Origin of the sequence: Lentzea sp. NPDC004782, assembly GCF_040609115.1 — a bacterium.
Classification (GTDB): Bacteria; Actinomycetota; Actinomycetes; order Mycobacteriales; family Pseudonocardiaceae; genus Lentzea.
The window spans coordinates 1-57,671 of record NZ_JBEXJN010000040.1; the positions used below are offsets into that span (position 1 = coordinate 1).

Genomic DNA, 57,671 nt, shown 5'->3' on the forward strand with positions numbered 1-57,671 from the left:
TTTGTCTTTGAGCTCTGTGAGAGGAACCCAAAGATGATCAAGCGGTGGCCGTACCCATGTCAAAGGTCAAGAGCATCCTGGTTAAAACACCAGGTGCACCTGTGGTGGACAAATGCGCCGTTCATCGTTGTCACGAACGCTGTTTGCGGATCCAGGCGGACACGTCGTCGGCGGCGATCGGCAGCGCGTCCGAGAGGATCTCGGCGCCGTCGCTCGTCACCACCAGGTCGTCCTCGATGCGCGCGCCGATGCCGCGCAGCTCGGGCGGCAGCGTCTCGTCGTTGGGGTGGAAGTACAGGCCGGGCTCGACGGTCAGCGCCATCCCGCGTTCGAGGATGCCCTGCTGGTAGGTCTCCTGCCGGGCGTCGGCGCAGTCGTGCACGTCCAGGCCGAGGAAGTGCCCGGTGCCGCAGACGATGTAGCGGCGGTGGTGCTGACCGGACGGGTCGAGCGCCTTGTCGACCGACACGGGCAGCAGGCCCCAGTCGTGCAGGCCCTCGGCGAGCACGCGCATCGCGGTGTGGTGGAAGGCGCTGTAGTCGTTGCCCGGCCTGACTTCCGCCAGCGCGGCCACGTGCGAGGCGTGCACGAGGTCGTAGACCTGGCGCTGCGCCGCGGAGAACTCGCCGCTCACCGGGAACGTGCGGGTGACGTCCGCGGTGTAGAGCGAGTTCATCTCGACACCGGCGTCGAGCAGCAGCAGGTCGGCCTCGTCGACGCGGCCGTCGCAGCGGGTCCAGTGCAGCACCGGGGCGTGCGGGCCGGCGGCCACGATCGAGGTGTAGCCGGGGCCGTTGCCCTCGGTGCGGGCGCGGCGGTCGAACGTCCCCTGCAGCCACCGCTCTCCCCCGCCGCGCACGGCCTGGCCGAGCTCCATGGCGACGTCGGCGAAGCCCTTGACCGACGCGTCGACGGCCTGCCGGAGCTGGTCGATCTCCCAGTCGTCCTTGATCCGGCGCAGCTCGGCGAGCACGGTGCGCAGCTCGTCGCTGTGGGAGCCGGTGAGCGCGTCCAGCAGCGGGTCGACGCCCTTGGCGGTCAGCGTCTCGGGGTGGCGGCCGCGCAGGGCGTGCGCGAGGTCCTCCAGCGGGCGGGCCGTGATGCCGAGCGCCTCACCCCACTCCTTCGGCCCGGCGGCGGCGCCGATCCAGAACGGGCTGCGGTCGGCGTCGCCGAAGAAGTCGACGCTGTGGGCCTCGGACGGCACCGGCACGAACAGCGTGGCGTCGTCGCCGGACAGCACCAGCACCGCGCCCTCGACCTGGCAGCCGGTCAGCCACACGAAGTCGCTGTCGGCGCGGAACGGGTGGAACGTGTCGTTGGACCGGACGTGCGCGCGTCCCGCGGCCAGCGCGATCCGCTTGCCCGGCAGCGCCCTGGCGAGCCTGGCGCGGTGGGCCTGGGCCGCCTCGGCGGTGCCGCGCGGCAGGTCGATGGCGCTGTCCCACTCGCCCCAGCCGTCGCGGATGTAGGAGCGGAAGCCGTCGGCCTCCACGAGTTTCGCCATGTCGCGGCGTGTCCGAGCCAATTCGCGTCCTCTCAGAGTGGTCCTTCCTGCCAGCCTCGCGCCCATCGGCGGGGGTGCGCCACTCCAGATCGGCGATAGCCTCAGGTTATGGAACTGGAGATCCGGCACCTGCGGGCGATCTGCGCCATCGGTGACGCGGGCAGCCTGTCGCGCGCGGCCACCCAGCTCGGCATCTCCCAGCCCTCGCTCACGACGTTGCTGCAACGGGTCGAGCGGCTGGTCGGCGGCAAGCTGTTCGACCGCGGCCGTTCCGGTGCCGTGCCCACCGCGCTGGGCGCGCAGATGCTGCGACGGGCCAGGTTGCTGCTGGTGGAACTGGAGGCGTTCGGCTCGGACATGGCCGGACGGGGCGGCCCGATCCGGTTCGGCTCGGTGCACATGGAGTGCGTGGCGGCGCTCTTCATCCGCCTCGAAGACGCGCTGGACGACGACGTCACGCTGGTGGTCGACCCGTCGTCGACCGCACTTGCGCTGGCATTGGCGAACGGCCACCTCGACGCGGCGGTGATCGCGGTCGACGAGGAGGGCGACCTGGGCCTCCCGCGCGGCGTGGCGCAGCGGATCGTCGTGCCGTGGGTGCCGGTGTACATCGCTCTTCCCGCTGGTCATCCGCTGGCGGCCCAGCCGGAGGTGGAGCTCGCGGACCTGGCCGGCGAGGCGTGGGTCGGGCCGCCCGGCGCCGAGGACGGGTCGCTCACGACGTTGCGCGCGGCCTGCCGGGCGGCGGGGTTCGTGCCGCGGATCCGGTTCGAGGTGCCGAGCGGTGCCGGACGGCAGCTGATCGCCGCGGGCAAGGCCGTGCAGCTGGTCGAACCGACGTCGCAGGGCGGTCCGGGCGTGGAGGTGCGACCGTTGGCCGGGGCACCGATGCGGATGCGGCTGGTGTTCTGCTGGCGGCGGGAGCGGCTGACCTGGGAACAGGCCAGCCGCGCGTACGCCGAGGTGCTGGACGCCTACGCCGAGCAGGCGATGGCGAGCCCGGTGTTCCGGCCGTGGTGGGAGGACCGCGGCGCGGCCCTCGCCTCGGTGGAGTGATCAGCCGGCCGTTGCCAGTGCGCCGAGCCACGCGTACCAGTCGGCGTCGTAGCTCGTGCCGATCACGCGCGTGAGGTGGTCCCGTGCCGCCGCCCAGTCTCCGGTCCGGTAGCTCGCCAGCACCGCGTCGACGTCCTCCGGGTGCTTCTCCACCAGGTAGCGGACAGCGAGGTAGCCCCAGTTGTAGACGCGTTTGGTGTCGTGGTCGTAGGTCGTGTCGAAGAGCGTGCTCAGGGCGTAGGTCTGCTTCTTCGCCTCCGCCAGCGCGTCCGCGTAGACCTCGTTGCGGTAGCTGTACGAGAGGTATTCGGCGAAGCCCTCGACCCACCACACCGTCGGCGTGGTCATGTTCTCGTCGAAGCCGCCGTGCAGGTCGAACCGGCCGTCGAGGTAGTGGGTGTACTCGTGGTTGAGGTTCCAGATCTGGAACGTCGGCAGCCAGTCGGCCTCGTGCGCGATGAACCGCGCCTGGTTCAGCGCCGGGTCGCCTTCCAGGTACATGCCGCCGTTGTTGGTGGAGATGTCGAACATGACCCCGGCGTACGTGCGGTAGTCGTTGGCGGTGTTGAAGACCACGACCTCCAGCGAGGTGTTCTGGTCACCGGCGACGGGTCCGGGGTCGCGCACCAGCCGGTGGAAGACGGCGTCCTGACCGGCCAGCGACGTGCACGTCCGGCGCAGCTGGGCGAGGGTCATCTGCTGGGCGCGGATCCGCAGCGACTGGCTGCAGGTGTACCGGACGGTGAGCACGCGCCGGTCGATCTGCGCGCGGAAGTCGCACGTGCCGTAGCGGCCGCATCGCGCCTTGTCGTACCAGTCGACCATCTCGGCCACGCCGACCCACATCGGCGCCAGCCTGCCGACCACGTTGCTCCTTCCGGCGAGGTCGACCAGCAGCGGCCGCACGCGGGTCGCGAGGTCGGCGTGCTGCAGGAACCTGCCCAGCTCGCGGGTCGCGTTCTGCACCAGGTAGGCGCGGTCGGTGCCGAAGAAGTCCAGGTGCCGCACCACGAACCGGCGCAGCGCCCGCAGGACCTCCGGTTCGGCCTTCGCCGCGGCGACGAACTCCGGGTGGCTGTGGCCCTGGTAGAGCATGATCATGCCGGCGTGCACGGTGGCGTCGTCGGCACTGGTGTAGTTGTCCAGCACGCGGGTCAGCGCGCGCAGTTCGGCCGGGTAGTCGGTGACGGCCGCGTAGATCGTCGACTCGGGCGCCGGGTGGTGGATGGTCCTGGCGACCTCGGGTGGCAGCAACGGCGGTGCGGCCTGAGCAGGAGAGGCGTGCGCCGCCGCCGGCACCAGCAGGCCGGCCAGCAGGGCAAGGACGAGTGCCGCTGATCGCATCGGGTCCTCCGCAGGGTGAGTGAGGTGCCCAGCAGCGTCACACCCTCCGGAGGTGCGCGATCATCCCTTCCGCTCATAGCTCCCCGCTATGGACCTGTTCACTCGGGCTTGGTCGGCTCCGCGAAGACCAGGTGCCGCACGAGCGGGGGCTCCTTGGCCAGCCCGCGCGCGACGTCCTGGTTCTGCTGGTCCACGACCGTGCCGCGCTCCAGGTGCTGCCGCAGGTGCTCCTGCCACGTCGCCACCGTGAAGGTCTCCAGGAACGTCTCGGGTTTCTCGGTGTCGCGGAACAGCCCCCACATCGTGGCCCCGGTGCGCCGGCGCGCCCGGCCGACCCGTTGCATGGCGTCGATGAACGCGTCCTCGTTCTCCTCGGCCACCGGCCACTCCACCGTGACCAGCACGGGCCCGGCGTTCGTGTCGTCGAGCTCCGGCGGTTCCTCCCAGTAGGTCGCGGGGGTGACGTCGAGGGGGCGGTCGATGAGCGGCAACCACTTCGTCGCCGCCAGCGCGCCGACCGCCATCGCCACCGCGGGCACGATCATGGCGGCGTGCAGGTCGTACGCGTCCGCGAGCGCACCCCACACCACCGCCCCGAGCGCCTGCCCGCCCATGAGGATCAGCTGGTAGTACGCGAGCGCACGGGCCCGCGTCCACGACGGCAGCAGCACCTGGGCACTGGCGTTGAACGTCGACAGCGTGGCGATCCAGCACGCCCCGGTCAGCAGCATCGCCCCGATCACCACCGCGAAGCTCCCGGTCAGCACCGCCGCGCTCGTGGCCGCCGCGTAGAGCCACGTCGCGAGCAGCACCAGCCGGTTCTTGCTCATGCGCCGCAACAACTTCGGCACCACGAACGCGCCCCCGATCGCCCCGGTCCCGACGCTGCCCAGCAACACGCCGTACCCACTGGCGTCGAGCCCGAGCGGCCCGCGCGCGATGGCCGGCAACAACGCCCACAGCCCGCTGCCGAACACGATGAAGAGCAACAACCTCGCCAGCACCCGCCGGAACAACGGCGAGCTGCCCACGTACCGCGCCCCGCTGCGCACCGCCGTGGTGATGTGTTCGGTCCCGAGTGGACGGTGGTCCGACGGCCTCTTCCACCGCGCCAGCACGACCAGCACCCCGAGGAACGACACGGTGTTGAACGCGAACGTCGCCTCCGGCCCGGCCAGCGCGATCAGCAACCCGCCGAGCGCCGGCCCGATCGCGCGCCCGACGTTCATGTTGACGCCGTTGAGCAGCGCGGCCTGCGCAATCTCCTCCCGCGACACCAGCTCCGGCTGAATCGCCTGGAACGACGGCATCGACAACGCCTGCCCGACCGCCATGAGCGCGAGCAGCCCGAGCAGACTCAGCGGCGTCGCCTTGTCCGTGCCGGCCAGCAGCATCAGCCCCGCCGCACCCGCGAGCATCAGGGCCTGCCCGGACATCAGCACGTGCCGCCGGTCGAGGATGTCGCCGAGCGCCCCGGACGGCACGACCAGCAGGAACACCGGCAGCGCCGTGGCGGTCTGGACGAGCGCGACCTGCAGGGCGGTGCCGCCGAGGTCACCCATGAGCCACTGGGCGCCGACGGTCTGGGCCCAGGTGCCGATGTTGGAGGCGAACTGGGCGAGCCACAGGGCGCGGAAGGCGCTGCGGCGCAGGGGCGCCCACGCGGAGACTGTCACCACCCGATCTTCACACCTGCCGGTGCGCTCCGCCGAGCACGCCGACCTCGTCGGTCCCGCCCTCCAAGCGCCTTTGTCCGCGACCCCGCCTGCCGGGCGACTACGCGGATGAAGGGCGCCTTCATCCACACCAGGTGGAGGAAGGCGCCCTTCATCCACCTCATCAGACGGCGGGTTACGGACGCCGTGCGAAGAGGACCGCCTGCGGAACCTCTTCCTCCGGCTCGAGCAACCACTGCGCCTGGACCGAGAACCCGGCGTCCCGCAGCCACGACGCCACCACGCCCGGCTGACGGCGGTGCACCCGCACGTTCATCGGATGCCCGCCGTACCCCTGCGTCTTCACCCGCACCTCGTCCCCGACGTGAAACCCGAGCTGCAGCACCCCGCCAGGCCGCAACACCCGCCGGAACTGACCGAACACCACCGGCACCTCGTCATCGGGAACGTGGATCAACGACCACCACGCGAGCACCCCGGCCACCGACCCGTCCGGCAGCGGGAGGGACGTCATCGACCCCACCTCGAACCGCGGCCCGGGGTACGCGCGCCGGGCCACGTCGATCATCCCGGGCGACAGGTCGACGCCGGACGCCTCGACCCCGAGCCCGCACAGGTGAGCCGTCACGTCACCGGGACCGCAGCCGACGTCCACCGCCGGCCCGCCGAGGGCCAGCACGCTCTCGGCGAACAACCCCAGCGCCGCACGCAGGTGCGGCTCCTGGGCGAAGGCGTCGCGCCGTAGATCGGCATAACTGGCCGCGACCGTGTCGTAAGAGGTTCGGGTGTCCGCCAACCAGTCCGCGCTCATGATCGCCAGAATAGTCCACTTCAGTCAACACTGAAGCTATTAAAAGAATCAAACAACCGTCACCGGATGCCGGACCACAGCCCCGAACAGGTAGCCCTGCGTGTTGCAGGGCGCCACCTCGGGCTGATCGTCCGCCCGCACCCGCAACACGTGCTCTCCCGGCGTGGCGAGCCACGGAATCTGCCACCGAGTCCACCCGTCACGGGACACCGGAGTGGCCCGCCGCCACGTCCGCCCGTCCGTGGAAACCGAAACCCGCCGCACCCCGGCAGGCCCCCAGGCCCGTCCGGTCAGCAGCCGGCGCCCGGCCGGCAGGGTCGCACCCCAGCCGAGCTCGAAGGCGCTCTTGGTCACCTGTGAGGTCACCAGCGTCCCCTCAGCCGGGTACGACGGCCCCAGCAACCGGTAGAAGTCCGTGTCCCAGGGCGAGTGCAGCGGCGTCGTGGACACCTCCAGCGAACCCAGCCACTTGATGCTCGCGATCCCGGCCCACCCCGGCACCACCAGCCGGGCCGGGTAGCCGTGGTCCACCGGCAGGTCGGCGCCGTTCATCTCGTAGGCGACCAAGACGTCGTCCAACGCCTTCGACACCGGCAACGGCCGCCGCACCCGCCCGAGGTTCACCCCGCCGGTCACGTACTCGGGGTCCAGTCCGGCCGGCAGCACGTCGACCGCGGACCGCCGCAGCCCGGCGAGCCGCAGCAGCACGCCGAGCGGCACCCCGCGCCACCGGGCGTTGCCGACCGCGCCGAGCGTCCACGGTGTACCGGCGACGTTCTGGCCCTGCTGCGAGGTGAAGAAGCTCCGGCCGTTGCCCGCGCACTCGATCACCGCCTCCACCGAGCAGGACGGCAGCGCCCGCAGGTCCCGCAGCGACAACGACAACGGCCGCGTCACGCCGGACCCGAAGATCTCCAGTCGCCACGAGGTGGCGTCCAGCACGGGGGTCGAGGTGTGGTTGCGCACGAAGAACTTCGACACCGGCACGAGCGAACCGACGTCGCGCAGAGCCTCCCAGCGCGTCTCCGCGTTCGTGCCGCGCACGATGAAATCGCTGGCGGGCAACGGCTTCACGATCGAAGGTGCCGCCACGGCACGGGACGGTAGCACCGTGAGTCCTGCCGCGATCAGCACGCCGCGCCGAGAGATCATGCGCTTCACGCTATCGACCTGCCGCAAGGGGCCGTCCCACAGAACGAGAAAGGTCGTGCGCGACTCCGGTACACGTCGAGCCGCGCACGACCGTCCCCCCCTCGCACGAGCGGGCTGGGGGTCCCGCTCGCCCTGCCCGGTCCCGCAGTCTCCCACCGACAGGACCGGCCGCCCGAAGCATCGCCCCTCGAAGCAATGCACGTTCGACGAGTTATGCCCCTGAGGCGTTCCACCCCGTTCCACGCCCGTTCCACCGGTCTGCTTGGGTGTGCGGAGTGACGCCCGAGTCGTGGTTGGAAGCAGGCACCCGAGCGTTGACGCGGCACGGGGACCTGCGCACCAGCCGGGAGCACTTCGCTCGGGCTTACGAGGCAGCGCAACGCACAGGTGACGTGCACACGCTCGTAGCGGCGGCGCTCGGTGCCGGCGGGGTGTGGGTGCACGAGCACCGCACCGCGGCGGAGGCGGAACTGGTGCGGTCTCGGCTGCGGCACGCGCTCACGCTGGTGGAGCCCGGGTCCGACCTGGCGTTGCGACTCAGGCTCAGGCTCACGGCCGAAAGCGACTACCAGGCCAACGAGAACGCGAACGTCCTCGCACTCCTCGACGAGGCGCGGAAGGTCGCCGACCCGGTGGTGCGGGTCGAGGCGCTGAGCCTCGCGCACCACTGCGTGCTCGGGCCGGACCACGTGGAGCGGCGCTTGGAACTGGCCGCCGAGATGATCACCGAGAGCCTGCGCACCGGACGGCCGGGCGACCTCATGATGGCGTTGCTGTGGCAGGTGGCCGACCACTTCCTCGACGCCGATCCGCACGCCGTGCGCCGCCTCACCGATCTGCGCGAACGGCTCAAGCACGAGGACCACCTGGCCGTGCGGTTCGTGGTGAGCGCGATGGAGGTGATGCTCGCGATCCGCGACGGCCGGTTCGCTGAGGCCGAGCAGCTGGCCGGGGCGAGCGCGCAGCTCGGCGCCGAGGCCGGCGACGTGGACGCGACGGCCTGGTACGGCGCGCAGCTCTGCGCGATCCGCTGGTACCAGGGCCGCACGCCGGAGCTGTTCCCGTTGGTGGACCACCTCGTGCACTCGCCGACGCTGAGCACCGTCGACAACTCGTTCTTCAGCGCGCTCGCGGTGGCCGCCGCGCTCGCCGGTGACCGGCGCAAGGCCGAGGGCGCGCTCGCGATGCTGTGCCGGCGCGGGCTCGACTCGCTGCCCCGTTCCAGCACGTGGCTCGTCACGATGAGCGGGATCGCGGACGCCGCGCACCTGCTCGACGACGTGGAGGTCGCCCGCGAGGTCTACGCGATCCTGCGGCCGTACGCGCGGTTGCCGCTCATGGCGAGTCTCGCCGTCACGTGCTTCGGTTCGGCGCAGCACCCGCTCGGGCTGGCGGCGCTGACGTTCGGCGACGTCGGCCTGGCGCTCACCCACCTCAAAGCCGCCGTGCGGGACAACCTCGCGCTCGGGCACTGGCCGGCCGCGCTGTCGTCGCGGCGCAAGTACGCCGAGGCGCTGGAACGCGCGGGCGACGTCGACGAGGCACGCCGCCAGCTCGCGACGTGCGCGCAGGAAGCCGCCGCACTGGGCGTCACCGCACCTCCCGACGGCGAGCTGACGGTGCGGCGCGACGGCAGGAAGTGGCTCGTGCGGCTCGGCGGCCGAAGTGTTCTCGTGGACGGCGGGATCGGCATGGCACATCTCGCGGTGCTCGCCGCCAACCCCGGCCGGGAGATCGCCGCGGTTGAGCTCGTCGCCGGCACGAACGCCCTGACCGAGGACGTGACCGCGCAGGACCAGCTCGACCCGGAAGCCTTGCGGCAGTACCGGAACAGGCTCGCGCAGCTGCGCGGACGCGATCTCGACGACGCGGGCCGGGCCGAGCACGACTGGCTCGCCGGCGAGATCGCCGCGGCCACCGGGCTGGGCGGCAGGACCCGCCCGTTCTCCGACTCCGGCGAGCGGGCCAGGATCGCGGTGGGCAAAGCGATCCGGCGCGCGGTGAACGCGCTGGCCGCGGCCGATCCGGCGATCGGTGAGCACGTGCGCGGCCATGTCCGAACGGGCAGGCGGTGCAGCTACACGCCTCCGTGACCGATACTGCAGTCGTGATCACGCCCGAATACCTCCTGTCGCCACGTGAGTTCGAGGTCCTGTGGCGGACGCTCCGGCTCGGCCGCATGCCGTATCCGCTCGACGTGCCCAGCGAGGGAGCCACCGAGCAGGAGCTCAAAACGCTGCAGCAGAACACGCTCGCCGGGCTGCGCGACCGCGGGCTGGCCGACGACGAGCGGCTGGAGGAGCTGCTGCGGTTGCTCGACCACCACGAGGTGTCCGTGGACGCCGTGCTGGGCCTGGACCGGACCGTGCGGGCGCTGGCGGCGTCCAGCGGTGAGCAGGCCGTGCTGGCGATCATCGACGGCGACCGGGTCGGGCTCGCGGAGATCAGGCCGACCGGGCTCGCGCGCGAGATCGTGCGGGTGCTGCCGGAGGGAGAACCCGGTCCCGGCAACGCGATGTCGGTGCGCGCGGACACGTTGCAGCAGGCCGCCGCGTTGCAGGAGGCCGACCACGACGAGGAGTCCGACGACCCGTGGGGCGCGGCCGACGACGAGCTCGACGACAGCCAGGCGCTGCAGAAGGCCGGCTTGTCGGCGCAGGACGCCCGGCAGCTGGGTGAGCTCGCCGCCAACCGCGTGGCGGGCGGCCAGTTCGGCGTGACGCACCGCCGGGAGCGCTCGGGCACGGTGATCAACTGGTTCGACACCCGTCAGGGCCGTTACCTCGTCGTCAACTCCGACGGCTGGCTCAGCCTTTCCCCTGCCGACAACGACCGCATCGCCACCAGAATCGACACCGTGCTGGCGTGAATTGATCGACGACCGATTTATCGGCGACCGGCGGACCGGGCGGCGAAGATCAAGACAAGCCTAAGGATCACCCTCGAAGCCGTGTGATTTAGGCCACACCGCCGCCCGGTCAAGGGCCGTTCCAGTGATGTGAACAGAGATCGGAAGCCCGAACGGGCAAGGTTCGAGAGCGCTCCCACAACCAGGGCAAACGATCTTCCTGATCATCGGCCGTTCACATCACGATCGCCCGTTTCGCTGTGTGACAACAGATTGTGAACGCCGGGTCTCAATTGGCCACACTCGCCGTGGAATGCAACCGCTGTACATAAAGCTACTTGATACTGCACGCATGTACATCGTCGGTGACAAAGACGCTGTCCCGCTGCGGGACACCGTCAGCTCGGGTCAGGTGCAGCTCGACCCGACCGCGGGCGAGGAGCTCCGCAAGCACTTGCAGGCCCAGATCGACCAGGTCGACTCGTGGCTCGAACGCGCCAACGCCAGCATCGCCCGTCCCGCACCGCTGGGCGCCAACCCGATCGGCGACGCCATGCGCGAGAAGTTCACCCATCGCGCCGAGGGCGAGCAGTACTCGTTCGTCAGCGTCATGACCGCGTACCGCACGGTGCTGGAGCAGACGAAGAACTCGATCGTCGCGGCGATCGACAACTTCACCCGCCTCGATGAGGAACACCAGGCAGAACTGAAGAAGCTCATGAACAGCTGATCCCGGCGCGGATCAAGCTGACCCCATCGACGCGAGAGGCGAGCCGGTCATGCCCCCCGAGACCGACCCGAGCGAGTTCGAGAACAAGCCGGTCCTCACGGACCCCCAGAACTGGGCGTCACGCTCGCACGAAGAGCTCTACGCCGCAGTGCACAACAACAACGACCCCGGTCAGGCCGGCCAGATCAGCTCCGACTGGGGCAAGTACGGCTCCGAGCTCACCGAGGCCGCCCGCACCATCAACGCCGTCATCACCGCGTCGGAGTCCAAGTGGACCGGTGCCGCCGCCGAGGCCGCCCGTGACGCGATGAAGAAGCTCGGGACCTGGGTCGACGAGACCGCCCGCACCGCCGTCGAGGTCGGCAACAAGGTCGCCGACCAGGGCCGCGTGATGGAGGCCGCGCGAGCGCAGATGCCGGCGCCGGTCCAGTTCGACTGGAACAAGGCCGCGGCCGCGCTCTCCCAGCCGGGCACGCCCGCCTTCGTGCTGGCCGCCGCCGACATCGCGGTGGCCAACGCCGCGTCGCGCTCGGCGCACGAGCAGGCCGTCAACGTGATGACAACGATGGAAAACAACTCCCGGCAGATCGACACGTCGACGCCGACCTTCAAGCCGCCGTTCAACCCGAACACCGGCCAGGTCGAGGAGCCGGTGCTGGCGACGCCGCGGATGGCCGGTGCGCCCACGCTCAACGGCGCGGAAGGCCTCATGTCCACGCAGGCGGCCGCCGGTGGCGCCGTGGCCGCTCCGCCCAGCCCCACCGGCGCGGCCACCGGTGGTGCTCCTCAGGGCGGCGCGAGCGCGCCCGCCGCGGCGGCCTACACGCCTTCGGCGCCCGGCTACACGCCGTCGGCCGATCCCGGTGGTGGCGGCGGCGGAGGCGGTGGCAGCTACACGCCGCAGATGCCGAACTACAACCCCGGAAACACGAACGTGGCCGCCGCGACGTACACGCCGACGGCGCCGGGCTACACGCCGCCGTCCAACCCCGGCACCACGTACACGAGCGGTGGCGGCGGTGGCAGCAACTACACCCCGCAGTTCCCGTCGGGTGGCACGCCGTACCTCGGCACGGGCCAGTCCGGCACGCCGCGTCCGAACCCGAACATCCCGAAGATCCCCGTGGTCGGCAGGGACGTCCCGAACCCGAACTACACGCCGCAGAACCCCAACTCGCCCAAGGGCTTCACGCCCACGGCACCCGGCTACACCGGACCTGGTGGTCCCGGTGGCGGCGCCGGCGGTGGCGGTGGCGGCGCCGGCATGCGGCCCGGTGCGATGCCGAACTTCGGTGCCGCGGGTGGTGGCGCCGGCGGGTTCGGTGGCGGCGCGGGCGGTGCCGGCGGTGCGGGTGGCTCGATGCAGCCGGGCGGTTCCGCCGGTGTGCAGGGCCGTCCCGGTGGCATGCCGACGGGCATGACCGGTCCCGGCGGCGCGACGGCGGCGGGTGCGGGCGCGGGTGCCGGTGCGCCGATGGGTGGTGGCGCTCCGCACGGCGGTGGCAAGGGCGAGGACGACAAGGAACACCGTTCCGCCAGCTACATCATGGGCGGCGACCTGTTCGAGGTCCCCGGCGAGAACCTGCCCCCGTCGGTGATCGGCGGCGCGAAGGTCAAGAAGCCGAAGGGATCTGACGGGTCGTGATCACCCCCGAGTTCCTGCTCTCGCCGCGCGAGTTCGACGTCCTGTGGCACGAGCTGCGGCTCGGCCGGATGCCCTACCCGCTGGACGTGCCGAGCGAGGGCGACACCGAGCAGGACCGCCGGGTGCTGCGCGAGAGGACGCTCGACGAGCTGCGCCGGCGCGATCTGGCGGGCAACCACCGGCTGGAGGAGTACCTGCGGCTGCTCGACGACCACGACGTGTCCGTGGACGCCGTCGCGGGACTCGACCGGACCGTGCGGGCGCTGGCCGTCTCCAACGGTCAGCGGGCCGTGCTGGCGATCATCGACGACGACCGGGTCGGGTTGCTGGCGATCCGGGAGACCGGCCTCGCCCGCGAGATCGTGCGGGTGCTGCCCGACGGCGAGCCCGGCCCCGGCACGGCGGTGAACGTGCGGGTGGAGACGTTGCGCGACGCCGTCGCGATCCGGGAGGCGGAGGAGTCGGACTCCGACGACCTGTGGGGCGCGGCGGAGGAGATGGACGACCGGACCGCGCTGCAGCAGGCCGGTCTTTCCTCCCAGGACGCCAAGCAGTTCGGCGAGCTCGCGGCGAACCGCGTCGCGGGCGGCCAGTTCGGCGTCACCCGCGGCCGGCAGCGTTCGGGCGTCGTGATCAACTGGTTCGACACCCACCAGGGCCGCTACCTGATGGTCAACTCGGACGGCTGGCTCAGCCTCTCGCCGACCGACAACGACCGCATCGCCACCCGAATCGACGCCGTGCTCGCGTGAGAGCGCTTCAGTCGCCGTTGAACCGCCGCCGCCGGAGGACCGTGTGAATCCCGCGAACCCCACCCAGTGGGTCGAAGAGTACGAGGCCAAGCTGGCCGACCTGAAGAAGAAGTCGGAGGACCTGCAGGAGAACTTCGCCGCGTCCACCGCGACCGTCACGTCCAAGGACGGCGCGGTGACGGTGACCGTGGGCCCCAACGGCGGCCTGCAGAACCTGGTGCTCGGGCACCGCGCGGTCGAGCTGGGCGCGGCCCGGCTCACCGCGCTGATCCTGGAGACCGCGCGGCGTGCCCAGAAGCAGGCGGCGGAGAAGGTGCTGGAGATCTTCAAGCCGCTCGGCGAGGGCACCGAGGCCTACCAGATGGTCTCCGACTCGATCCCGGCCGACGACGAGATCGACGAGACCGACGCCTACGACGAGATCGACGACGAGCCGGAACCCGCCCCGGCCCCGCCGCCGGTGAGCCGACCGGCCGCCGCACCGCAGCCGCCGCCCGTCCGCGGCCGCCGCCGTGCGGACGACGATGACGACGACGACAACCAGCCCTGGTAAGGAACAGCGATGACCGCGCCGGAAAAACCACTTCCCTCTCCTCCCGGGATGAAGATCACCGAGGAGAACAAGCTCAAGGGCTCGTTGTTCATCGAGGCCTACGGCAGCCTGATCGACGGCATCGGCAAGGACGCCGAGTCCGAGACCGAGAAGGCGCTGGACATCACGTTCAACGCCATCGGTGCCGCGTCGTCCACGGTGATGCTCGCGATCGACCCGCTGGGCAGCATCATCGGTGCCGGCGTGGGCTGGCTGATCGAGCACGTCAGCTTTCTGAGGGACGCCCTGAACCAGTTGATGGGCAACCCCGAGGAGATCCAGGCCAACGTCGAGGCGACCAAGAAGCAGGCCGCCGACCTGCGGGTGCTGGCCGAGGACCACAAGAACGGGCTCGCCACGTTCGACGGCTGGACCGGTCAGTCGTCCGAGGCGTTCAAGCGGTCCATGGACGGCATGAGCCAGGAGCTCGACGACCTCGCCAACGCCGTCGAGACCAAGGCCAAGATCGTCGCGATCATGGGCATGCTGGTCACCGTCCTGCGTGACATCGTCCGCGACCTGATCTCCCAGCTGATCGGTGGCCTGATCGGCGGCGCGATCCTCGCCGCCGCCGCCATGATCCCGACCTTCGGTGCCTCCATCCCCGCGTTCATCGGCTTCGCGGTCGGCAAGGCGGTCGCGCTGGGCGTGAACATCGCGTCCCGCGTCGCCCGCGTCGTGGCGGCCCTGGGCCGTCAGATGAAGCGGATCGGCGACCTCGACGGCATCATGGCCAAGATCAGCAAGGGCTGGGAGCGGTTCGAGAACTCCGCTGACGCCGCCGAGATCGGCTGGGAGGCGTACAAGGCCCAGAAGGACGTCGACAAGAAGATCGACGAGGCCGTGGCGGGTGGTGGCAGTGGTGGCGGTGGCGGTAACACCCCACCCGGCGCCTCCGGCGGCAAGACCGCCCAGGACGTGGCGCCCAGCCTCCCGAACGCGCTGCGCGTGGGCACCGTCCAGACGGACGGCACCGCAGCAGCCCGCGTGCACGCGTTCGAGGCGCCCGCGGAAGCCGCGCAGCCCATGCACACGGTCTCGCGACATGAGGTGAACGCGGCCGAGCCGATGCAGGCCGTCGCGCGACACGAGGCCAACGCGGCCGAGCCGATGCAGGCCCTCCGACGGGTGGAGGCCGTGGAACCGTTGCAGCCCATGCACGCGGCGAGCCGCATGGAAGCCGTCGAGCCCATGCAGCCGCTGCAGCGCATGGAAGCCGTGCACGCGCCTATGGCCCCAGTTCAGATGAACGCCGAGCCCGCTCAGCCGTTGCACCGCATGGAGGCCCTCCAGCCGATGCAAGCTGCACAGCGCGTGGAAGCCCCCATGGCCCCGATGCAGCCGCTTCACCGCATGGAAGCCGTGGAAGCGCCCATGGCTCAAGCGCGCGTGGAGGCCACGCCGATGCACGAGAACCTCGCCAGGACAGCGTCGGACTCGACGATGGTCTCGGGCGTGTCCATGACGTCGGGAACGCCGGTGCACCAGGCCGTCCAGCCGATCCAGGCGCACGAGATGTACAACAGCGTGGACACCAACCCTGCCGAGCCGCTGCAGTCCGCCACTGCCTTCGAACAGCCGATGGGGCCGCAGATGTCCCACACGTTCGAGGCGCCGGCCCGCGAGAACTACAACCCGCTGCAGGCCTACTCGGCCGCGGACCCCGTGCAGGAGAGCTACAACCCGCTCGTCGGGGGCGAGCCGATCCAGCAGGCGGCCGCGTACGAGACGCCCGCCCAGAGCGGCGGCGCCCCGGTCCAGCCGCTGCGCCCGGCCGTCTCGCACGAGCGGCCGAACAGGCAACCGGAGTAACCGCCCCAGCCGGGATCCCGCCCACCCTGCTTTGTCACTGGAGAAAAGCCGCTCATGGCCAAGGGGAACGTCAATCCCACATCGTCGCCGCCGCCGAACACCAACCCGGCGCCGAACCCGACGCCGTCCTCTTCGTCGACGGGCACCGGTGGTGGCAACAACGGCCCCACCGGCAACAGCGGCTTCTCCGTCAGCGACTCCTCGATGCAGGGGTTGCAGAACAAGGCCGGTGATCTGGGGTCCCGGCTTTCGAGCATCTCGAGTGGCCTGCGCGGCCTGAACTTCAGCGGCAACGCACTCGGCCCGATCGGCCTGTTCGCCGTGCCTGCGCTCAACGCGTCGAACGACCATGCCGTCTCCCAGGCCGACAAGGGCGCCAAGGCGTTCACCGACGTTCAGTCGAATCTGAAGGCCACGCACGAGACGTTCACCCAGACCGACCAGACCAACCAAAAGAACTTCAACTCGTTGGACACCACCACCAGCGCCAAGCCGCCACCCGGCGCCGCCAACACGACCCTCGGCAACAACGTGCAGGGCGGCCCCAAGGTGTCCGGGCCGGGTTCGATCAACGGTGGCTCCGGCGCCAACGTCCCGGGCAACAACAACCCCCAGGGCGGCCCGAAGGTCAAGGGCCCGGACCCGATCAAGGGCGGCGCCGGCGTCACCCCGGCGGCAGGCGGCGCCAAGACCCCCGGTGGCCCGTCCGTCAGCACGGCCCCGAACGTCAAGGGCGGCGCCAACTACACACCCAGCATGGGCAACACCCCCGGCGGCCCCTCCGTCGGCACCGCCCCGAACGTCAAGGGCGGCGCCGGAATCAACCCCAGCAGCACCGGGAGCAAGGCGCCAGGCGGTCCGTCCGTCGGCGCGACACCCAACGTGAAGGGTGGCGCCTCCTTCACGCCGAGCCTGGCGCCGCCTCCCGGTGGCACGCCCGCCGGCTCGGCGCCGAAATCCGGTGCCACTCCTGGCAAGGGCCCGGCCCCCTTCACCCCCAGCCTCGGCCCCGCTCCGGCAGGCACATCGCCGAAACCCGGTGCCACTTCCGGCAAGGGCCCGGCCCCCTTCACCCCCAGCCTCAGCCCGGCACCCGCCGGTGCGACGCCCAAGCCCGGCGCTCCAGGCGCCACGCCCGGCGGCGGTAAGGGCCCGGCGCCCTTCACTCCGAGCCTCGGCAACACCCCCGGCTCGTCCGCGAACACTCCCAAGACCGGCGTGACTGCTCCCGGCCCGCAGAACGCCGTGACGTCTCCGTCGACCAGCGGCACTCGCGGCGGCACGCCCGGCGCCGCACCAGGCATGGCGCCGCCCACGAGCCCCGGTGGCACGCCCGGCGGTCAGACCGGCGGCGAGCGCGGAGGCAGCAAGTTCGGCACCGGTGGCGGCAAGGGCGTGTTCGACGCGCCCAAGCCCCCCACTCCCGACAGCACCATCTCCAAGGCACCCGGCACGTCCCCGTCCACACCGCCGCCCGCCCCCAAGCCGAGCACGCCACCGGCTGCTCCGGGCTCGGTCGGCGCGACGCCGGGCTCGTCCGGCAAGGGCCCGGCCCCGTTCACCCCCGGCACGGGCGCCGCACCGGCCGGCACCCAGTCCCCGACGACGCCCGGCACGCAAAGCTCCGTGACGTCCCCGTCGACCGGCGCTCCCCGCCCCGCCACGTCCCCGGGTGTGGCACCACCCGCCTCCGCCAACCCCGGCGCCGCCGCACCGCCAATGGCTCCTGGCGCGACGCCAGGCGCAACCGGCACCGAACGCGGTGGCAACAAGTTCGGCCAGGGACCCGGCGTGAACAAGGGCGCCTTCGACGCCCCCAAACCACCCACCCCGGACAACACCATCACCAGGGCGCCCGGCACCTCGCCCTCCACACCCCCACCGGCCCCGAAGCCGACGCCACTGACCCCGCCACCCAGCGCCAACACGCCGGGCACCAACACGCCACCGCCCGCGCAGACCCGCCCAGCAGCAGGCCCGCAGCCGGTCAACGCGCCCAACACCAACGCACCCAGCCCGAACACGCCACCGCCCACCCAGTCTCGCCCTGCCCCGGCCGCACCGCCGGTGAACGCGCCATCGCCGAACCCGGCGACCAACGTCCCACCGACCAACACACCGTCCCCCAAAGCGGACACCACACCCGCACAAACCCGACCGGCACCGGCCAACCCGGCAACCAACGTGCCACCGGTCGCGACACCACCACCCGCACCCAGCACCAACACGCCCAGCACCAACACGCCACCGTCTGCCCAGACTCGCCCTGCCCCGGCCGCACCCCCGGTGAACGCGCCATCGCCGAACCCGGCGACCAACGTCCCACCGACCAACACACCGTCCCCCAAAGCGGACACCACACCCGCACAAACCCGACCGGCACCGGCCGCCCCGACGCCGAACAGCTCGCCGGCACCCGCGCCGAACCCAACGCCCAACCCGGCGGCCAACGTGCCACCGGCGACCGTGCCGAACCCGAACGTGCCGCCCGCCAACACTCCCCACCCCGGCGATTCCGCGGTCAAGTCGCGTCCGGCCCCCGTGCAGAACGTCCCCTCGACGTCGGCCGGCACCAACCCCGGCTCGACGCCGAACGCCGCTCCGGATGTCGCCGTGGTGCCGCCGGTCGTCACCCCGGCACCGAACACCCAGTCCCCCGTGCGGTCCGGCAGCGACAGCGACGTCAACACCGTGCACAACGACTCCCCGGACGTCCGGACGCCCGAGCAGCGCGTGGAGAGCTACCGCGCCGACGACCCGAAGAAGGACTCGCGCTGGCAGCAGGTCGACGGGGAGTTCAAGTACCTGCCGAACAAGCCGTCGGAACTCGTCGGCATCAGGGTCGACGCCGACACCACGGTCGGCCTGACGCCGCACATGGCCAAGAAGTGGCTGGAGGACAACGGGATCGACGTGCCCGCGCAGAGCGGCGTCGACGCGACGATCATCCCGCTGCTCTACGACGGCAACCTGGGCGGCGGCAACCGCAGGCCTGAGATATACGACATCAACAACGCCGCGGACTTCCACAGCGAGATGATGGGCATCGCCCGCGAGCAGAACATCCAGGGTCAGCAGAACCTGGTCAACGCGGTGAACGACGTCGCCAACCACATCACCTCCAAGTACCCGCCGAGCGAGTTCGCCTACGTCGGCCTGGGCCGCAGTCCGGCCGCCGTGGTCGCCGCGCTGCAGAACCAGGGGCACCCCGCGGTGTCCATCCCGCTGTCGAACTTCCGGCCGCCGCCCGCGGACCCCAACTCGATCCTCGCCCCGTCCTACGAGGCGCACGGCGGCAAGGTCGAGCCGCTGAACGCCGACCAGCAGAACATGCTCAACCAGCACTTCGACGAGTTCCTGGGCGGTCTGCCCCAGGACAAGAACGTGGTGCTGATCGACTACACGCAGGGCGGTCTGTCGCTGGTGTCGGCGCAGCACCACCTGCAGCAGTACCTGACCGACTACAAGGGGTCGGACGCCAAGGTGAACGCGTTCGCGATGCACCAGGACATCGACACCGCCAACCTCGGCAAGACGGTCAACACCGCCACGACCCCGGGCTCGTGGACCCAGGCTGCCTGGGAAATGGTCGTGGACACCGACCGCAGGGCGAGCCGGCAGGAATGGCAGAGCCGCTTCGAGGCGTACCCGATCACCAAGGAAAACCCGCTCGGCGACGCGTTCCGCAAGGAGGTCTTCGACGACCTCGCCGAGTACGGGTCGTACAAGATCCTCGACGAGAACCCGGCGACGTTCGAGCAGAACCGGCCGCACCGCGAGCACAACACACCTCCCGGCACCACCACGGGTTACGAGGTGCTGAGCGACGCCGTCGCGGAGGCCAGCCCCACCCCGACGCCGGAAACCCCCCACCCGACGCCGAACACCGACACCGACACAGACACCGACTCGGACACCGACACGGATACGGACAGCGACTCCGACAACGACTCCGACTACGGTTCTGCCCGAGACGACGACTCGGACAGCGACTCCGACTACCACTCTGCCCGAGACGACGACTCGGACAGCGACAGCGACGCGGACCCCCGTGACGCGCCGCCTCGGAACGCGCCCGCACCGCCACCCGCTCCCCCGGCACCGCCCGCCCCGGACACCAACACCGACACCAACACGGACGCGCCGAAGCAGGTCAAGCACGGTGGCGCACCGCCCGCCATGCCCGCCATCACCCCGGAGTCGCACGCGGGCAGGGACGTCCTCACCGACGAGTCGTGGCGGCACGACCCGGCCAAGACCGCGGACTGGTCCCAGCCGAACAACCCGGCCGACCGCGGCACCTGGGCCGACCGCCGCAACGACACGGACGTCCGCACCGTCGACGTGACGGTCCACGACGTGCGCACGGACAGCACGCCGGGCAACATCAAGTCCTACCTGGGCCTCATCAACTACGACCTGCGCCGCATCGAGACGAGCCCGGGCAACTTCGTGCAGGAGTACACCGTCAAGGTGCACATCGACCCTGCCGCGAACGCAGACGCCGACGCCGTCGCGCAGGTCAAGGAGAACGCCACCAACGGCGTCAACAGCCTGCTGAACCAGGGTTTCCGGCTCCCGAGCGGTGACCAGTTCCACGTCAACCTGGAGTTCACGGACAACCCGGCGGGCGCGCACACCATCGTCAGGGTCGACCCGGACAACGCCAACGTCGACCAGAACCACTGGAACCCCAACGCGAGCCCTGAGCTCCTCGCGCACGAAACCCTGCACTACCTCGGCGTCCCGGACGAGTACAAGGACACGTCGAGGGTCTTCCAGCAGCACGACACGAACTCCGGCGTGCACCAGAACGACGGCAGCATGATGGGCGACGGCATCCACCTGCCCGACCCCGGTGTCCGTCCGCGTCACCTGTGGCTGATCGAACGCACCGCCAACAGCCAGGTGATGGTCCCCGACACCACGATCAACCCTCCTGGCCCGGCCACCGTGCCGCCGCCCGCCGGCTGGACGCCGAGCACCACGTCGCCGGACGTCGCCAGCGACACGAAGAACAACCCGGTCAACTACCTCGACACCGATGTGCAGACCAGGCCGGTGCCCGACGCGGACACGCCGACCCTGCCCGGCAGCTTTCCCGCCGACGCCGACACCGACGTGGACGCGAACGCCGACGTCCGTCCCCCGCAGACGCACCTGCCGAACCTGGACGACGTCGGACTGGTCGAGTCGGTGCTGCGCAGCGCCGCGTTCCAGAACGTGCCGGTCGCCAACGCGTCGCCACTGGTCGGCCAAAGCGATGTTCGGTCCACTGTGGACGCGGTACTGACCGATGTCCAGCAGAACCCGCAGAACCACGACCACCCCGGGCTGAACCCGAACGGACTGTCGAACTGGGTCGCGAGTCAGGTCGACCCGGACACGCTGGCGAAGTTCCACCCCGACCTGGAACCGAACGTGCCCGGCCTCACCGGCGACGCCAAGCTCGACCAGTGGCGGGCGAACGTCGCGAACGACCTCGCGAACGGGTCGCCGAGGCGCTGGGACGTCGTGAACGCCGGGCTGAACACCGACGGCATGAAGCCCGGCGACGTCGACGTGATCAACCACGTCACGCAGCAGGTGAAAGAGAACGGCGCGATGCCGACGTCGGCCGACCTGGTCGCCAAGGGCCTGCAGACGCCGGCGTGGGCCGACTCCCAGGTCGGCAGTCACCTGCCGAACACGATCGCGCAGTCGCTGGGCGTGCAGCTCGTCGTCGACAACGACGGCGTGCAGACCGTTCACGGCCCGGCGGGCGCGCCGCAGGTGCAGGTCACGTCGCAGAACGGCACGTTCGGGGCGCTCGGTGCCCCGTCGCCGCAGGACGTCCGCGCCGGCATGGAGGCATGGCTGGGCGGCAAGTCCTCCGCGGAGGTCAACCAGACCATCGCCGACCTCTACAAGGGTCGTCAGGACGAAGGCCTCTACAACGCGGCGCAGAAGACGCAGCTGATCAAGCGCGCGGCGGCGCACCCCGGCGGTCCGCAGGTCTTCATGAAGGACCTGCTGGACCAGCAGGCGAAACTCGAGAACCGGATCGACGACTCGAAGGCGAAGTCGACCTGGAAGCCGGCAGCGCTCCAGACGCAGGCGGACAAGCAGCAACAGGCCCAGATCAAGCAGGACATCGCGCGGGACACCGATCTCCTCAACAACATCAACAAGCAGATCGGCACCCTCAGGGACGCCGGCCCCAAGGTGGGCCTGACCCACGCCGTCGACACCTACGTCGCGGGCCCGAACGCGGACGGACTCATCAAGCTCGGGCCGAACGCGATCGCCCAGCTCGACACGCACCTGACCCAGGAGATCGCGGCCGCCGAAAACGCCGGGTTCGACACCACGGACCTGAAGGCGCTGCACGAGCGGGTGCAGAACGAGATGGCCGTGCGCGGCGCGGTGAACCACGTCATGAAGCACGGCGTGGCCGGGTTGACCGCCGAGGTCGACAAAGCCAGGCAGGCGTTGCAGGACTTCCGCGACGGCAAGGACGACCACGCCGGTTTCAACGGTTTCATGAACCGCTGGTTCGGCACCGGTGAGGACTTCAGCAACTACGACTTCGACGCCAGGATCGCCGAAGCCGAGGCCGTGCTGAAGGAGAACGAGAAGATCCTGTCGTTCACGACCAACCCCGACTACAGCAACCGCTTCGACACGGCCGCGAACATCCAGTCCAAGATGGAGCGGCTGGAGGCGGACAAGGCGAGGAGGACCGCGGAGCGGGAAGCTCGCGAAGCTCAGGAAAACCGCGTAGCACAGGAGAACCGGGCAGCCCAGGACCGTCGTGAGGCGCAGGCGCGGCAGGAGCACGCGGCGTTCAAGGCCTCGCTGTTCGGCAAGTCCTCCGCCGAGCTGAACGACCTGGCCGAGCAGTACCGCGACAACCCGGACCGCTCGTACGAGATCAGGCAGATGTCCCGCAACCTGGAGGCCGCGCGGAAGGACGGCGGCATCCAGCAGCACCTGCAGGATCTCCAGGGCGAGATCAAGGAAACGCGCAGCCAGATCACCGACCTGAAGCACATCACCGACGCGCTGCCGGACGCGTGGAAGACCGAGCTGATGCGCACCAGCCAGGCCGAGCGCCAGGCGACGCAGCAGAACCTCGAGCAGCACGAGATGGAGCTCAACAACGAGCTCAACCGGCTGCAGTACGACCGCAACGACGCGCTCACCTCGTACGCGCTGAACCTGCCTGCCGATCCGAACGCTCCCGGATGGCAGTCGGTGACGCCCCAGGACGTCGTGGACCTCGAAAACCACGTCGAGAGCCTCGTCAACGACGCGCGCGCCGCCGGTCAGCCGACCCCTGACCTGGACCGGCTGCTCGACACGGTCAGGGAGATCCGGATCGGCGACGAGGGCCCGGTCCAGCCGAACGACCCGGCGCCGGCCCAGCCGGACAACGACGCCCAGAACCGCGCCGAGAACAACGCCGCGAACCAGCAGGCTCAGCCCGCACCGGCGGTCGCGCCCCGCCCAGCGGGGCCGTTCATGCAGGACCCGGCGGCACGGCCGGCGAACCCGGACGTCGACCTCGTCGTCCCCGGCGGCTTCGACCCCGTCCACCAGGGCTCGACGCCGCAGTCGTTCGCGGCGTCGCTGTACGGCCTGGACCCCGCGGCACTGCGCGACATGCGGCAGAACCCGGCCTACAGCGCCAACCCGGAGCGCGCGGCCGCGATCCAGCACATGCTCGACCTCTCCACGGGGGTCAACAGTCCCGAGGTCTACAACCGGCGAACTGAGCTCGCCCGGGAAACCCTCGCCAAGGCCGAGGCCGCCCGTTCCCGGTGGAACGCGGCCGACCTGGTGCCCAACGCCCTCAAGACCCAGTCGATGCTCGACGAGCAGGCAGCCCGTCAGCAGCAGGCCGACCGCGAGGTCCAGCGCGCCCAGAACCGGCTCGACCAGCTCACGAACAACCGCGACGCGGCGCTCACCACGTACGCGCTCCAGCAGGACGCCAACCCGAACTCGTACGGCTGGCGCCAGTTCAGCGACGCCGACATCACGTCCGTGCAGAGCCACGTCGAGCAGCAGATCCGTGACGCGGAGGCGGGCGGCCACCCGACCGGCCACCTCACGAGGCTCCTGGACTTCACCCGTGAGGTCCAGAACGCACGCGCCCGGCAGGGGGCGGACGCCCGCCCGGCGCCGGAACCACAGACGCGCCCCGCCCCGCCCCCACCCGACACACGCCCGGCACCGCCCCCACCCGCCGCGGCGGACGCGCAAACACGCCCCGCCCCGCCCGCACCCGACACCAACACACGCCCGGCCCCACCCGCGACGGACGCGCAGACGCGCCCGGCACCGCCGAGGCCGACGCCGAACCCGGTCACCCCGATGAGGACGCAGGCCCCGCAGCCGGTGGGCCAGGTGCCGGACACGAACCTGCCGAGCTTCTTCCAGGACAACAAGGCTCTCGGCTCGATCGTGCCCACCGACGTGCAGGGTGCGGACCTGGTCACGGGCAAGATCGACGGCATCAAGCCGGACGACGCGGCGCGCATCGAGGACGCGCTGGAGAACGAGTTCGAGACGTTCCTCGGCAACGGCCGCAACTTCCAGGTGAAGATCGGCCGCTCCTGGTTCGAGGCGAACGTCCGTGCCGAGATGCACACGGAAGCCGGCACGGCCACGAAGGACGCGGCCGACACCAAGGTGGACAGGAACTACCAGGCCGCCGCGGCCTCCACCACCACGAACACCATCTCCACGTCCAACGACGTCGGCGGCTCGGCCACGGCCGGTGTCGCGATGGGCCCGTACGGTTCGCTGGGCGGCAAGGCCGCGCTCGCGACGCCCGCGGTGTCGCAGGCGACCACGAACACGATCACCGAACAGCGCGCGATCAAGTCCGGGGAGGGCTCGAAGCAGGTCACCCTGCCGGTCTCGTTCGAGATCACGGTCACCGACGCGGCCGGGCGGCCCGTGCAGTTCGCGGCGGTGAACACCGGCACGAACGTCACGCTGCAGGTCCCGGCGGACCTCAGCACGATCGTCGACTCCGGCAAGGCGTCCGACGTGGTCACGCCGACCGACGCCGCGTGGGGCACCAAGATCGAGAACGCGGTGCCGGAAGCCGTGACGGTCAAGGACGCGGGCAAGGCGTTCACCGACGTGGCGGCGAAGTTCCACCCGTCGATCACGAAGGTCGGCTCGCCCGGCCGTGAGGTGCTGCAGAACTTCCTGAGCCCCACCTCGATCCGCAACAACCTGCCCGCGATGCTCGGCGGGTTCGTCACGTCGCCGGACCTGATCAGCCCGCACGCCAGCAAGGGTGGCGCGGTGCAGATGACGGCGACGCTGAAGGACGCGAAGCTCGTCGGCACGCACGACGAGGCGGCGCTGGACCTGAAGGACACCTCTGCCTGGGGCAGCAGTGTGTCCGCGTCCACGAAGACCGGTTTCGACGTCACGGCGGGATTCGGCGGCAACATCGGTGTGCCGGGCCAGGTCGGCGGCACGGTCGGCGGCACCGTGAACTACTCCGCGCGCACCGCCGAGGGCGTGAGCGCGGGGTCGAGTGTCGACCACAAGACCGGTATCGGGGTGAAGGCCGACACCGGCCTGTACGAGGTCACCGCCGAGGTCGAGGTGCGCACGCCGTCCGGCGAGAGCGTCAAGATGGAGATCACGACCCACATGCGCATGGGCCTCAACGAGGCCGGTGCCGTGGGTCTGCCGACGCCGGACGGCACCAGGAACACCACAACCGACCCGGCCACGGCGGGCACCAGGTTCCTGCCGCCGTACGTCGCGGACACGCTGGCCGCGGGCAACGCCAAGGTCGGCGAGTTCACGCCGGCGAACGAGGTGCAGGGCCAGGTCGAGTCGAAGCTGCGTGAGCAGCCCGGTCTCGAGAAGCTCCTGCCGAAGTGGAACAACCCGGACGCGAACCCGCGCAGCAGCAAGGGCCAGAGCTACTCCGACGTGGCCGAGCAGCTCGCGAACCAGCGCAAGCTGACCGCGAGCCTGTCTCCCGCCGCGTTGAAGGCGAACATGGACAGCCTGCTCGGTCCTGGCGTCCAGGTGCAGCTGAAGAACACCGGCACGACCAAGAACACCTACGTCAACGTCACGGTCAAGGCCAAGCTGTCCAACCCGAAGCACCTCGGCCAGGCGGACAAGCACGCGGTCAGCGACTCGACCACGACCGGACCGAAGCTCGACTCCAGCACCACCACGACCAAGGGCTGGACCGGCGGTGTGCAGGGCAGGGTGAACATCCCGGTCAAGACCGGCGTCGCCTCGCTCACCCCGTCGCCGCAGGTCGGTGTGTCCTACACGCACTCGACGGCGGACAAGACGTCGGCGGGCCCGTCGATCAGCAGCACGTCGTCGAACCCCGGCAGCGCGGACGCCCAGGTGTTCCAGCAGGACGTCGAGTTCGAGATCGAGATCACGTCGTTCACCCGGCCGCGGACCTGGGTGCGCAACGTCGTGCCCGGCGCGCCCGGTGTCCATTCGCCTGTGGTGACGACCGTCGCCAAGACCGGCGCGGGGCTCGACAAGATCGACGGCAAGGTCAACCTGTGGGTGTCGGACGGCTCGACGCTCAAGGACGACCCCGGTGACGGCTTCAAGCCCGGTGACCCGCAGTCGACCATGCTGGAGAACTCCCCGACCGTCAACGACCTGCTGAACCCCAAGGACGCGCGACCGAAGTCGCCGGAGTTCCTGCACGTCGAGGCCATCGCGAACACGACGGAGCTGCGGGACCAGGCGATCGACGCGCTCAACCGGGCCGCGAACGGCGACTCGGCGCTGACCGTGCCGGGCACCGCGTCGCGTGCGCAGATCGACAAGATGTTCGCCCCGGAGAACATCAAGGCGAACCTGCAGAAGCTGGTCGAGACCGGTGTCCAGGAGCAGGGTCTCAAGTACGACCGCCGCGTCACCGACCGTTCCGGCGCGATCGGCATGTCCGTCAAGCTGGGCGAGGCGAAGCTGGTGTCCATTTCGGACACCACGGGTGCGGAGAACTCGGTCAGCGGTGGCTACAAGGCCGGTGAGTCGTCCACGACGAGCCGGTCGGTCGACGTCACCGCCGGTATCAACGTTCCGGTGCGCCCCAACGTGACCCCGCCGCCCGCCGGCACACCGTCGCGGACCAGCGGTGTCGGTGGTGCCGCGGTGACCGGCAAGGTGACGCCCTGGTCGGACACCAGGACCGAGGCGAACGAGATCGGCGGCAAGATCGACCGCGGCCGGACCACGCCGGACGAGGCGCGGACCGTGCTGGTCCAGATCGACGCCGAGTTCACCATCGTCGGCGAAAGCCGCGCGGGGAACTTCGTGCACGGCGGCACTCCGCACGCCGAGGGCGTCACGGTGAACATGCCGAAGTCGGTGTTCGTCCGCGTCTCCGAGGATGTCGCACGGCAACTGGGTGTGCTGCCGACGGTCGCGCCGAACGTGTCCAAGCCGGACTTCCCGAAGATGGCACCGCCCGCGACGGTGGCGCCCGGCGAGCCCGGCGCACTCGGTCTGTCCAATGTGGAGTCTGTACCGGATCTGTCCAGTGTGGTCAACGACCTCACGACCCAGCTCTCGACGAACACCAGGAAGTTCGGCAGCGACTCGCTGATCCCGGACTCGGTGCTCAAGGACTCGATGAGCAACCTGCAGCGCATCGTCGACCTCAACTCGCCGACCAGCGTGAAGGCGATGATCGACAGCGCGCTGGACGGCGGTGTGCCGCTGCTGGTGCACCAGCCCGGCACGTTCGGCAAGGACTCCTACCAGGTCACATTGCGGGCCAAGACGGGCGAGCCGGCGTTCGACCAGGTCGTCAACGACGGCATCGACATGACGCACAACTCCGGCGGCTCCCGCAAGGAGAGCCAGGGCCAGGGCCGCGGTACCGGCTGGGGTCTCGGCGTGCGGGTACCGGGCCTGGCCGCACCGGGCAGCGCGAACCCGAACGTCTCGGGCACCGCGGGCGGCAGCGTCGGCGCGAACATCGGTAGCAGCAAGAGCAGTTCCGTCACGACCTCGACCAACGAGGCGTTCAGCCACACCCGCACCGCCAGTGGACCCGCAGCGCGCTACAACGTGCCGATCGAGTTCGAGCTCGTCGTGGAGAAGGGCTCCAAGGTCGTCGCCGAGGCCAGGAGCAGCCGGCAGGACATGGTGGTCCGCACGCACGCGGACAACCAGAAGGTCTCCCAGCCGACCTCCGGCCGCGGCAATCCGCAGCCGTACATGTCGGCGGCGTCGCGGCGCGGCAGCGAGTTCGGCACGCCGGCGGCGACGTCCGCGTTCCAGCAGGACAGCCGTGCGTCGCAGCTGCCGCCGACCGCGTCGGTCGAGAACCTGCGCGGTGCCAACGACCTGCGTGACGCCGCGGTGAAGGCGCTGACGGAGGCGGGCGCGGGCAAGGGCCTGACCGGCAAGGGCACCGGTGCGCTGAACAGCCTGTTCTCCACGCTCAGCCCGGAGAACCTGCAGCCGCACCTGCCCTCGATGCTGTCCGGTCCGCTGGACGTGCCCGGTCTGAAGGAGGCCGCCCTGACGTTCGGGCAGGACGCCGACGTCAAGGTCTACGCGAAGCTGGTCAACCCGCAGCTGGGGTCTTTGAGTGACAGCGTCAAGATCGAGCACCCGCTGACCACGAGGACTTCCGAGACCTCCAGCGAGGCCAAGGTGTCCGAGACGGCCGACGCGTCGGTCGGTCTCGCGCAGGGCAGCGCGGCGGTCAAGCAGGGTGCCCCCGCGGACACGGTCAACTTCAGCACCGGCGGCGTCGAGGTACGCCACGCGGGTGAGGACTCCGCCGCGGTGTCCGGAGGCCCGGCGCAGGCCGAGGGCGGCAACGTCAAACCCAAGGACGCGCCCCGCAGCGGACTCGTGCAGTTCGACGTCGAGTACCGCGTGGTCGCGACGATCGGTGGCAAGACCGGTGTCGTCGACCTGACCGTTCCGGGTTCGGCCGGCGTGCGCATGCCCGCCACCGAGGTCGAGACCCTGTTGAAGCACGACTTCAGCGATGCGTTGAAGGACGCCCAGACCGAGGTCAAGAAGGCGGCCGACGACTGGCGGACCGCGGAGAAGGAAGTCGAGGCGGCCCGCCACGAGGCCCAGGACGCCATCAACTCCGCCGCCGCCGTGCTGGCGAGGACCGACCAGCCGCTGGGTGACGCCGCGACCGCGTTGAACACGGCGATCGAGGCCCACCTGGACGCCGAGGCGAAGCTCCCCGCTCTGGAGGCCGCTGCCAACGCGGCGCAGGCGGACGTGGCGCGCACCCGTGCGACGATCCAGGAGCTCAACCCGCAGATCACGTCGCTCAGCCAGGGCGCGTTGGCCACCAAGGACGCCCTCGACGACGCCCAGATCAACGGCGCTCCCCAAACCGAACTGGACCGCCTCGGACGAGAGGCCGACGCCGCGCACGCCGCGTTGACCGACGCCCAGCAGCAGCTCACCGACGCCCACGCGGACCTCGACGCCCAGCGCAGGGCCGCCGCCGACGCCCGCGCCGCCCTCCAGGCACAACAGCAGGCCGTCGCCGAGGCCGACAACGCCCGCTCCGATGCCGAGTCCGCGTATCAGCAACTCGCGGACGAGCGGGCCACCGCGGAGAAGGCGATCAAGGACGCGGAGACGAAGCTCGACGACGCCCGCCGCGCCGCGGACGCGAAGCAACAGGCGTGGTGGGACGCCAAGGCCGAGGTGGACCGCGAGGTCGACGCCTTCAACACGGCCGCGCAGGCGCCGCCGCCGGTGCCGCCGAAGGACAACGGGGCCGGCACGTCCGGGAACACGACCGCGGACGGCAACCAGAAGCCGCTCCCACCCACGCCACAACCACTCACCGACACCACCGCGAGTACCGACCGAACGCCGCCGGCGTCGAGCACGGACACCGCCGCGAACCACAACCGCACCTGGTCACCAGCCCTGCCCACCATCCCCGAATCACCCGAAACGGAGACCAGCGACACCGACGCCAGCTCGTCGCACACCGCACCACCGCCCGCACCCGAAGTACCGACGCGCCCGGCACCGCAACCTCCCGCCACGCCCACCACCCCCAGCACGACCACCGACACCACCGCGAGTACCGACCGAACGCCGCCGGCGTCGAGCACGGACACCGCCGCGAACCGCAACCGCACCTGGTCACCAGCCCTGCCCACCATCCCCGAATCACCCGAAACGGAGACCAGCGACACCGACGCCAGCTCGTCGCACACCGCACCACCGCCCGCACCCGAAGTACCGACGCGCCCGGCACCGCAACCTCCCGCCACGCCCACCACCCCCAGCACGACCACCGACACCACCGCGAGTACCGACCGAACGCCGCCGGCGTCGAGCACGGACACCGCCGAGGACCACCAGTCCGGCACCAGCACCTCTACCGAGCTCGATGTCCGGCTCGCGGACCTCACCTCCGACGCCATGGCCACCGCGTCACCGATGGCCAAGCTCGTCGAGATGAAGCTGCAGTCGGACCCGCGGAAGTTCGTGCAGTCCGAAGCGGGCCTGCATCTGCTGCACGCCTCGGTCGTCCTCGACACCAGGACCGACGAGATCGCCGCCATGATCCAGGAGCACGGCGTCGGTGAGGTGGCGAGGACGTTCAACAAGGCGTTCGAGCGGCCGATCATCGAGACCGTGCAGCTGGAGCAGTTCAACGACCTGAGCGACCCCGCCAACCGAGCCAGGTTCGGCGAATGGGCTCACCAGCTGTGGTCCACGGTCAACGGCGCGGACGGTCTCAACGCCGACCCGGACAAGGTCGCCGAGGTCGTCTTCAACCACGACAAGGGCTACAACCGCGCCTTCAACTTCGCGCAGGAGGCCGCGCTCGCCGACATCATGGGCGCGCCGTCGCTCGCCGATGTCGTGAGCGCGAAGGAGGCGCCGGACACCGACACGTCGTCGCAGGCGGCGTGGGTGTACCAGGTGTTCTCGGCGGCCGGGATCATCGCGGCGGACGGCTCCGACCGCGCGTCGCAGTTCGCCGGACTCGTCGAGGGCAACCGTGCCGAGCTGGAGTCGAAGCTCGGGCCGCTGGACGATCGGCGCGTCGCGGACATCAGGCAGGAACTCGTCGACATGGTGATGCTCGACGACGACCTCCCTGCACCATCCGCTCCCCCGGCCGACGCCACACCGGCCAGTCCGAACCCGTCGCACAGCACGGCTCCCACCACGCCGCCGCGCCAGGACCAGCAAGCGAACGTGCAGCAGGCCGTGGCCGCGCACGGGATCGTGGCGTCCGACCACCTCAACGCCACCCTGCGGCAGCTGCGGCACCTCAACACCGACGTGCTGCGCGGCCAGAACCCGCCACCGACCACCGACAACGGCCTGTACGCGGCGGTCGGCGCGGTGAAGGGGGTGCACCCGGCGGCGCTGCGCCTGCACGCCGTGGAGCTCGCCGCGAAGAGCCCGGCGGTGGCCCAGGCCGTGGCCGACTTCACCGTCAGCAGGCCGATGCACACCGGGCACATGGCCGGTGCGCTGGTGGAGAACCTGAACTGGCAGATGCAGCCGGACGCGAAGGAGAACAACGGCGCCGGCAACGCCCGTGACCTGGTCGGGCACCTGATCGCGACCCAGCAGGGGGTGAACGTGCGGATCCACCAGCCCGGCGGCACCCCGGTCCTGCTGCGGCCGATGGGCGACGCGGTGAGCGAGACGGTCGAGATCGAGATGGTGATGAACGGCCGTCAGGTGACCTATCGGCCCTACCGCGGGCCACAGGGGCTACACCAGGACGAACCGATGCTTTAGCGTGGCCCGCGTGGACGAGTTCGCGGAAGCGCTCCGGTCGGCGATCACGAATCGTGGTCTCGGCCTGGAGCGACTCCGCGAACACCTCTCGCAACACGGCGTGTCGGTGTCGCCGACGACGCTGAGCGGCTGGCAGACGGGCCGCAGCAGGCCGGAGCGCCAGAAGTCGCTGCAGGCCGTCGTCCACTTGGAACACATCCTGCAGGTGCCGCCCGGGCACCTCTCGGAGCTCCTGGGACCGCCGCGCCCGCGTGGCCGGTGGCTGCGCAAGGCCCCGGCGCCGATGTCGGCGTTCTGGCCGGAGCACGCGTTGCAGGACATGGAAACCCGCTGGGACGACCAGCTGATCCGGGTCAGCCAGCAGGACTTCGTGAGCATCGGGGCGGACCGGACCGCGAGGTCGTTCCGCTCGCGGCAGGTGCTGTCGGCGTCGATGAACGGGCCGGACCGGTGGGTCGTGGTCATGCACACCGAGTCGCGCGCCCTGCCGTCGTTGCGGGCCCTGAAGAACTGCGAGATCGGGCGGCTCGTGGAGGACGAGACGCGGGGCGTCCTCGCCGCCGAGCTGCTGTTCGACCGGGTGCTGGACAAGGGCGAGAGCATCGTGATCGAGCACGAGCTGGTGAACGTGGCGCCGCGTCCACTTGCGACTCGTTACGAGCGCGAGTTCCGGTTGCCCGCTCGGGAGTACGTGCTCGAGGTGACCTTCTCCGGCACCCCACCGGTTTCCGTGACGCAGCTCGCCGACGGCACCGCGGTGGCTCCTTCCCAGACCTTGCTGGACGTCGCTCTGGACGTGCAACCCGGCGTTCGGGGTCTTCGCTGGTCCTGGTGAACGCCAGAGGACGGGTGCTCCCTCCGCGCCACGCAGGGAGCACCCGTCCTCCTCTGACCGGGGTCAGCCGATCTTCTCGATCTTCGCCCGGCGGATCAGGAACTTGCCGGGCTCACGGACCTGTTCGAAGGCCGCGTTGTTGAGCAGGACGCAGCTGCCGGACACCGACGTCACCTTGACGGTGGTGGACTTGTTGTTGTCCAGGTTGGTGACCTTCAGCGTGGTGCCTGCCGGGAACTGGTTGCTGGACGCCGCGGGCGCACCGCCCTCACCGGAAAGCGTGACGGTGGAACCGTTGCAGACCTGCTGACCGGACGCACCGCCACCGTTGTTGTTGCCCTGGTTCGCATCGGGCTGGGTCGTGGCTTGGCCCTGGTTGCCGGCGTTGTTGTTGCCCTGGTCGTTGTTCGCGCCGCCGTCGCCCTTGCACCCGGCCGCCTTGCGCCGCTGCTGGATCAGGTCGACCACGGCCTGCCGGTTCGCGATGCGGGCCTGGGACTGGGCGTCCGGGTTGGCCTTCTGGCCCGCGATGAAGTTGAGGTTGTTCTGCAACGCCTTGTCCAGCCCACCGCAGTCCTCACCGGACGTGGCGGCCTGGCCCTTCTCGGCCTTCGCCTGGACGTTGTTGCCGCAGCCGGCCGCCTTGCGCCGCTGCTGGATGAGGTTGACCACCGCCTGCCGGTTCGCGATGCGGGCGTCCGACTGGGCGTCGGGGTTCGCCTGCTGCCCGGCGATGAAGTTCAGGTTGTTCTGCAGGGCGGTGTCCAGTCCGCCGCAGTCCTCGGCCGCGTTCGAGTCGGTGCCGCTGAAGGCGAAGATGCCACCGGCGACAGCAGCGACCGCGAGCATGGCGCCCGCGCCGATCATGGCGGGCTTGCGGTGTCGAGCGCCCATTCGATTCTCCTCGGGGTGTTCATCGGTGTTGTACCGGTGACTACGGGGAGGTCACGAACGGGGTTCAAACCGGTCTGGACCACGTTGCTTTTAAATGCCTTTAAGGTTTTACCCGGACGGTGATCTTGCTGGTCAGAGGCCGTTTTCGCATAGTTTGACCTGCCCTGGTTCATGGTTCGTGAATGGACCAAGCGGGGTGGTACCGGTGCGGGTCACCGGTCTGGTCCACGGCCTGACGACCGGTTGTGGTTCGACACGGATTCGACGCTGACGCCGTCGTCGTTCGACGGCTTGAGAGTGTTCACAACGAGCTCGGAGGACCGGAATCGTTCCGGTCCTCCGATGTCCGGTTGTCAGTCAGCCGGCCAGCTGCCCGGCCGCGGTCCTGTCTCCGGTCAGGTCGGTCCGGCTGGTCTCGTGCAGCGCGACCGTGCAGACCACGGTGAGCACGCAGAACGCCGCGAGGATGAACGGGATGGCCCTGGTGCCCGCGCTCGCCTGCACCTGCGCGAACAGCAGCGGTGCGAGACCGGCGCCGAGGCCCGCGAGCTGGTAGCCGAGCGAGGCACCGGTGTAGCGGCTGCCGGTGTTGAACAGCTCGCTGTACAGCGCGGCGAGCGGACCGTACATCATCGGGTGGATCACCGCCTGGCCGAGCACCAGCGCGATCACGACGTAACCGTTGTCCACCAACGGGAACAGCACGAACCCGAACGCGGCCATGACGACGGCGCCCCCGAGCACGACGGGCCGGCGACCGAGCCGGTCCGACGCAGCCGACCAGGCGATGATGCCGACCACCGCGAGCGCGGAGGACAGCGTCAGCGCGTTGAGGATCGACTGGCGGCTGTTGCCAACCTGGACGCCGTACGCCAGCACGAACGTCGTGAGCGTGGACTGGGCGACGAACGCCGACAGCCCGACACCGATGCCGAGCAGCAACGTGCGCGGGTGGTTGCGCAGCACGTCGACCAGCGGAGCCGAGGTGCGCTTGCGCTCGGCGCTGAACACCGGCGTCTCCTCGACCTTCATCCGCACGAACAGGCCCACGGCGAGCAGCACGAGGCTGAGCAGGAACGGCACCCGCCAGCCCCAGCTGAGGAACGCCTGCTCCCCCACCAGTGCCGCGGTGCCGGTGAGCGCCGCGGTCGACAGGACCATGCCGCACGGCGCGCCGGCGTTGGTGAAGCTCGCCCACAACCCGCGCCTGCTGGTGGCGTGCTCGGCGGACATCAGCACCGCGCCGCCCCACTCGCCGCCGACGGAGATGCCCTGCACCACCCGCAGCAGCACCAGCCCGGCCGGCGCGAGCCAGCCGGCCGCGGCGTAGGTGGGCAGCAGACCGATCAGGAAGCTCGCGACACCCATCAGGCTCATGGTGAGCACGAGCATCTTCTTGCGTCCCAGCAGGTCGCCGAAGTGTCCGAAGAGGACACCGCCGAGCGGCCGGGCGAGGTAGCCGGTGGCGAACGTGCCGAAGCTCGCGATCGTCCCGACGAGCGGGTCCAGTGACGAGAAGAAGACCTTGTTGAACACCACCGCGGAGGCGGTGGCGTAGAGCAGGAAGTCGTAGTACTCGATCACGCTGCCGAGGAAGCTCGACGCGACGGCACGGCGTAACTGCGTTGTTGTCGCCATGGCACTCTCATCTCAGGCGTAGTGTCGGTAAACCCCGCGCGCGACGCACGCGGGCTTTTCGGAGCCTTCGATCTCGATCGTGAAGTCGATGGTCACCTGCACGCCGTCGCCGGGGACGTCGTCGACGGAGGCGACCGTGCCCTTGAGGCGGATCTTGGCGCCCACCGGGACGGGCGCCGGGAACCGCACCTTGTCCAGGCCGTAGTTGATGCTCATCCGGACGCCCTGGACGTCGAGCAGCTCGGTCATGAGCGGGATGAGCAGTGCCAGCGTGAGGTAGCCGTGCGCGATCGTGCCGCCGAACGGTCCCTCGGCGGCGCGCTCGGGGTCGACGTGGATCCACTGGTGGTCGTCGGTGGCGTCGGCGAACAGGTTGACGCGGTTCTGGTCGATCTCCAGCCAGTCGGTGTGGCCCAGGTCCTGTTGCGCCAGGGTTTTCAGCTCTGCGATCCCGTTGACGATCACATGTCCTCCTTCGTGAGTCCGAGCAGACGAGCGGCGTTGTGCTTGAGGATCTTGGGCCGGATCTCTTCTTTGATGTCGAGCTTCGCGAAGTCGGCGAGCCAGCGGTCCGGCGTGATCACCGGGTGGTCCGAGCCGAAGAGGACCTTGTCCTGCAGCACGGTGTTGGCGTAGCGGACGAGCTGCGGCGGGAAGTACTTCGGCGACCAGCCGGACAGGTCGATGTGGACGAACGGCTTGTGCGTGGCCACCGCGAGCGCTTCGTCCTGCCACGGGAACGACGGGTGCGCGAGCACGATCTTCAGGTGCGGGAAGTCGACGGCGACGTCGTCGACGAGCATCGGGTTGGAGTGCTTGAGCCGGATGCCGCCGCCGCCCGGCACTCCCGCGCCGATCCCGGTCTGTCCACTGTGGAACAGCGCGGGAACGCCGAGCTCCTCGATGGCCTCGTAGAGCGGGTAGGCCATCCGGTCGTCGGGCGAGAAGTCCTGCAGGCTGGGGTGGAACTTGAAGCCGCGGACCCCGTGCTCCTCCACCAGCCGGCGTGCCTCGCGGACGGCGGCGCGGCCCTTCCACGGGTCGACGCTCGCGAACGGGATCAGCACGTCGGCGTGCTCGGCGCAGGACGCGGCGATCTCCTCGTTGGAGATGCGCGGATGCCCGGTGGCGTGCTCCGCGTCGACCGTGAAGATCACCGCGGCCATCTTCCGCTCGCGGTAGATCGCCGCGGTCTCGGCGATCGTCGGCTGCCGGTGGCCGGCCTTGAAGTACTTGGCGGAGGCCTCCATCAGCGCCGGGCTGAGCGCGCCGTGGCCGTCCTTCGAGATCTCGGCGTGCGTGTGCACGTCGATGGCGACCAGGTCGTCCACATCCATTTTGGGAACGTTCACGGCGCCACCGGTGCCGGGATGCCGTAGGTCTCGGGTTGGAACGCGTCCCACCGCTCGGCGATCTCGTCCGCCTTCCAGCCGCCGTCCGCGAACAGGACGTGCTTCTCGGCCGGGTGCGACCACAGCGCGAGCCGGTCGCCGCCGATGCCGATCGCCTGTCCCGTCACGCCTTTCGCCTTCTCCGACGCGAGGTAGACGATCAGCTCGGCCACGTCCTCCACGGTGCCGAGGCCCTCGTCGCGGCGCACCCAGGCGGGCAGCGGCGTGCCGTTCCGTTCCGACTCCTCGATCAACGGCGCGAACGCGGGGATCGTCCTGGTCATCTCGGTGGCGGCCACCGGGATCACCGCGTTGACGGCGATGTCCGCCTTGGCGAGCTCCAGGGCCCAGGTGCGCGCCATCGCGGCGATACCGGCCTTCGCGGCGGCGTAGTTGGTCTGGCCGAAGTTGCCGCGCTGCCCCGCCGGTGACGAGATGAGCACGAGGCTGCCGCCCGTGCCCTGTTCGCGCATGCGCACGGCCGCCGCGCGGGCGCACGTGAACGTGCCGCGCAGGTGGACGTTGATCACGGCGTCGAAGTCGTCGTCGCTCATCTTCCACAGCACGCGGTCGCGCAGGATGCCGGCGTTGGTGACCAGCACGTCGAGCCGCCCGAACTCCTCGACGGCGGTGGCGACGAGCCGTTCCGCGGTCTCGGTGGGTCCGACCGGGGCGATGACCGCCTTGCCTCCGATGGCGGCGGCGACCTCCTCCGCGGCCTCGTCCACGTCGTTGACGACGACCTTGGCCCCGTTGCGCGCCAACGCCTCCGCGTAGGCACGCCCCAGCCCGCGACCGGCGCCCGTGACGATCGCGACCTTCTCCGACAGCTCCATCCGACGAGTCCTCTCCGTTGGGACCCTCAAAGTACGACATATTCGTGACGCTCGTCTAGATTCTGCCCAACATGTATCGTGACAACGTGACGCCGCAGTCCCTGATGCTCAACTTCCTCGGCCTGTACGTGCTCGGCCGCGACATCGCCGTGTACTCGGGCAGCGTGATCGACATCTTCGGCCGCGTGGACGTCTCCGAGGAGGCGGTGCGCTCGACCCTGAGCCGGATGACCACCCGCGGCCTGCTCGACAAGCACCGCAGCGGCCGCAAGGTCTACTTCGGACTGACGCAACGGGCGAACGACGTGCTGCTGGACGGCGAGCAACGCATCTGGCAGCGCGGCGCCGTCAACCGCGACTGGGACGGCACCTGGACCCTGGTCGGCTTCTCACTGCCGGAGGGCCGCCGCGGCGAACGCCACGACCTGCGCACCCAGCTGCAGTGGGCGGGCTTCGGCCCGGTGCAGAACGGCCTGTGGATCGCCCCCGGCACCCGCGACGTCGCGCAGATGGTCGCCGAACTCGACCTGACCGAGAACGTCACCGTGTTCACCGCCCAGCACGCGAAGCCCACGGAGGCCGCCGACCTGGCCACGCGCGCGTTCGACACGGCCGCCATCGCCGCCCGCTACCAGGACTTCCTGACGCGGTGGAGCGGGCGCGCACCGCAGGCGTCACTGCCGGACGACCTCGCCCGCCAGCTCGTGCTGCACGGCGACTGGCTCGACCTGGTGCGGCAGGACCCGCACCTGCCCGCCGAGCTGCTGGCCGCGGACTGGCCGGCGATCGAGGCCGAGCAGCTGTTCCAGACGCTGGCCACCCGCTACCGCAAGTCGGCTGCCCCGCTGGCGGAGGCCGCGGTGGAGTCGATCGACCTCTGACCCGCCCGCTCGTCGCGCCGGTCAGGCTTCTACGGCGTGTTTCAGGCGGGCCAGCGTGGCCTCGATGTTGGCCTGGTTCGTGACCGCGCGGTCCTTCACCCCGGTCGCGAGCACCGTGACCGGCTTGTACCACGCCGGCCTGCGGTCCCACGTGGACTCGGTGACCCGGCACCCGGTCGCCGTCGGCTCGATGTCGTACTGCCAGCGCGACACCGCCAGGCCGAACGACTTCACCTCGAACGCGAACCGCTCGACCGAGCAGTCGGTGACAGTCGACGTCGTGGGCCACACCCGCCAGCCCCGCCGGTTGACGCCCCGGAACCGGGCGCCCACGCGCGGACCGCCGGCACCGAGCCAGCGCCCGCCCGAGTACTCCTCGGCGACCCCGCTGAGCCCGCGCAGGTCGCTGACCAGGTCGAACACCCGCTGCGGTGAGGCCGCGACGTCGATGTGCGCGGTGGCGTCAGGGGTCATGCCGCCGAACTTACTACGAGTAGGGTTCAGCGATCCAGGGTCAGCTCCCGGACGGGCGTGCCCCGGAGGAACGCGTGGATGTCCTCGACGGCCTCTTCGAAGTACGTCCGGTAGTTGGACTCCGTGACGTACCCGAGGTGCGGGGTGGCGAGCACGTTCGGCAACGTCCTGAGCTCGTCGTCGAGCGGCAGCGGTTCGGTCTCGAACACGTCCAGGCCGGCGCCCGCGATCCGGTTGTGCCGCAACACCTCCAGCAGGGCGTCGCGGTCGACGACGGCGGCGCGAGAGGTGTTGACCAGGAACGCGGTGGGCTTGAGGCAGGCCAGCGCGGCGGCGTCCAGCAGACCGCGGGTGCGGTCGCTCAGCACCAGGTGGACGGACGCGAAGTCGGCCTGTCCGAGCAGGTCGTGCAGCCCGGACGCGAGCCGCACACCCTCGGCCTCCGTGCGGTCGGCGGTGAGGTTCTGACTCCACGCCACGACGTCCATGCCGAACGCCTTGCCGATCCGCCCGACCGCCCTGCCGAGGTGGCCGAACCCGACCAGGCCGAGCGTGCGGCCGGCGAGGTCGACGCCGACCGTGCTCTGCCACGGGCCGCCGGCGTGGAAGGCCGCGTTCTCGACCGCGAGGTGCCGCGCGAGCCCGAGGATCAACGCCCAGGTCAGCTCGGTCGGCGGGGTCTTCGCACTGCCGGTGCCGCAGACCGTGACGCCGTGTTCCCGCGCGGCCGCGAGGTCGATCGAGGCGTTGCGCATGCCGCTGGTGACCAGCAGCCGCAGCTTCGGCAGCCGGGCGAACAGCTCCGCGGTGAACGGCGTGCGCTCGCGCATGATCACGACGCACTCGGCGTCGGCCAGCGCGTCGGCCGGGTCGTCCAGGTGCTCGCGCAGCACGGTCACGTCGAGGCCCGACCAGTCCGCGCCGGCGAGCGCCACGTCCTGGTAGTCGTCCAGCACCACACACCTCATGGGCTGATCATGTCAGAGTGGACGCATGGGGGAATTCCAGCTGGCCCAAGCCAACATCACGACCGGGCTCCGGCCGTTCGACCACTGGCGGATGCGCGGGTTCGCGAGCCGCGTCGACCCGATCGCGGACCTCGCGCGGCAGGCACCCGGCTTCGTGTGGCGGCCGACCGCGGACGAGATGATGGACGACCTGCGCCGGCTGGGCCGCGACCCGATGCTGGTGGCGTTCAACCTCAGCGTCTGGGAGTCGGTGGAAGCGTTGTGGGAGTTCACCTACGGCGGCATTCACCTGGAAGCGGTGAAGCGCAGGGCCAAGTGGTTCGACCCCGCGACCGCGCTGGACGTGATGTGGTGGGTGCCCGCGGGCCACCGGCCGACGACCGAGGAGGGGCTCGCGAAGCTCGACCTGGTCCGGAGGGAGGGTCCGACGCCGGAGGGCTTCACGTTCCGCAGGCGGTTCACGCCAGAGCACCTCGCACGATGATCTCCAGCAGCGGCCGGGGGTCGATCGCCTCGTCTCGCGCGAACTGCTGCAGGAACAGGCCCTGAACGCACATCCCGATCGCGTCCGAGGCGGCCAGCGGATCACGCACCCCGAGGCTTGCCAGTGCCGGGACCAGCATCGAGGTCATCGCGGCCCGGCCCCGCAGCAACGCCCGCCGCACCTGCGGGTTGGTCGCCGCCTCCACCCACAGCACCATGCGCGCCTTGACCATCACGGCGTTCGGACCGGTCATGAAGCCGTAGATGTGGCACAGCTGGTCGATCAGCTCTTCCGGTGACGCGGGTTTGAACGTCGCCTCGACCTGCGGCGTCTCACTGCGCACCATCCAGTCCACGACACCGTCGAGCAGCGCGGCACGGCTGCGGAAGTAGTTCGACGTGGAGCCCTTCGGCAGATCGGCCCGGTCGTCCACCCGCGCGTGTGTCAGGCCGCGCAGGCCTTCGGTGCCCAGCAGCTCGACGGCGGCGGCGAGGGCACGGTCCCTGTTCGACATCACGAATGCACTATAAACGTAGTGACGAGGCACTACGAACGTAGTACCGTCGATTCATGACAGCCACAATCGCCCTGGTCGGGTGGGTGCTCAACATCGGCGTCGGACTCGTGTTGCTCCTGCGTTTGCTGCGAGCGCGAAGACACGTGCCACCCCTCGCCTACTACCACCTCGTCACCGCGTTCGTCGGGCTCGGGTTCTGGATCGGCTTCCTGGCCGCGGGGACGACCGTGCTGGCGTGGACCGGGTTCGCGGTGCTCACCCTGCACAACGCCTTCGGCGACACGCTGATGGTGAGGGGCTGGCGCAGGCGCCACCCCGACGCGACGGGCTTCGCCTACTTCCAGGCGGTGAAGTCCCTGCTGAAGAGGCCGCTGCCACTGGCGCACGCGTGGATCGCGCCAGTGGCCTGGTTCCCGGCTCTCGCCGCCGCGGTGATCAGCAGTTGGGGCGGGTGACCTTGCCGGCGAAGCGGTCGCCCAGCCAGTTCAGCGCGTTCGAGCCCCACGCGCTGACCGCCGCGATGTGACCCAGCAACGGCAACGCGGTCCATTGCACGTCCGCGCCGAGCGCGCACCACTGCGAACGCAGCTTCTGCCCGACGCTGAACGGGATCAGCTCGTCGACCGTGCCGTGGTAGAGGTACACGGGCGCGGCCGGCTTGACCGAGCCGAGCGAGTTCTCCACCAACCTGTTCTGCCACGCCGGGTCCTGCATGACGTCCGGCCGCGTGGTCAGCGAGTTGATCCGCGTGAACGGTGCCACCAGGGCGATCTCGACGACGCAGGAGTCGCGGATCTGGTCGACGACCTGCCGGCCGCGGTCGTTCAGCACCTCGGCCAGCGGCAGCTCGGGGTAGGCCGCGGCGTATCCCGCCGCCGCCGCGAACACCAGCCCGGACCCGGCGTTGCCGTCGTTGAACTTCGCGACCGCGTTCAGGTCGGCCGGCACCCCACCGGCCGCGACGCCGACGACGTTGAGCGAAGGCGCGTACGACTTCCACTGCTCGGCGGCGGACGACGCCGCCTGACCACCCTGCGAGTAACCGAAAACGCCGACCGGCGCGTCCGCGGACAGGCCGGGGATGCTGCTCGCCGCACGTGCCACGTCCAGCAGCGCGCGACCTTCCGACCGGGCCACCGCGTAGGTGTGATCCCCTGGCGTGCCGAGGCCTTCGTAGTCGGTGACGGCGACCGCCCAGCCGTTGAACATGGCCTGCGCGAGGAACGCGATCTCGGGTTCCGTGCCGTTCTGCAGCTGCTGCGACGGCGCGCAGCGGTCGGCCATGCCCTGCGTGCCCATCGCGTACGCGACGATCGGGCGCGGGCCGTTCGTCCACGGCAGCGGCGAGACCAGGACCATGCCGGACACGACGTTGCCCGTGCCGGTCGCCGACGTCGAGCGGTAACGGATGTCGTAGGCCTTCACCGGAGCGGGCAACAGCCTCAGCGGCTCCGGGTGCCAGGCCACCTCCTGACTGCTGACCAGATCGCCCGGTGCGGCCGCCGAAGCGGGTGTGACCAGGGCTGACAACAGGAGAACGGCGGCGAGCACGGCGCGGAGCTGCATCGTTGGACCCCTTTGTGGTAACCGGCGTTACCGCAATCTAGGGCCGAACGTCGCAACGGGGCAATAGGCTGTTCGGCTTCAAGGGTTCACCGCGAGGAAGAGGAACGCGGCCAGCAGCACCAGGTGCACACCGCCCTGCAACCGCGTGGCCCGGCCCGGCACGACCGTCAGCACGCTGACCAGAACGGTGAGCAGCAGCAGGACCATCTGCATCGGGCCGAGGCCGAGCAGCAACGGGCCGTCGAGCCAGACCGTGGCGAGCGCGATGGTCGGGATCGTCAGGCCGATGCTCGCGATCGCCGAGCCGTAGCCCAGGTTGAGGCTGGTCTGGATCCGGTCGCGCAACGCGGCCCGGGCGGCGGCGATCGTCTCCGGCAGCAGCACCAGCAGTGCGATCACGACACCGACGAACGACTGCGGGAACCCGGCGGCCCGCACGCCCGCCTCGATCGCGGGCGACTCGATCTTGGCGAGGCCGACCACCGCGACGAGGGCGACGAGCAGCAGGCCGAGCGACGCGAGCGCGGCCCTGCCCGACGGCGCCTCGGCGTGTTCCTCGCTCTCGATCACGCCGTCCTCGGTGACGGGCAGGAAGAAGTCCCGGTGCCGGACGGTCTGGGTGAAGACGAACATCGCGTACAGCGCCAACGAGGCGAGGGCGGCGAACGCGAGCTGCGGGCCGGAGAACTCGGGGCCGGGTGTGGTCGTGGTGAACGTCGGCAGCACCAGCGTGAGGGTGGCCAGGGTGATCACGGTGGCCAGCGCGCCGCCGCTGCCCTCGGCGTTGAACAGGGTCGTGCCGTGCTTGAGGGCGCCGAGCAGCAACGCGATGCCGACGATGCCGTTCGTGGTGATCATGACCGCGGCGAAGACCGTGTCGCGGGCGAGCGATGAGGCCTCCGGGCCGCCGGAGACCATGAGCGTGACGATCAGGGCCACCTCGATGATCGTGACCGCGACCGCGAGGACCAGCGACCCGAACGGCTCCCCCACCCGCAGCGCCACGACTTCGGCGTGGTGCACGGCCGCCAGCACCGTCGTCGCGAGCACGACGGCGACCAGGGCGACGAGCAGGGGTGCGAGGTCACGACCCCAGGCCAGGGCGAGCAGCAGCACGCCGAGCACGGGAGCGATGGTCGTCCAGGACAGCACGGGGAAGCGCGAGGAGGCGGCCATGATCACACCCTCGCACGGCGGCCGCACCGGCCGCCATTCGGAGCAACACCCAAATCGATGCGAGAAAATGTGCAGCGGAGCGCCCCTGCCGCGCCCCGCTGCACATTAATGGCCGGTGCCGTGAACTTTAAAAGTCGAACACGGCACCGGTGTGCGCCAGCATGACGCACGAGTTCGGGTAGGTGTGCACCTCGTCGACGGGCTCGCCCCGCCAGAAGCCGAACACCGACACCTCGACCGGCGCGTAGATGAACGTGCAGGCGCGGTTGTCGGACCGCATCGCCCGCAGGTCCGCCCCGGCGGCCGCCAGCTTCGCGCAGGCGAGGGCCCTGCGCGGGTGGCGATCACCTCGTTCGCAGGTCAGCACGGTGGTCTTGACGGCGTTGCCCTCGACGTCCGAGTACCGGACGGTGAGCACCAGCGCGGTCGCCTGACGTGCGGGCGGGGCGGCCTGCGCGGTGCCGGCGAGGGCCAGAGCAGACATCAGCACAGCAACGATCGCAAAAAAGCGGCCGAACATGAAAGCGGTCCTCCTGAGACCTCACAAAAGCGGGCCGGTTCTCGGCCGCCGCAGATGTTGCCATCACGTTTCGCCGATGCAAAAGGGGCCAGCACCCGTTCACCGATCACATTTGCGCGTTGCGCCGAAAGCGTGATTGGGCCGAACGGCTGTGTCGCACGCCACGTTCACCGCGACACAGCCGCCGACGGACTGTTACGGGTTGCGGACAGAGACCACCACGGGAAGACGTATTATCGAAATCATGTCCAAGACCTCCAGACGCGTCGTGTTCGGCGTGCTGCTGATCGTCACACTCGTGGTTTCCACCGGCGGCGCGCTGGGTTACCTGGGCAGATTGACGCTCGTGTTCGACCGGCATCCCGGAAAGGCCCTCGCCATTCTGGAAGAGGTGCCGGGACCGCCGGACGGGCCGAAGTGCCCGATCGACGCCCGCTACCTCGACGAGGCGCCGGACGGCCTGCGCCCCGAGGTGCTGCAGGCGTGGAAGTCGTTGCGCGCCAGGGCCTCCGGGCAAGGCGTCCAGCTCTGCCTGAACGACGGCAAGCGCAGCCGCCAGCAGCAGAAGAAGGAGTTCGACGAGGCCGTGCAGAAGTTCGGCACCGAAGAACTCGCCTCGCGTTATGTGCTGAACCCGCCGGACCGCTCGATGCACGTGCGCGGCTATGCGGTCGACATCCAGCCGATCGAATCGGCGAAATGGGTCGAGAAAAACGGCAGCACCCTCGGCTGGTGCCGCCGTTACGAAAACGAGCAGTGGCATTTCGAGTACAACGCCGCCTACCCCACCGGGGGCTGCCCCGCGCTGGAGAAGAGCGCGACCGGCAGCTGAAGGTCCAGACGTCCGGGGTGCGGGCGAGGTTGCGCCGACGTAATCTGACAAGCCGGATTACCACTTGGCCGCGATCACCGATTGGAGCCCTCCGGTGCCCCGTGCCTACGGCGGTGTGTCGCCCGAGCAGCGCAGAGCCGAGCGGCGTGCTCGGTTGCTGCAGGCAGGCCTGGAGCTCTTCACCAGCACGGGCTTCGCCGCCACCAAGATCACCGAGTTGTGCACGGAGGCCGGCGTCTCCACGCGGAACTTCTACGAGGAGTTCGGTTCCAAGGAGGACCTGCTCCGCGAGCTGCACGACCTGATCAACGCGACGGCGTTCGACCGGGTCCGCGCTGCGCTCACCGAGCTGGAGACCGCCGAGGTGTCCACCCGGATCGCGACACTGCTGGACGTCTTCGTGCGCACCGTGACCGCCGATCCCCGTGCGCCGCGCCTCAACTACGTGGAGGCCGTCGGCGTGAACACGGAGATCGAGCAGCAGCACGTGCGGTGGGTGACGACGTGGGCCGAGTTCATCGAGTCCGAGGCCCTGCGGGCGGCGGCGGCCGGGGTGGCGCCGCGGCGGTCGTACCGGCTGACCGCGATCGCGTTGGTGGGGGCGGTCACCGGGCTGCTGCGGGAGTGGCAGGCGCACGAGCCGCCGTTGGCGGTGGACGAGATCGCGACGGAGATCCGCGAACTCATGTTGGCGGCGATCACCCGGCCGTAACGTGAGGGCGTGCAGACGACTACCCGGCTCGTCACGGCGATCGCCGCCGTCGTCGTCTACGTGGCGTTGCTGCTCGCCATCACCGCGGGCATCGATCTGCGTGAGAGCAACGCCTTCCACGACGCCCCCGCGCAGTACGCCGCGTTCGTCGCGGCACTGGACCGGGCCGACGCCAACGGCACCCGCGCGGCCGCCGACTGGTTCTACGAGCACGGATCGTTCAGGAGCAAGGCGGAGGTGTCGATCTCCCTGGGCGCCGGTGCGGCCGACGAGGGCAACGCGGATCTCGCCCGCCGGTTCACCGACGACGTGGCCGAGAAGATCGTGCAGGACCAGCGGATGTTCGACGACAGAGCGGCCGACGCCTGGGGACGGGCGCTGCCGTGGCTCGTCGCCGGCACCCTGCTCACCGCGGCCGCGCTCGTCCTGCGCCACCGCCGCAGGAAGGCCAACGCCGAGGTCGTCGACCTGGTGCTCCAGTACGTGCCGCCCCGGCCGTGGTGGCGGCGCCCGGTCTTCCTGGTGGTCAACGCTGTCGGCTACACGTTCCTGGTCGTCGGGTTCCTGGCGGTGGTGGCAGCGACCCGTGCCTACGAACTTCCCTGGGCCGCAAGAGGTCTCATCCTCGTAGGCGGCATCGCGGCGTTGCCCATCGCCTACTACGTGCTGCGTCACTCGCGCCCCAGAGCGGCCAGAAGCGCGGCGCAGGCGCTGCGGAACGACTGGCGCGCACCGGTTTTGTACCTGCGCGGCTTCGGCGACGACCAGGACGCGGCGGTCGTCGACGAACTGCCCGGCGCGCTGTCGGCGGGCCTGCTGAGCATCCACTCCCGGGAGGAGCACCTGATCGGCGCGCTGGGCGCGTTCGGTCCGGTGGTCGCCGTGGGCAGGCCGGGCGAACCGCTGCCGCACCTCGGCGCCGCGCGGTTCTACCTGCCCGGCGACGACTGGCAGACCGGCGTTTTGAAGCTGATGGGCCTGTCGCAGCTCATCGTGCTGCGGCTCGGTGACGGCGACGGCGTGTGGTGGGAGGTCGACCAGGCACGGGCCACCCAGCCGCCGGGCAAGCTCGTCCTGCTCATCCCCGGCGACCGGCCCGATCTCGCCGAACGGCTGGACGCCCACCTGCCGGTGCCGGCCGAAGCGCCGACCGTGCCGGGCAAGTGGACGTCCGCCGTGGTCGTGTTCGCCCAGGACCGGACCCCGCGAGTGCAACCCGTCGGACCGTTGCCCGGCGACAAGAAGCTGCCCGGCTCGGCCGTCTTCTACGTGGCTCAAGCGATCCAGCTCGCGCTGCAGCAGACCGGCGCCCGCAAGAGGGCGTTGGGACCGCGGACCAACAGCCATCTGCTCGCGGTGTACGGCAAGGTCCTGCTGCTGGCTCCCGCGGTGTTCCTGGTCGTCCACTTCCTGCGGCTGGTTTTCCTGTGGTGAGGTCCTACAGCTTCAGGTGAGGCCGGTGGACGTCGAGCCACGCGGCCAGGTCCAGGGCCTGGTCCGTCACCCGTGACGGATCGACGAGATCGAACACGGGGTGATCACCCGGCAGCTGTGCGACCTGCCGTCCGTCCACAAGGGATGGTGCGGCAGCACCGGGGATCCGCGCGTTGTAGAGGTACTCGACGAGCCGGTGGTCGGTGAACGGCAGCCGCACCTCCAGGCCCTCCGACATGCTCAGCCGGTCGATGCGGTCGAGCATCACCGGGAGGGTCCGGGTGAGGTGCAGGTGGGCCGACCTCCGCCCTCGCCAGTGCTCGTCCGGTTCTCCCGGCAACCTCGCGATCTCGTTGTGCGCACTGGCGAGGCTGTCCGCGAGGTAGGTGTCCAGGTCGAGCGTCCTGAGGACTTCTTCGCGGAACAACGCGCGTTCGAACGGGCGGTGCCCGCCGAACAGGTCGTCGGCGCCTTCCTCCGGGAGCACGACCCGTTCGCGCGCCGCCCGGAAGATTTCCAGCAAGGGGAAGTCCATGTCGCCCGGACCGCGCGGCACGTCCCTGATCCGGACCAGCTCGTGCCTCGACGCGGACCCGGTCGTGCCGATCTTGCGGAGCCGGCCGACCGGGACGTCCGCGACGCGCTGACGTGCCGCGGTGTCCTGCCGCAACCGGCGGATCTCCGCGTCCGTCTCCTCGGCGTCGTCCAGGTGCGGCGCGGTTTCCAGGCGCCAGTAGACGTGTTCGGTGACGCCGGCGCGGTCGACCGTCAGGACCGTACCGGGCCTGACCTCGTACAGGCCTTTGTAGACCGTGCGGCCGGGCGTGTGGAGGAACAGCTCGCGCAGGCCGTCCGCGTCGACCTCCCGGCGGGTGGCGGGATGCGCGAAGACCGCCTTGGGCTCGCTCGCGAACAGCACCCCGTCGCCGACCGGGTGGTAGTGCAACGGCTTCACGCCGAGCCGGTCGCGCACGAGCACGAGCCGTTGCGCGCGGCCGTCCCACACCGCGAAGGCGAACATGCCGTTGAGCCGTTCCGCGACGCCGAGCCCCCACTCCAGGTAACCGCGCAGCACGACCTCGGTGTCGGTGCCGGTGGTGAACCGGTGACCGCGCGCCCGGAGGTCCGCGCGCAGCTCCGGGAAGTTGTAGACCTCGCCGTCGTAGCTGATGGTCGCGTGCCCGGCCGACATCGGCTGGCTGCCGCGCGCCGGGTCCAGCGCCGCGAGCCTGCGGTGGCCGAGCGCCGCGTGCTCCGAGGTCCACAGGCCGCCCGCGTCGGGGCCGCGCGACAGCAACGTCGCGGTCATCGCCGCGAGCACGTCGTGCCGGATGGTGAGGTCCTGGCCGAAGCTGACCCATCCGGTGATGCCACCCATGGAGGAAGTGAACCGGTTCCGGCGCTGGCGAACGCCTAGTGAACGGCCTCGCTCCGGCCGCGACCCGTTGTCGATGATGGGCTCCTTCATCGACCTCGGGTGCAATGCCAGGAACTCAAGCGGCGACGCGTTGCGCCGACCTTCGCGGGCAGGCCTCGCCAGGCACGTGGCGACGTGGATGAAGGAACCCTTCACCCACGCCAGGTGGATGAATGAGCCCTTCATCCACCGCCACCCAGGGCGAGACGTGGCGACGCTGAACCGGGCTGCGGGCTCCGTCCGTAGTCCCTGGCGTGAGCCGCTTCGCCGTTTTCGCCCTGGTCCTGTGTCTCGGTGCCTGCTCCTCGCCGCCCGCCGAGGAGGAGACCGCGTCGCCGCAGGAACTGGAGGCCGCCGCCGGCCCCGTGGCCGGACCGCCGCAGGTCCTGCCGAACGACATCGCGACCCTGCGGATCGAGCAGTCCGCCGCGCTCGGCCCCGTCGTCGCCGACGGCGACCACTACACGCTCTACTTCGACGAGAAGGACGGCACGAGCCCGCCGTCGTCGGTCTGCGTCGAGGCCGACTGCACGCTGGTGTGGTCGCCGCTGCTGGCCGCGGGCGGCAAGTTCGACGCGCCGGACATCGATCCCGCGCTGCTCAAGACGTTCATGCGGCCGGACGGGCTGGAGCAGGTCACCATCGGCGGCCGTCCCGTGTACCGGTACGTGGACGACGAGAACCCCGGTGACACGACCGGGCAGGGGGTGGACGGCCGGTTCGCCATCGCGCCCAACGGCTCGAAGGCGGCGCGCTAACGACCCAGCCCGGCGTCCCGTGCCCTGATGATCGCCGTCGCCCGATCGGCCACCTGCAGCTTGGCGAAGATGGCGGACACGTTGTTCGCCACCGTCTTCGCCGCCACGCCCAACCGCGCGGCAATCGCGCCGTTGGACATCCCGGCGGCCAGCAGGTCCAGGATCTGCCGTTCCCTGCCGGTGAGCTCGGGGAACGGGACGTCCGGGGTGGACGATCCGGTCAGGAACCCGAGCACCCGCTGCGCCACCGCCGGTCCGAAGATCGCCTCACCGGCCGCGACCGCGCGGATGGCCCTGGCGATCTCGTCCTGCTCGGCGCCCTTGACCAGGTAGCCGCGGGCGCCCGCGCGCATGGCGGCGAAGACCGAGTCGTCGTCGGAGAACATCGTGAGCACCAGCACGGCGACGCCCGGTGCCGCGCGGACGATCTCCTTGGTCGCGGCGATGCCGTCGAGGTCGGGCATCTGCAGGTCGAGCACGGCGACGTCGGGCCGGGTGGTGACGACTTCGCGGACCGCCTCGCGTCCCGTCGCGGCCACACCCGCGACGACGAAGCCGTCCAGCGAGGTGAGCAACGCGCTCATGCCCTCGCGGACGATGGGGTGATCGTCGGCGATCACGACGCGGATGTCGGTCACGGCACCTCCACCGGCAGGCGCGCCAGCACCCGTCCTCCTTCGGCCGTCGGCCCGGCCTCGAACGCGCCACCCAACTCGGCCGCCCTCTCTCGCATCGCCTGCATCCCCACACCGGGTCGCCACGGGCCGTTGGGCGGTCCGTCGTCGGTGATCTCCACTTCAAGCTCTTCGCAGCACCGCAATCGCACCACGACGGACGAGGCTTTCGCGTGCCGGACGACGTTGGTCAACGCTTCCGTGGCGATGCGGTACGCGGCGACCTCGACCGCGGCGGACAGCGACGGCACCGTGTCGGGCACGTCCAGCCGGAGCTGCAGGGGTGTGCGCACGAGGGTTTCGGCGCGTTGGCGGAGGGCGCCGAGCAGGCCGAGCTCGTCCAGTGCGGGCGGGCGCAGGTCCTCCACGAGCCTGCGCACGTCGGCGATGGCCGTGCGGACGTCCGCGCTCACCCCGGTGAGCAGGCTGCGGGTGCGGTCCGGGTCGGTGGCCAGCAGGTTGGTGGCGGCGTCCGCGCTCAGCGCCACGCCGGTCAGCGTCGGGCCGAGGCCGTCGTGCAGGTCGCGGCGGAGGCGTCGGCGTTCTTCTTCGCGTGCGGTGACAAGGCGTTCTCGGGATGCCTGCAGCTGCGTGGAGAGCAACGTCGCGTGCACGGCTACGGCCAGAGGGGCCGCGACGAGGCTCAACACGTTGCGATCGGCGGCACCGAGCGTGCTCTCGCCAGTGCGCACACCAACGTGCAGTTCACCCACCACCGCGCCGTCATACACCAACGGCACTTCGACGACGTTCGAAGGCCGTGTGCCGTCGCTGGCCAACGTCACGTCGGCGGCCGTCAGGGCAACGTGCGGCACCCGCAACGCCACCCGCACCGCCTCCACGACCCCGGCCAGCCCCTCGCCCGCCAGGTGCTCGCTGACCCGTGAGACCACACGGGCCGGATCGCCGCGGTCGCCGTAGAGAGCGCGGTCGACGAGACGTTGCAGGCGCGGCAACACCGGCGCGACCAGCAGCGCGACCACCACGGTGGCCACGACCGAACGCCCGAGCTGTGCGGACACGAACCGGTCCAGCACCGCCACCAGCGCCGCGTAGACCCCCAGCACCACCGCCGACAGCAGCAACCACGCCAGCACCCGCGACACCACCAGCCGGATGTCGAGCAGCTGGTGCCGCACGATCGCGATGGTCACCGCGATCGGGATCAACGGGATCGAGAGCAGCACGAACACCGGCGTGCCCGCCACGAACGACCACGGCACCACGAACGCCGCCGCCACCGAAGCCGCCAGCAGCAGCCACAGCACCGAGTCCTCGCCCCGCCGGTACCGCACGGCCAGCGCGACAACTCCGGCCAGCAACGCCCCGAGCGTCCGCGTCTCTGACACGGTCCACAACGGACCGAGCTCCGCGTACCCCGGCAACTTCAGGTAGCCCGGGACCGCCGGATCCGCCGCCACCTCGACCACGAACAACGGCGCCGTCACCACGATCGCGACCACCACCGGCAGCCAGCGCCGCGACGGCAGCCGCCCGTCCGGGAACAGCACCAGCGCGAGCGGCAGGAACAGCCCGATCGACCACGGCCACGCGTACGCGGCGATCGTCGCGACCAGCGGGTCGTCGACCGGCATGCCCAGCGCGGTCGTGGCGTGCCCGAGCCCGTCGGCGAGGAACAGCCAGCCGATCGGGTTGCGCGGCCGGTGCCACGCCAGCACCGACCCGCAGACCGCGAACGCCAGCGCCATCGCGGAGTTCGTGACCACGAACGCGTCCAGCGCCTGCTGCCACGTCCACCCCAGCCGCAGCACGACCACGACGGCGGCGCCGGCCTCGGCCACCACCAGGGCGCCGAGGCCGGACGCGAGGACGCGGCCGACGTTCATGCCGGTAAGTGTGGGGCGCCGGGGACCCGGTGTCCCGGGAACGCGATCCCGGCACGTCCGGGAAAACTCCCGGCTCGGCCGGATCACGCACCGGTGTGCGGGGAACAGGCCCAGGCCGACAGTTGCGGTCACCTGACCAACCTGGAGGTCTCCGATGTTCCGCACCGGCCTGCTCGTCCTCGGGCTGCTCTCCGTGACAGACCTGCTGCTCCCCCTGCTGACCGACGGCCAGTCCCCACCCATGGCGATCGCCCTGGTCTCCGCCGCCCTCGGTCTGGCCGGCCTCGTGCTGCTGATCTCGGCCTGGCGAGGCGCACAGAGGGCGATCCTCCCCCTGATCGTCCTGCGAGCCGTCTCGGCCGCGACCGCGCTGCCGGCGTTCGTCGCACCGGACGTCCCCGCACCCGCGATCGCCGCGGCCGCCGCCACCGTGCTGCTGACCGCCGCAGGCGCCACCCTGGTGCTCAAGGGCCGCGCGGCGGTGACGCGATGAGGTGGCTGCTCCCGATCGGCCCGGCCGCGATCGCGGTCCTGAGGCTGATCCTCCCGTACGACACCACCGACGACGACGCCACCGTGCTGCAGAAGGTGGCCGCGCACCCGGACGCCCAGAATTGGGTGATCTGGCTCGGTTTCGTCGCCATGCTGACCCTGGCCCCGGCGGTGCTCCGGATCGCGCGCACCACCCGCGAGCAGGCCCCGAAAACCACCGCGGCAGCCGTCGTCCTGCTGGTTCCCGCCTACCTGTCGATCGGCCTGCTCGTCGCCGAGGACGCGGCGGCGCTCAACGGCCACGCCATCGGCCATCCCGCCCTGGACGCCGCGACCGGAGTGTTCGTGGCCGGTCACGTGATCGGCACGGTCCTGCTGGGTGCCGCGATGTGGCAGTCAGGCCTCCCGCGCTGGGCGGCGGCGGCCACGGCGATCTCCCAGCCGTTGCACTTCGTGGCCGCCGTCGTCGTCACCAGTCACGGGCTCGACTTCGCCGCCTGGGGCCTGAACGCCGTCGGGTTCGCGGCGGTCGCCGTGGTGGCGGGACGAGGTCATGACAAGGCGTCACGGTCGCAGCACGCACTGTCCGCCCAGGCAGCCGGGTTGCCGCGTTCGGCCTAGCCACGAGCCATCTCGGCCGATTCGTTCGTACCGGAAATGCTGAAACCGGTTTCGCGCGGAACCGGTTTCGGCTAGAAAGTGTGAGAGCGCTCCCATAGGCGCTGCCGCCGCACGAGTCCTCTCGGAGACCACATGGATCGCGACGACGTGCCCTACCTCGACGCCACGCTGCCCACCGCGACGCGGGTCGCCGACCTCCTCGGGCGCATGACGCTGCCCGAGAAGGTCGGGCAGATGATGCAGCTGGACTCGCGGGAGGACCTGGACGACCACGTGCTGGGCAAGCACGTCGGCTCGATCCTGCACACCTCGCCGGAACGGGTGCTGCGCGCGCACGACCTCACCACGCGGACACGGTTGCGCATTCCCTTGCTCATCGCCGAGGACTGCATCCACGGCCACTCGTTCCACGAGGGCGCCACGATCTTCCCGACCCAGCTCGGCATGGCGGCGACCTGGGACCCGCAGCTCGTCGAGCAGGTCGCCCGCGTCACCGCGACAGAAGCGTCGGCGACCGGCGTGCACTGGACGTTCTCACCGGTGCTGTGCATCGCGCGGGACCTGCGCTGGGGCCGCGTCGACGAGACGTTCGGCGAGGACCCGGTGCTGATCGGCGAGCTCGCGGCGGCGATGGTGCGCGGCTACCAGGGCGACGGGCTGACCGACGAGACCGCCATCCTCGCCACCGCCAAGCACTTCGCCGGGTACTCCGAGACGCAGGGCGGCCGGGACGCGAGCGAGGCCGACCTGTCGCGGCGCAAGCTGCGGTCGTGGTTCCTGCCGCCGTTCGAACGGGTCGCGCGGGAGGGCTGCGCGACGTTCATGCTCGGCTACCAGACCACCGACGGCGTGCCGATCACGGTCAACTCGTGGCTGCTGGACGAGGTGCTGCGCGGCGAATGGGGTTACCAGGGCACGTTGGTCACCGACTGGGACAACGTCGGCCGCATGGTCTGGGAGCAGAAGCTGCAGCCCGACTACGCGCACGCCGCCGCGGCCGCGGTGAAGGCGGGCAACGACATGATCATGACTACCCCGCAGTTCTTCGAGGGCGCGCTGCAGGCGATCGAGGGCGGTCTCCTCGACGAGAAGGACCTCGACCAGGCGGTCAGCCGGATCCTGACGCTCAAGTTCGACCTCGGGCTGTTCGAGAACCCGCGCCGGCCCGACCCCGAACGCCAGCGGGTCGTGATCAACCACGACGACCACGTGGCGCTGAACCTCCAGGTCGCGCGCCGATCGCTGGTGCTGCTGCGCAACGAAGGCGTGCTGCCGTTGCGCAAGGGCCGGATCGCCGTCGTCGGTCCGCTCGCCGACGACGCGCAGACCCAGCTCGGCGACTGGGCGGGCTCGTCCGGCCAGGCCGACTGGCTGCCCGGCGGCCAGCCCCGCGAGATGATCACCACGGTCCTGGACGGGCTGCGCGAACTCTCGTCCGACGTCACGTACGCCCGCGGCGCGGACATCCTCACGCTCGAACCGGACCCCGAGGGCGAGACGTTCCCGGACGGCCAACCCCGCCCGCGCATCGTGCAGCCGTGCCCGCCGGATGCTGAGCTCATCGCCGAAGCCGTCGCAGCCGCCGGGGAAGCCGACTACGTGGTGGCCGTCGTCGGCGACCGCATCGAACTGGTCGGCGAGGGCCGCTCCACCGCCACGCTCGACCTGATCGGCGGCCAGATCGCCCTGCTGGACGCGCTCGCGGAGACCGGCACGCCGTTGATCGTCGTGCTGCTGGCGTCGAAACCGCTGGTGCTGCCGGACTCCGCCCGCAACGCCGCCGCACTCGTGTGGGCGGCCAACCCCGGCATGCAGGGCGGCCAGGCGATCGCCGAGCTGCTGCACGGCCTGATCGAACCCAGCGGCCGGCTGCCGATCTCGTTCGCCGTGCACGCCGGGCAGCAGCCGACGTACTACAACCAGATCCGCGGCCAGCACGGCTCCCGCTACGCCGACCTCACACAGGAACCGGCGTTCGCGTTCGGCGAGGGCCTGTCGTACACGACGGTCGAGTACGGCGAGCTGCACGTGGAGACGACGGTGCTGCGGCCGGACGAGACCGTGCGGGCCTCGATCACGCTGACCAACACCGGCAGCCGGCCCGCCCGCGAGACCGTGCAGGTCTACGTGAGCGACGCCGTCACGTCGGTGAGCTGGGCGGACAAGGAGCTCAAGACGTTCCGGCAGGTCGACCTGGAGCCCGGCGAGACCGCGAAGGTCGCGCTGGAGCTCCCGGTCGCCGCCTGCACGATCGTCGACCGGCACGGGTGCCGCGTGGTCGAGCCCGGCGACTTCGCCCTCCTGGTGGGGCCGAGCTCGAAGGACCTGCGCCGGGCGGAGTTCACCGTAAAGCCTCAGTGCTGAGGCGGCTGGGCGCGATCGTGAGGTAGCGGGGCGGGATCTGCACCGCCTTCGTGATCGCCTTCTTCACCGCCGGGACGAGGTCCGCGTCGACCAGCGCGACCGCGGGCCTGCCCGGCGGGTCGAGGAGCATGCTCGCCCCGCGCGCACCGGCGGCCAGCGCGGCTTCCACCACCGCGTCCTGCTCGGGATCCGGGTCCTGCGCGCGGTGGTACGCCGTCAAAGCCGCGCCGAGATCGCCGCCCTCATAGACGTACGCCCGCTCCACCTGCGGCTCCGGCCTCCTCACCCGAGTGTCGACGACGAGGAAACGATGAAGGGCTCCTTCATCGACCTCAGGTGGATGAAGGAGCCCTTCATCGCAAACGTCGGGGGTTCCGGTCAGGTCGCGCAGGGCCAGGGCTACTGCGGTTCGCAGGGCTTCGCCTGCGGAGAGGCCGCTGCCCTGCGGCAGGTCGATGCTGCACATCAGCGTGGCGCCGCCGGAGCTGCCGGACAGCGGGGCTGCCCACGCCGGGACGTCGCCGGACGGCAGCAGCGCACGCTCGGTCGGCCGGTTCACCGACACCAGTTCGAGCAGGCCGTCGTCACGCCGGTCCCCCGCCACGATGGCGCCCCACTTGGCGTGCACTTTGAGAGCGCCGCCGAGCAGGTTCAGCACGCCCGGCGCGTACCAGACGCCCGCCGCGGGCCTGCCGAACGTGCGCCGGAACGCGTGCGGCACCAGCCTGAGCTCCGGCGCGATCTCGGGCCGATCCGCGATGTCGATCATGCCTGCTGTGCCGATTTCCGGGCCAGCAGCCGGTAGGCGTTGCCGTTGCCGGTGCGGGCCGCGAGGAACCGGTTCACCGTCTGGTCCAGCGCCATCGCGACGAAGAACGCCGGAATCCCCAGTGACCACACCAGGAAGCTGCGCGTGCGGCGCAACCGGACCCGTTCCGGCCGCCACGGCGCGGGCGTGCGGGGCGCGATGTTGCCCAGGAACAGCAGCAACGCGAGGGTGAAGTCGTTGCACAGATGGGCTTTCGAGCGTTCGGTGGCCACTGTGGTCAGGCCGCGGTCGGCGAGCGCGTGCTCCAGGTTGCCGATCGGCATCATGTGCTGGTGCTGCGGCTGGAACCACGGCATCCAGTACTTGCCGAACAACCGCCCGAGCCGCCACTCCGGGTCCGGCAGCTCGATCAGCAGGTAGCCGCCGTCGGGAAGCACGTCCGCGACGATGTCGAGCTCCTCCCACGGGTCCCGCACGTGCTCCAGGTAGTGGTGCATGCTGATCACGTCGTAGCGGCCCTTGAGCTCGCCCGCGAACTCCTTGAAGGTGCCGCGGTAGGCCTGCGAGATCCGGCCGAGCCGGGCCGCGTCCTCGATCGCCGCACCCTGGTCGAGCCCGTCGAACACGGTGGACGGCAGGACCTCCTTGGCGCCCAGGCAGAAGTGCGCGTGCCCGGAGCCGACGTCGAGCCACCGCTCGGGTTTCGTGAACGGTTCGACCATCCGCGCCCGGCCGTAGTACGGGTCGGTCTTGCCGGAGAACACCGCCTCGGCCGAGGTCTCGCCGAGGCCGTCGTAGAAGTCGCGGTAGTAGAAGCCCAGGCCCTCCTCGGACAGCCGCGGATTCTGCCAGACGTGTCCACATCGGACACACCGGTCCATCGTGAACGTGCCGGGCTTGCGCTGCACCAGGTCCGTGGCGGTGACCCAGCGGCGCAGGTCGGTGCTGCCGCACGACGGGCAGTTGTCGCGCCGGGCCTCGTGGAAGTTCCTGGAGCGGTTCTCCTCGTACCACGGCGTGGCCTGCCTGAGGTGCTCGGCCTGCCGCTTCTCGGCCGTGGACTTCTTGCCACCCGCGGTCTTCAGCCACAGGTAGGGCGTGCGCACGAACCGCGGCACCCACAGGTCGCGCGGCCGCAACGGCGTTCCCGCGAAGACCAGCACCGGGTGCGCCCAGTACGCGGCCAGCGCGACCAGTCCCCACCGCCAGTCCGTGACCAGCGCGGCCACGACGGTCGCGTACCCGATGACCGAGCCCGCGATCCACAGCGACGGCCGCTTGCCGAGCTGCCGCAACGTGGCCGCGCGGTACCCGAGGTCGTACGGGCCGGCCTTCAGTCCCGGCGCGACCGCGATCTCGACGCGTGCCCGCACGTGGTCCTTGACCCTGCGCACGAACGCCACGAACTCCGTCGGGTCGTCGGGGTTGATCTCCTCGACGAACTGCTCGCGCACCAGCACGGCCTGCGACGCGCTGACCCCGCGAGCCCACTGGTCGTCGGCGTACTCGGCCGGGTCGACCGCGCCGAGCAGGTCGAGCGCGGCCACCGTCGGCAGGTCGCGCGGCACGAGGTCGACGAGATCGGCACCGGTCTGCCAGGAGCCCTCGGGATGGACCCCGGTGGCGGTGAGAAGCGAGTGCTCGCCCGCGCCCCTGACGAGCACTCGCAGCTTGGACGCGCGGGACCGCAGGCGCAGGACGTCCAAGAGGACGACCAGCACCACCAACACGCTCAGGATCACCCGGCCACCACCTTCTCCAGTAGGTCGGCCGCGGCCGTCGCGCCGCCTGCCGCCGAGAACGACTCCCGCACCTGCTCCGCCGCGAGCCCGTACTCCGGCTCGTCGAGCACGGACTCCAGCGCACTGCGAATGTCCGCGG

42 protein-coding genes (1 of these 42 running past the window's edge) are annotated in these 57,671 nt (G+C 70.5%); 20 read left to right on the top strand and 22 right to left on the bottom strand.

Annotated features, from left to right (window positions below; all coding sequences use genetic code 11):
* Nucleotides 1-130: 130 nt before the first annotated feature.
* Nucleotides 131-1,507 (bottom strand): aminopeptidase P family protein, encoded by a 1,377-nt coding sequence (locus ABZV40_RS31185; protein WP_355449427.1) that lies wholly within the window; start codon nt 1,505-1,507, stop codon nt 131-133.
* 108 nt (nt 1,508-1,615) lie between these two features.
* On the opposite strand from ABZV40_RS31185, the gene ABZV40_RS31190 reads away from it, so the two are divergent.
* Entirely contained in the window at nt 1,616-2,563 is a 948-nt protein-coding gene (locus tag ABZV40_RS31190; RefSeq protein WP_355449430.1) for a LysR family transcriptional regulator, read from the top strand.
* On the opposite strand, the gene ABZV40_RS31195 is transcribed toward ABZV40_RS31190, so the two are convergent.
* The 4 genes from ABZV40_RS31195 to ABZV40_RS31210 all read right to left on the bottom strand — a co-directional run bounded on the left by ABZV40_RS31195 (nt 2,564) and on the right by ABZV40_RS31210 (nt 7,546).
* Nucleotides 2,564-3,907 carry a collagenase gene (locus tag ABZV40_RS31195; protein ID WP_355449433.1) on the bottom strand — a complete coding sequence of 448 codons (1,344 nt, stop codon included), beginning with the start codon at nt 3,905-3,907 and terminating at the stop codon, nt 2,564-2,566.
* A gap of 98 nt (nt 3,908-4,005) precedes the next feature.
* Nucleotides 4,006-5,583 (bottom strand): MFS transporter, encoded by a 1,578-nt coding sequence (locus ABZV40_RS31200; protein WP_355449436.1) that lies wholly within the window; start codon nt 5,581-5,583, stop codon nt 4,006-4,008.
* A gap of 175 nt (nt 5,584-5,758) precedes the next feature.
* The gene (locus ABZV40_RS31205; RefSeq protein ID WP_355449439.1) at nt 5,759-6,394 is read right to left on the bottom strand and encodes a class I SAM-dependent methyltransferase; all 636 of its coding nucleotides are present in this window, start codon (nt 6,392-6,394) and stop codon (nt 5,759-5,761) included.
* Nucleotides 6,395-6,442: 48 nt separating this feature from the next.
* Complete coding sequence (locus ABZV40_RS31210) at nt 6,443-7,546, bottom strand: sulfite oxidase (RefSeq protein ID WP_355449442.1); 1,104 nt, start codon at nt 7,544-7,546, stop codon at nt 6,443-6,445.
* Nucleotides 7,547-7,938: 392 nt separating this feature from the next.
* Between ABZV40_RS31210 and ABZV40_RS31215 the strand changes: the two genes are divergently transcribed.
* The 9 genes from ABZV40_RS31215 (at nt 7,939) to ABZV40_RS31255 (ending at nt 32,525) form a co-directional block, all read left to right on the top strand.
* Complete coding sequence (locus ABZV40_RS31215) at nt 7,939-9,639, top strand: hypothetical protein (protein WP_355449445.1); 1,701 nt, start codon at nt 7,939-7,941, stop codon at nt 9,637-9,639.
* 14 nt (nt 9,640-9,653) lie between these two features.
* The gene (locus ABZV40_RS31220; RefSeq protein ID WP_355449448.1) at nt 9,654-10,415 is read left to right on the top strand and encodes an ESX secretion-associated protein EspG; all 762 of its coding nucleotides are present in this window, start codon (nt 9,654-9,656) and stop codon (nt 10,413-10,415) included.
* Nucleotides 10,416-10,746: 331 nt separating this feature from the next.
* A complete protein-coding gene (locus tag ABZV40_RS31225) occupies nt 10,747-11,124 on the top strand; it encodes a hypothetical protein (RefSeq protein ID WP_355449451.1) in 378 nt (125 codons plus the stop codon).
* A gap of 49 nt (nt 11,125-11,173) precedes the next feature.
* Complete coding sequence (locus ABZV40_RS31230; protein WP_355449454.1) at nt 11,174-12,769, top strand: PPE domain-containing protein; 1,596 nt, start codon at nt 11,174-11,176, stop codon at nt 12,767-12,769.
* Nucleotides 12,766-13,521 (top strand): ESX secretion-associated protein EspG, encoded by a 756-nt coding sequence (locus ABZV40_RS31235; protein ID WP_355449457.1) that lies wholly within the window; start codon nt 12,766-12,768, stop codon nt 13,519-13,521. The genes ABZV40_RS31230 and ABZV40_RS31235 overlap by 4 nt, the downstream gene beginning before the upstream one ends.
* A 43-nt stretch (nt 13,522-13,564) precedes the next feature.
* Entirely contained in the window at nt 13,565-14,074 is a 510-nt protein-coding gene (locus tag ABZV40_RS31240; RefSeq protein ID WP_355449460.1) for a YbaB/EbfC family nucleoid-associated protein, read from the top strand.
* Between the two features lie 48 nt (nt 14,075-14,122).
* A complete protein-coding gene (locus ABZV40_RS31245; protein ID WP_355449463.1) occupies nt 14,123-15,925 on the top strand; it encodes a hypothetical protein in 1,803 nt (600 codons plus the stop codon).
* A gap of 54 nt (nt 15,926-15,979) precedes the next feature.
* Nucleotides 15,980-31,690: a hypothetical protein gene (locus ABZV40_RS31250; RefSeq protein WP_355449466.1), complete on the top strand. Its 15,711-nt coding sequence runs from the start codon at nt 15,980-15,982 to the stop codon at nt 31,688-31,690.
* 10 nt (nt 31,691-31,700) lie between these two features.
* Nucleotides 31,701-32,525 carry an XRE family transcriptional regulator gene (locus ABZV40_RS31255; protein ID WP_355449469.1) on the top strand — a complete coding sequence of 275 codons (825 nt, stop codon included), beginning with the start codon at nt 31,701-31,703 and terminating at the stop codon, nt 32,523-32,525.
* Between the two features lie 63 nt (nt 32,526-32,588).
* Here the strand turns inward: ABZV40_RS31255 and ABZV40_RS31260 are convergent, their stop codons facing one another.
* The 5 genes from ABZV40_RS31260 to ABZV40_RS31280 all read right to left on the bottom strand — a co-directional run bounded on the left by ABZV40_RS31260 (nt 32,589) and on the right by ABZV40_RS31280 (nt 37,284).
* Complete coding sequence (locus ABZV40_RS31260; protein ID WP_355449614.1) at nt 32,589-33,344, bottom strand: hypothetical protein; 756 nt, start codon at nt 33,342-33,344, stop codon at nt 32,589-32,591.
* Between the two features lie 432 nt (nt 33,345-33,776).
* Entirely contained in the window at nt 33,777-35,057 is a 1,281-nt protein-coding gene (locus ABZV40_RS31265; RefSeq protein ID WP_355449472.1) for an MFS transporter, read from the bottom strand.
* A 12-nt stretch (nt 35,058-35,069) separates the two neighbouring features.
* Nucleotides 35,070-35,522, bottom strand: coding sequence for a MaoC family dehydratase (locus ABZV40_RS31270; RefSeq protein WP_355449475.1), 453 nt, complete (start codon nt 35,520-35,522; stop codon nt 35,070-35,072).
* A complete protein-coding gene (locus ABZV40_RS31275; protein WP_355449617.1) occupies nt 35,519-36,394 on the bottom strand; it encodes an amidohydrolase family protein in 876 nt (291 codons plus the stop codon). Before ABZV40_RS31275 ends, ABZV40_RS31270 begins: the two co-directional genes overlap by 4 nt.
* An 11-nt stretch (nt 36,395-36,405) precedes the next feature.
* Nucleotides 36,406-37,284 carry an SDR family oxidoreductase gene (locus tag ABZV40_RS31280; protein WP_355449478.1) on the bottom strand — a complete coding sequence of 293 codons (879 nt, stop codon included), beginning with the start codon at nt 37,282-37,284 and terminating at the stop codon, nt 36,406-36,408.
* Nucleotides 37,285-37,370: 86 nt separating this feature from the next.
* On the opposite strand from ABZV40_RS31280, the gene ABZV40_RS31285 reads away from it, so the two are divergent.
* Complete coding sequence (locus tag ABZV40_RS31285; protein ID WP_355449481.1) at nt 37,371-38,165, top strand: PaaX family transcriptional regulator C-terminal domain-containing protein; 795 nt, start codon at nt 37,371-37,373, stop codon at nt 38,163-38,165.
* A 21-nt stretch (nt 38,166-38,186) separates the two neighbouring features.
* Here the strand turns inward: ABZV40_RS31285 and ABZV40_RS31290 are convergent, their stop codons facing one another.
* Together ABZV40_RS31290 and ABZV40_RS31295 are read right to left on the bottom strand one after the other, a co-directional pair.
* Nucleotides 38,187-38,639: an SRPBCC family protein gene (locus ABZV40_RS31290; protein ID WP_355449483.1), complete on the bottom strand. Its 453-nt coding sequence runs from the start codon at nt 38,637-38,639 to the stop codon at nt 38,187-38,189.
* Between the two features lie 26 nt (nt 38,640-38,665).
* Nucleotides 38,666-39,607: a D-2-hydroxyacid dehydrogenase family protein gene (locus tag ABZV40_RS31295; RefSeq protein ID WP_355449486.1), complete on the bottom strand. Its 942-nt coding sequence runs from the start codon at nt 39,605-39,607 to the stop codon at nt 38,666-38,668.
* 25 nt (nt 39,608-39,632) lie between these two features.
* On the opposite strand from ABZV40_RS31295, the gene ABZV40_RS31300 reads away from it, so the two are divergent.
* Entirely contained in the window at nt 39,633-40,091 is a 459-nt protein-coding gene (locus ABZV40_RS31300; protein ID WP_355449489.1) for a DUF3291 domain-containing protein, read from the top strand.
* On the opposite strand, the gene ABZV40_RS31305 is transcribed toward ABZV40_RS31300, so the two are convergent.
* Nucleotides 40,066-40,605 carry a TetR family transcriptional regulator gene (locus ABZV40_RS31305; protein WP_355449492.1) on the bottom strand — a complete coding sequence of 180 codons (540 nt, stop codon included), beginning with the start codon at nt 40,603-40,605 and terminating at the stop codon, nt 40,066-40,068. The genes ABZV40_RS31300 and ABZV40_RS31305 overlap by 26 nt on opposite strands.
* A gap of 56 nt (nt 40,606-40,661) precedes the next feature.
* On the opposite strand from ABZV40_RS31305, the gene ABZV40_RS31310 reads away from it, so the two are divergent.
* Nucleotides 40,662-41,063: a hypothetical protein gene (locus ABZV40_RS31310; RefSeq protein ID WP_355449495.1), complete on the top strand. Its 402-nt coding sequence runs from the start codon at nt 40,662-40,664 to the stop codon at nt 41,061-41,063.
* Here ABZV40_RS31310 and ABZV40_RS31315 read toward each other — a convergent pair.
* From ABZV40_RS31315 to ABZV40_RS31325, 3 genes are all read right to left on the bottom strand, one after another.
* Nucleotides 41,044-42,174: a lipase family protein gene (locus ABZV40_RS31315; protein ID WP_355449498.1), complete on the bottom strand. Its 1,131-nt coding sequence runs from the start codon at nt 42,172-42,174 to the stop codon at nt 41,044-41,046. The two genes, ABZV40_RS31310 and ABZV40_RS31315, sit on opposite strands and share 20 nt — an antisense overlap.
* Before the next feature lie 78 nt (nt 42,175-42,252).
* Entirely contained in the window at nt 42,253-43,350 is a 1,098-nt protein-coding gene (locus tag ABZV40_RS31320; RefSeq protein ID WP_355449501.1) for an ionic transporter y4hA, read from the bottom strand.
* 127 nt (nt 43,351-43,477) lie between these two features.
* On the bottom strand, nt 43,478-43,834 hold the full coding sequence (locus ABZV40_RS31325) for an SSI family serine proteinase inhibitor (protein WP_355449504.1): 357 nt from the start codon (nt 43,832-43,834) through the stop codon (nt 43,478-43,480).
* A 280-nt stretch (nt 43,835-44,114) separates the two neighbouring features.
* Here ABZV40_RS31325 and ABZV40_RS31330 point away from each other — a divergent pair, with 280 nt between their 5' ends.
* From ABZV40_RS31330 to ABZV40_RS31340, 3 genes are all read left to right on the top strand, one after another.
* Nucleotides 44,115-44,702 carry a D-alanyl-D-alanine carboxypeptidase family protein gene (locus ABZV40_RS31330; protein ID WP_355449507.1) on the top strand — a complete coding sequence of 196 codons (588 nt, stop codon included), beginning with the start codon at nt 44,115-44,117 and terminating at the stop codon, nt 44,700-44,702.
* Nucleotides 44,703-44,796: 94 nt separating this feature from the next.
* Complete coding sequence (locus ABZV40_RS31335) at nt 44,797-45,414, top strand: TetR/AcrR family transcriptional regulator (protein ID WP_355449510.1); 618 nt, start codon at nt 44,797-44,799, stop codon at nt 45,412-45,414.
* A 9-nt stretch (nt 45,415-45,423) separates the two neighbouring features.
* Nucleotides 45,424-46,848, top strand: coding sequence for a hypothetical protein (locus tag ABZV40_RS31340; RefSeq protein ID WP_355449513.1), 1,425 nt, complete (start codon nt 45,424-45,426; stop codon nt 46,846-46,848).
* 4 nt (nt 46,849-46,852) lie between these two features.
* Here the strand turns inward: ABZV40_RS31340 and ABZV40_RS31345 are convergent, their stop codons facing one another.
* Nucleotides 46,853-48,226, bottom strand: a complete 1,374-nt coding sequence (locus ABZV40_RS31345) for an asparagine synthetase B (RefSeq protein WP_355449516.1) — start codon at nt 48,224-48,226, stop codon at nt 46,853-46,855.
* A 293-nt stretch (nt 48,227-48,519) separates the two neighbouring features.
* Between ABZV40_RS31345 and ABZV40_RS31350 the strand changes: the two genes are divergently transcribed.
* Nucleotides 48,520-49,023 (top strand): hypothetical protein, encoded by a 504-nt coding sequence (locus ABZV40_RS31350; protein WP_355449519.1) that lies wholly within the window; start codon nt 48,520-48,522, stop codon nt 49,021-49,023.
* Here ABZV40_RS31350 and ABZV40_RS31355 read toward each other — a convergent pair.
* Together ABZV40_RS31355 and ABZV40_RS31360 are read right to left on the bottom strand one after the other, a co-directional pair.
* Entirely contained in the window at nt 49,020-49,661 is a 642-nt protein-coding gene (locus ABZV40_RS31355; RefSeq protein WP_355449522.1) for a response regulator transcription factor, read from the bottom strand. The two genes, ABZV40_RS31350 and ABZV40_RS31355, sit on opposite strands and share 4 nt — an antisense overlap.
* On the bottom strand, nt 49,658-51,544 hold the full coding sequence (locus ABZV40_RS31360) for a sensor histidine kinase (RefSeq protein WP_355449525.1): 1,887 nt from the start codon (nt 51,542-51,544) through the stop codon (nt 49,658-49,660). The genes ABZV40_RS31355 and ABZV40_RS31360 overlap by 4 nt, the downstream gene beginning before the upstream one ends.
* A gap of 154 nt (nt 51,545-51,698) precedes the next feature.
* On the opposite strand from ABZV40_RS31360, the gene ABZV40_RS31365 reads away from it, so the two are divergent.
* The 3 genes from ABZV40_RS31365 (at nt 51,699) to ABZV40_RS31375 (ending at nt 55,021) form a co-directional block, all read left to right on the top strand.
* Nucleotides 51,699-52,037, top strand: coding sequence for a hypothetical protein (locus tag ABZV40_RS31365; protein WP_355449528.1), 339 nt, complete (start codon nt 51,699-51,701; stop codon nt 52,035-52,037).
* Nucleotides 52,034-52,657, top strand: a complete 624-nt coding sequence (locus tag ABZV40_RS31370; protein WP_355449531.1) for a hypothetical protein — start codon at nt 52,034-52,036, stop codon at nt 52,655-52,657. The genes ABZV40_RS31365 and ABZV40_RS31370 overlap by 4 nt, the downstream gene beginning before the upstream one ends.
* 132 nt (nt 52,658-52,789) lie before the next feature.
* Nucleotides 52,790-55,021, top strand: a complete 2,232-nt coding sequence (locus ABZV40_RS31375) for a glycoside hydrolase family 3 N-terminal domain-containing protein (protein ID WP_355449534.1) — start codon at nt 52,790-52,792, stop codon at nt 55,019-55,021.
* Here the strand turns inward: ABZV40_RS31375 and ABZV40_RS31380 are convergent.
* The 3 genes in view from ABZV40_RS31380 to ABZV40_RS31390 are tightly spaced (each overlapping or abutting the next) and all read right to left on the bottom strand, a layout consistent with a single transcriptional unit that may run on beyond the window.
* Nucleotides 54,999-55,790 (bottom strand): hypothetical protein, encoded by a 792-nt coding sequence (locus ABZV40_RS31380; RefSeq protein ID WP_355449537.1) that lies wholly within the window; start codon nt 55,788-55,790, stop codon nt 54,999-55,001. The two genes, ABZV40_RS31375 and ABZV40_RS31380, sit on opposite strands and share 23 nt — an antisense overlap.
* Complete coding sequence (locus tag ABZV40_RS31385) at nt 55,787-57,532, bottom strand: class I SAM-dependent methyltransferase (protein ID WP_355449540.1); 1,746 nt, start codon at nt 57,530-57,532, stop codon at nt 55,787-55,789. Before ABZV40_RS31385 ends, ABZV40_RS31380 begins: the two co-directional genes overlap by 4 nt.
* Nucleotides 57,529-57,671: the 3' end of a nucleotide disphospho-sugar-binding domain-containing protein gene (locus ABZV40_RS31390; RefSeq protein WP_355449543.1), read on the bottom strand. Its footprint extends 985 nt past the window's final position; only the last 143 of its 1,128 coding nucleotides appear in the window; the start codon falls outside the window, past its right edge — the gene reads right to left on this strand; it ends in the stop codon at nt 57,529-57,531. Before ABZV40_RS31390 ends, ABZV40_RS31385 begins: the two co-directional genes overlap by 4 nt.

Excerpts from the sequence above, each read along its gene's own strand:
- ABZV40_RS31185 (WP_355449427.1), bottom strand. The coding sequence starts at position 1,507 with ATGGCGAAACTCGTGGAGGCCGACGGCTTCCGCTCCTACATCCGCGAC.
- ABZV40_RS31190 (WP_355449430.1), top strand. The coding sequence starts at position 1,616 with ATGGAACTGGAGATCCGGCACCTGCGGGCGATCTGCGCCATCGGTGAC.
- ABZV40_RS31195 (WP_355449433.1), bottom strand. The coding sequence starts at position 3,907 with ATGCGATCAGCGGCACTCGTCCTTGCCCTGCTGGCCGGCCTGCTGGTG.
- ABZV40_RS31205 (WP_355449439.1), bottom strand. The coding sequence starts at position 6,394 with ATGAGCGCGGACTGGTTGGCGGACACCCGAACCTCTTACGACACGGTC.
- ABZV40_RS31210 (WP_355449442.1), bottom strand. The coding sequence starts at position 7,546 with ATGATCTCTCGGCGCGGCGTGCTGATCGCGGCAGGACTCACGGTGCTA.
- ABZV40_RS31225 (WP_355449451.1), top strand. The coding sequence starts at position 10,747 with ATGTACATCGTCGGTGACAAAGACGCTGTCCCGCTGCGGGACACCGTC.
- ABZV40_RS31230 (WP_355449454.1), top strand. The coding sequence starts at position 11,174 with ATGCCCCCCGAGACCGACCCGAGCGAGTTCGAGAACAAGCCGGTCCTC.
- ABZV40_RS31245 (WP_355449463.1), top strand. The coding sequence starts at position 14,123 with ATGAAGATCACCGAGGAGAACAAGCTCAAGGGCTCGTTGTTCATCGAG.
- ABZV40_RS31250 (WP_355449466.1), top strand. The coding sequence starts at position 15,980 with ATGGCCAAGGGGAACGTCAATCCCACATCGTCGCCGCCGCCGAACACC.
- ABZV40_RS31265 (WP_355449472.1), bottom strand. The coding sequence starts at position 35,057 with ATGGCGACAACAACGCAGTTACGCCGTGCCGTCGCGTCGAGCTTCCTC.
- ABZV40_RS31275 (WP_355449617.1), bottom strand. The coding sequence starts at position 36,394 with ATGGATGTGGACGACCTGGTCGCCATCGACGTGCACACGCACGCCGAG.
- ABZV40_RS31280 (WP_355449478.1), bottom strand. The coding sequence starts at position 37,284 with ATGGAGCTGTCGGAGAAGGTCGCGATCGTCACGGGCGCCGGTCGCGGG.
- ABZV40_RS31290 (WP_355449483.1), bottom strand. The coding sequence starts at position 38,639 with ATGACCCCTGACGCCACCGCGCACATCGACGTCGCGGCCTCACCGCAG.
- ABZV40_RS31295 (WP_355449486.1), bottom strand. The coding sequence starts at position 39,607 with ATGAGGTGTGTGGTGCTGGACGACTACCAGGACGTGGCGCTCGCCGGC.
- ABZV40_RS31300 (WP_355449489.1), top strand. The coding sequence starts at position 39,633 with ATGGGGGAATTCCAGCTGGCCCAAGCCAACATCACGACCGGGCTCCGG.
- ABZV40_RS31305 (WP_355449492.1), bottom strand. The coding sequence starts at position 40,605 with ATGTCGAACAGGGACCGTGCCCTCGCCGCCGCCGTCGAGCTGCTGGGC.
- ABZV40_RS31310 (WP_355449495.1), top strand. The coding sequence starts at position 40,662 with ATGACAGCCACAATCGCCCTGGTCGGGTGGGTGCTCAACATCGGCGTC.
- ABZV40_RS31315 (WP_355449498.1), bottom strand. The coding sequence starts at position 42,174 with ATGCAGCTCCGCGCCGTGCTCGCCGCCGTTCTCCTGTTGTCAGCCCTG.
- ABZV40_RS31320 (WP_355449501.1), bottom strand. The coding sequence starts at position 43,350 with ATGGCCGCCTCCTCGCGCTTCCCCGTGCTGTCCTGGACGACCATCGCT.
- ABZV40_RS31325 (WP_355449504.1), bottom strand. The coding sequence starts at position 43,834 with ATGTCTGCTCTGGCCCTCGCCGGCACCGCGCAGGCCGCCCCGCCCGCA.
- ABZV40_RS31330 (WP_355449507.1), top strand. The coding sequence starts at position 44,115 with ATGTCCAAGACCTCCAGACGCGTCGTGTTCGGCGTGCTGCTGATCGTC.
- ABZV40_RS31345 (WP_355449516.1), bottom strand. The coding sequence starts at position 48,226 with ATGGGTGGCATCACCGGATGGGTCAGCTTCGGCCAGGACCTCACCATC.
- ABZV40_RS31360 (WP_355449525.1), bottom strand. The coding sequence starts at position 51,544 with ATGAACGTCGGCCGCGTCCTCGCGTCCGGCCTCGGCGCCCTGGTGGTG.
- ABZV40_RS31365 (WP_355449528.1), top strand. The coding sequence starts at position 51,699 with ATGTTCCGCACCGGCCTGCTCGTCCTCGGGCTGCTCTCCGTGACAGAC.
- ABZV40_RS31370 (WP_355449531.1), top strand. The coding sequence starts at position 52,034 with ATGAGGTGGCTGCTCCCGATCGGCCCGGCCGCGATCGCGGTCCTGAGG.
- ABZV40_RS31375 (WP_355449534.1), top strand. The coding sequence starts at position 52,790 with ATGGATCGCGACGACGTGCCCTACCTCGACGCCACGCTGCCCACCGCG.
- ABZV40_RS31380 (WP_355449537.1), bottom strand. The coding sequence starts at position 55,790 with ATGATCGACATCGCGGATCGGCCCGAGATCGCGCCGGAGCTCAGGCTG.